The 57671-nt window shown below is 59.9% G+C and carries 57 protein-coding genes, 1 tRNA gene and 1 pseudogene (2 of these 59 only partly in view); 45 read left to right on the forward strand and 14 right to left on the reverse strand.

Translation table 11 applies throughout. The features are described 5' to 3' along the window. Positions 1-88, reverse strand: the start of a protein-coding gene (locus tag AB7951_RS29080) for a DUF1217 domain-containing protein (RefSeq protein ID WP_120288070.1). The gene continues 695 nt to the left of window position 1, outside the view; the window shows 88 of its 783 coding nt (coding positions 1-88); its start codon is at positions 86-88; the stop codon falls past the left edge of the window. A gap of 154 nt (positions 89-242) precedes the next feature. Between AB7951_RS29080 and motA the strand changes: the two genes are divergently transcribed. From motA to AB7951_RS29260, 36 genes are all read left to right on the forward strand, one after another. Beyond that, positions 243-1148 (forward strand): flagellar motor stator protein MotA, encoded by a 906-nt coding sequence (gene motA, locus AB7951_RS29085; RefSeq protein ID WP_374725590.1) that lies wholly within the window; start codon positions 243-245, stop codon positions 1146-1148. Continuing rightward, a complete protein-coding gene (locus tag AB7951_RS29090) occupies positions 1148-2083 on the forward strand; it encodes a FliM/FliN family flagellar motor switch protein (RefSeq protein WP_089263426.1) in 936 nt (311 codons plus the stop codon). The genes motA and AB7951_RS29090 overlap by 1 nt, the downstream gene beginning before the upstream one ends. Next, on the forward strand, positions 2064-2348 hold the full coding sequence (locus AB7951_RS29095; protein ID WP_093757678.1) for a hypothetical protein: 285 nt from the start codon (positions 2064-2066) through the stop codon (positions 2346-2348). The genes AB7951_RS29090 and AB7951_RS29095 overlap by 20 nt, the downstream gene beginning before the upstream one ends. Before the next feature lie 33 nt (positions 2349-2381). Then, positions 2382-2780, forward strand: coding sequence for a flagellar motor switch protein FliN (gene fliN / locus AB7951_RS29100; protein ID WP_089263428.1), 399 nt, complete (start codon positions 2382-2384; stop codon positions 2778-2780). Positions 2781-2807: 27 nt separating this feature from the next. Continuing rightward, positions 2808-3845, forward strand: coding sequence for a flagellar motor switch protein FliG (locus AB7951_RS29105; protein WP_093757676.1), 1038 nt, complete (start codon positions 2808-2810; stop codon positions 3843-3845). Positions 3846-3857: 12 nt separating this feature from the next. Further along, on the forward strand, positions 3858-4934 hold the full coding sequence (gene flhB / locus AB7951_RS29110; protein WP_093757675.1) for a flagellar biosynthesis protein FlhB: 1077 nt from the start codon (positions 3858-3860) through the stop codon (positions 4932-4934). A gap of 93 nt (positions 4935-5027) precedes the next feature. After that, positions 5028-5405 carry a flagellar basal body rod protein FlgB gene (gene flgB, locus AB7951_RS29115; RefSeq protein ID WP_089263431.1) on the forward strand — a complete coding sequence of 126 codons (378 nt, stop codon included), beginning with the start codon at positions 5028-5030 and terminating at the stop codon, positions 5403-5405. An 11-nt stretch (positions 5406-5416) separates the two neighbouring features. Next, positions 5417-5833 (forward strand): flagellar basal body rod protein FlgC, encoded by a 417-nt coding sequence (flgC, locus tag AB7951_RS29120; RefSeq protein WP_089263697.1) that lies wholly within the window; start codon positions 5417-5419, stop codon positions 5831-5833. A gap of 2 nt (positions 5834-5835) precedes the next feature. Continuing rightward, positions 5836-6156 (forward strand): flagellar hook-basal body complex protein FliE, encoded by a 321-nt coding sequence (locus tag AB7951_RS29125; RefSeq protein WP_068729891.1) that lies wholly within the window; start codon positions 5836-5838, stop codon positions 6154-6156. Positions 6157-6165: 9 nt separating this feature from the next. Next, positions 6166-6954, forward strand: coding sequence for a flagellar basal-body rod protein FlgG (flgG, locus tag AB7951_RS29130; protein WP_089263432.1), 789 nt, complete (start codon positions 6166-6168; stop codon positions 6952-6954). A gap of 24 nt (positions 6955-6978) precedes the next feature. Beyond that, entirely contained in the window at positions 6979-7455 is a 477-nt protein-coding gene (gene flgA, locus AB7951_RS29135) for a flagellar basal body P-ring formation chaperone FlgA (protein WP_089263433.1), read from the forward strand. Then, complete coding sequence (gene flgI / locus AB7951_RS29140; protein ID WP_184520050.1) at positions 7455-8552, forward strand: flagellar basal body P-ring protein FlgI; 1098 nt, start codon at positions 7455-7457, stop codon at positions 8550-8552. Before flgA ends, flgI begins: the two co-directional genes overlap by 1 nt. 65 nt (positions 8553-8617) lie before the next feature. Then, on the forward strand, positions 8618-9274 hold the full coding sequence (locus AB7951_RS29145) for a MotE family protein (RefSeq protein WP_244558224.1): 657 nt from the start codon (positions 8618-8620) through the stop codon (positions 9272-9274). Between the two features lie 5 nt (positions 9275-9279). Further along, positions 9280-9975, forward strand: coding sequence for a flagellar basal body L-ring protein FlgH (gene flgH / locus AB7951_RS29150; protein WP_089263698.1), 696 nt, complete (start codon positions 9280-9282; stop codon positions 9973-9975). Between the two features lie 54 nt (positions 9976-10029). Beyond that, positions 10030-10473: a flagellar basal body-associated FliL family protein gene (locus tag AB7951_RS29155; RefSeq protein WP_199712004.1), complete on the forward strand. Its 444-nt coding sequence runs from the start codon at positions 10030-10032 to the stop codon at positions 10471-10473. Continuing rightward, the gene (fliP, locus tag AB7951_RS29160) at positions 10470-11204 is read left to right on the forward strand and encodes a flagellar type III secretion system pore protein FliP (protein ID WP_089263436.1); all 735 of its coding nucleotides are present in this window, start codon (positions 10470-10472) and stop codon (positions 11202-11204) included. Before AB7951_RS29155 ends, fliP begins: the two co-directional genes overlap by 4 nt. Positions 11205-11426: 222 nt before the next feature. Beyond that, a complete protein-coding gene (locus AB7951_RS29165; RefSeq protein ID WP_120287543.1) occupies positions 11427-12680 on the forward strand; it encodes a flagellin N-terminal helical domain-containing protein in 1254 nt (417 codons plus the stop codon). Between the two features lie 129 nt (positions 12681-12809). Further along, complete coding sequence (gene fliF / locus AB7951_RS29170; protein ID WP_120287542.1) at positions 12810-14453, forward strand: flagellar basal-body MS-ring/collar protein FliF; 1644 nt, start codon at positions 12810-12812, stop codon at positions 14451-14453. Beyond that, positions 14450-15145, forward strand: a complete 696-nt coding sequence (locus AB7951_RS29175; RefSeq protein WP_120287541.1) for a hypothetical protein — start codon at positions 14450-14452, stop codon at positions 15143-15145. Before fliF ends, AB7951_RS29175 begins: the two co-directional genes overlap by 4 nt. Position 15146: 1 nt before the next feature. Further along, complete coding sequence (locus AB7951_RS29180) at positions 15147-16481, forward strand: MotB family protein (protein WP_120287540.1); 1335 nt, start codon at positions 15147-15149, stop codon at positions 16479-16481. Then, positions 16478-17665: a chemotaxis protein gene (locus tag AB7951_RS29185; RefSeq protein ID WP_120287539.1), complete on the forward strand. Its 1188-nt coding sequence runs from the start codon at positions 16478-16480 to the stop codon at positions 17663-17665. The genes AB7951_RS29180 and AB7951_RS29185 overlap by 4 nt, the downstream gene beginning before the upstream one ends. After that, on the forward strand, positions 17662-18891 hold the full coding sequence (fliK, locus tag AB7951_RS29190; protein WP_120287538.1) for a flagellar hook-length control protein FliK: 1230 nt from the start codon (positions 17662-17664) through the stop codon (positions 18889-18891). The genes AB7951_RS29185 and fliK overlap by 4 nt, the downstream gene beginning before the upstream one ends. A gap of 43 nt (positions 18892-18934) precedes the next feature. After that, the gene (locus tag AB7951_RS29195) at positions 18935-19420 is read left to right on the forward strand and encodes a transglycosylase SLT domain-containing protein (protein WP_093757664.1); all 486 of its coding nucleotides are present in this window, start codon (positions 18935-18937) and stop codon (positions 19418-19420) included. A gap of 74 nt (positions 19421-19494) precedes the next feature. After that, a complete protein-coding gene (locus AB7951_RS29200; RefSeq protein WP_120287537.1) occupies positions 19495-20745 on the forward strand; it encodes a flagellar hook protein FlgE in 1251 nt (416 codons plus the stop codon). Between the two features lie 32 nt (positions 20746-20777). Further along, positions 20778-22247 (forward strand): flagellar hook-associated protein FlgK, encoded by a 1470-nt coding sequence (flgK, locus tag AB7951_RS29205; protein ID WP_120287536.1) that lies wholly within the window; start codon positions 20778-20780, stop codon positions 22245-22247. A 5-nt stretch (positions 22248-22252) separates the two neighbouring features. Next, on the forward strand, positions 22253-23296 hold the full coding sequence (locus tag AB7951_RS29210; protein ID WP_089263446.1) for a flagellar hook-associated family protein: 1044 nt from the start codon (positions 22253-22255) through the stop codon (positions 23294-23296). Positions 23297-23336: 40 nt separating this feature from the next. Then, positions 23337-23684, forward strand: a complete 348-nt coding sequence (flaF, locus tag AB7951_RS29215) for a flagellar biosynthesis regulator FlaF (RefSeq protein WP_068729866.1) — start codon at positions 23337-23339, stop codon at positions 23682-23684. Positions 23685-23692: 8 nt separating this feature from the next. Next, the gene (gene flbT / locus AB7951_RS29220) at positions 23693-24100 is read left to right on the forward strand and encodes a flagellar biosynthesis repressor FlbT (RefSeq protein ID WP_120288068.1); all 408 of its coding nucleotides are present in this window, start codon (positions 23693-23695) and stop codon (positions 24098-24100) included. A 15-nt stretch (positions 24101-24115) separates the two neighbouring features. Continuing rightward, positions 24116-24523 (forward strand): flagellar hook assembly protein FlgD, encoded by a 408-nt coding sequence (flgD, locus tag AB7951_RS29225; RefSeq protein WP_120287535.1) that lies wholly within the window; start codon positions 24116-24118, stop codon positions 24521-24523. Positions 24524-24526: 3 nt separating this feature from the next. Further along, positions 24527-24793 (forward strand): flagellar biosynthesis protein FliQ, encoded by a 267-nt coding sequence (gene fliQ, locus AB7951_RS29230; RefSeq protein WP_068729862.1) that lies wholly within the window; start codon positions 24527-24529, stop codon positions 24791-24793. A gap of 75 nt (positions 24794-24868) precedes the next feature. Then, a complete protein-coding gene (flhA, locus tag AB7951_RS29235) occupies positions 24869-26956 on the forward strand; it encodes a flagellar biosynthesis protein FlhA (protein WP_120287534.1) in 2088 nt (695 codons plus the stop codon). After that, complete coding sequence (gene fliR, locus AB7951_RS29240) at positions 26953-27699, forward strand: flagellar biosynthesis protein FliR (RefSeq protein ID WP_120287533.1); 747 nt, start codon at positions 26953-26955, stop codon at positions 27697-27699. The genes flhA and fliR overlap by 4 nt, the downstream gene beginning before the upstream one ends. 6 nt (positions 27700-27705) lie before the next feature. Further along, a complete protein-coding gene (locus AB7951_RS29245; RefSeq protein WP_120287532.1) occupies positions 27706-28101 on the forward strand; it encodes a hypothetical protein in 396 nt (131 codons plus the stop codon). Between the two features lie 36 nt (positions 28102-28137). After that, on the forward strand, positions 28138-28602 hold the full coding sequence (locus AB7951_RS29250; protein ID WP_120287531.1) for a rod-binding protein: 465 nt from the start codon (positions 28138-28140) through the stop codon (positions 28600-28602). 33 nt (positions 28603-28635) lie between these two features. After that, entirely contained in the window at positions 28636-29127 is a 492-nt protein-coding gene (locus AB7951_RS29255; protein ID WP_439066694.1) for a hypothetical protein, read from the forward strand. After that, positions 29124-29576, forward strand: a complete 453-nt coding sequence (locus tag AB7951_RS29260) for a hypothetical protein (protein WP_089263453.1) — start codon at positions 29124-29126, stop codon at positions 29574-29576. Before AB7951_RS29255 ends, AB7951_RS29260 begins: the two co-directional genes overlap by 4 nt. A gap of 169 nt (positions 29577-29745) precedes the next feature. Here the strand turns inward: AB7951_RS29260 and AB7951_RS29265 are convergent, their stop codons facing one another. From AB7951_RS29265 to AB7951_RS29275, 3 genes are all read right to left on the reverse strand, one after another. Beyond that, on the reverse strand, positions 29746-30459 hold the full coding sequence (locus AB7951_RS29265) for a response regulator transcription factor (RefSeq protein WP_120287530.1): 714 nt from the start codon (positions 30457-30459) through the stop codon (positions 29746-29748). A 902-nt stretch (positions 30460-31361) separates the two neighbouring features. Beyond that, positions 31362-32246 (reverse strand): hypothetical protein, encoded by an 885-nt coding sequence (locus tag AB7951_RS29270; RefSeq protein WP_120287529.1) that lies wholly within the window; start codon positions 32244-32246, stop codon positions 31362-31364. A 471-nt stretch (positions 32247-32717) separates the two neighbouring features. Continuing rightward, on the reverse strand, positions 32718-33374 hold the full coding sequence (locus tag AB7951_RS29275; protein ID WP_147421587.1) for a hypothetical protein: 657 nt from the start codon (positions 33372-33374) through the stop codon (positions 32718-32720). Positions 33375-33912: 538 nt separating this feature from the next. Here AB7951_RS29275 and AB7951_RS29280 point away from each other — a divergent pair. After that, positions 33913-34953: a glycosyltransferase family 1 protein gene (locus AB7951_RS29280; protein ID WP_120287528.1), complete on the forward strand. Its 1041-nt coding sequence runs from the start codon at positions 33913-33915 to the stop codon at positions 34951-34953. Positions 34954-35027: 74 nt separating this feature from the next. On the opposite strand, the gene AB7951_RS29285 is transcribed toward AB7951_RS29280, so the two are convergent. Beyond that, positions 35028-35104, reverse strand: a tRNA-Arg gene (locus AB7951_RS29285). 382 nt (positions 35105-35486) lie between these two features. Between AB7951_RS29285 and AB7951_RS29290 the strand changes: the two genes are divergently transcribed. The 3 genes from AB7951_RS29290 to AB7951_RS29300 all read left to right on the forward strand — a co-directional run bounded on the left by AB7951_RS29290 (position 35487) and on the right by AB7951_RS29300 (position 38651). Further along, the gene (locus AB7951_RS29290; protein ID WP_120287527.1) at positions 35487-36299 is read left to right on the forward strand and encodes a class I SAM-dependent methyltransferase; all 813 of its coding nucleotides are present in this window, start codon (positions 35487-35489) and stop codon (positions 36297-36299) included. 185 nt (positions 36300-36484) lie between these two features. Next, a complete protein-coding gene (locus AB7951_RS29295) occupies positions 36485-37450 on the forward strand; it encodes an amidohydrolase family protein (RefSeq protein WP_120287526.1) in 966 nt (321 codons plus the stop codon). A gap of 112 nt (positions 37451-37562) precedes the next feature. Continuing rightward, positions 37563-38651: an acyltransferase family protein gene (locus tag AB7951_RS29300; RefSeq protein WP_120287525.1), complete on the forward strand. Its 1089-nt coding sequence runs from the start codon at positions 37563-37565 to the stop codon at positions 38649-38651. Positions 38652-38659: 8 nt separating this feature from the next. Here the strand turns inward: AB7951_RS29300 and AB7951_RS29305 are convergent, their stop codons facing one another. The 5 genes from AB7951_RS29305 to AB7951_RS29325 all read right to left on the reverse strand — a co-directional run bounded on the left by AB7951_RS29305 (position 38660) and on the right by AB7951_RS29325 (position 43073). Then, positions 38660-39160 carry a hypothetical protein gene (locus AB7951_RS29305; protein WP_120287524.1) on the reverse strand — a complete coding sequence of 167 codons (501 nt, stop codon included), beginning with the start codon at positions 39158-39160 and terminating at the stop codon, positions 38660-38662. A gap of 46 nt (positions 39161-39206) precedes the next feature. Next, positions 39207-39383, reverse strand: a complete 177-nt coding sequence (locus tag AB7951_RS29310; RefSeq protein ID WP_170849619.1) for a hypothetical protein — start codon at positions 39381-39383, stop codon at positions 39207-39209. Positions 39384-39591: 208 nt separating this feature from the next. After that, complete coding sequence (locus AB7951_RS29315; protein ID WP_120287523.1) at positions 39592-40653, reverse strand: polysaccharide deacetylase family protein; 1062 nt, start codon at positions 40651-40653, stop codon at positions 39592-39594. A 115-nt stretch (positions 40654-40768) separates the two neighbouring features. Further along, complete coding sequence (locus AB7951_RS29320; protein WP_093757646.1) at positions 40769-41173, reverse strand: YccF domain-containing protein; 405 nt, start codon at positions 41171-41173, stop codon at positions 40769-40771. A 94-nt stretch (positions 41174-41267) separates the two neighbouring features. Beyond that, the gene (locus AB7951_RS29325; protein WP_439062020.1) at positions 41268-43073 is read right to left on the reverse strand and encodes a putative bifunctional diguanylate cyclase/phosphodiesterase; all 1806 of its coding nucleotides are present in this window, start codon (positions 43071-43073) and stop codon (positions 41268-41270) included. A 528-nt stretch (positions 43074-43601) separates the two neighbouring features. Between AB7951_RS29325 and ssuD the strand changes: the two genes are divergently transcribed. From ssuD to AB7951_RS29345, 4 genes and pseudogenes are all read left to right on the forward strand, one after another. Then, a complete protein-coding gene (gene ssuD / locus AB7951_RS29330) occupies positions 43602-44759 on the forward strand; it encodes an FMNH2-dependent alkanesulfonate monooxygenase (RefSeq protein ID WP_068730429.1) in 1158 nt (385 codons plus the stop codon). 18 nt (positions 44760-44777) lie between these two features. Continuing rightward, entirely contained in the window at positions 44778-45584 is an 807-nt protein-coding gene (gene ssuC, locus AB7951_RS29335) for an aliphatic sulfonate ABC transporter permease SsuC (RefSeq protein WP_068729785.1), read from the forward strand. A gap of 239 nt (positions 45585-45823) precedes the next feature. Continuing rightward, positions 45824-46468 (forward strand): annotated as a pseudogene (locus AB7951_RS29340) (ATP-binding cassette domain-containing protein); the annotation flags it as partial. 25 nt (positions 46469-46493) lie between these two features. Beyond that, positions 46494-47096: a flavin reductase family protein gene (locus AB7951_RS29345; RefSeq protein ID WP_120287521.1), complete on the forward strand. Its 603-nt coding sequence runs from the start codon at positions 46494-46496 to the stop codon at positions 47094-47096. An 82-nt stretch (positions 47097-47178) separates the two neighbouring features. On the opposite strand, the gene AB7951_RS29350 is transcribed toward AB7951_RS29345, so the two are convergent. The 4 genes from AB7951_RS29350 to AB7951_RS29365 all read right to left on the reverse strand — a co-directional run bounded on the left by AB7951_RS29350 (position 47179) and on the right by AB7951_RS29365 (position 57159). Continuing rightward, positions 47179-49404, reverse strand: coding sequence for an adenylate/guanylate cyclase domain-containing protein (locus AB7951_RS29350; protein ID WP_120287520.1), 2226 nt, complete (start codon positions 49402-49404; stop codon positions 47179-47181). Between the two features lie 10 nt (positions 49405-49414). Continuing rightward, positions 49415-50722 carry an HlyD family type I secretion periplasmic adaptor subunit gene (locus tag AB7951_RS29355; RefSeq protein ID WP_093757640.1) on the reverse strand — a complete coding sequence of 436 codons (1308 nt, stop codon included), beginning with the start codon at positions 50720-50722 and terminating at the stop codon, positions 49415-49417. Beyond that, on the reverse strand, positions 50719-52476 hold the full coding sequence (locus AB7951_RS29360; RefSeq protein ID WP_120288067.1) for a type I secretion system permease/ATPase: 1758 nt from the start codon (positions 52474-52476) through the stop codon (positions 50719-50721). The genes AB7951_RS29355 and AB7951_RS29360 overlap by 4 nt, the downstream gene beginning before the upstream one ends. 138 nt (positions 52477-52614) lie before the next feature. Continuing rightward, on the reverse strand, positions 52615-57159 hold the full coding sequence (locus tag AB7951_RS29365; protein ID WP_120287519.1) for a cadherin-like domain-containing protein: 4545 nt from the start codon (positions 57157-57159) through the stop codon (positions 52615-52617). A 444-nt stretch (positions 57160-57603) separates the two neighbouring features. Here AB7951_RS29365 and AB7951_RS29370 point away from each other — a divergent pair, with 444 nt between their 5' ends. Next, positions 57604-57671 carry the beginning of a transglutaminase-like cysteine peptidase gene (locus tag AB7951_RS29370; RefSeq protein ID WP_309941994.1) on the forward strand. Its footprint extends 736 nt past the window's final position, so only the first 68 of its 804 coding nucleotides appear in the window; the start codon lies at positions 57604-57606; its stop codon lies off the right edge, out of view.

Here is a 57671-nt window from a genome sequence, read left to right on the forward strand (position 1 = left end):
TCGACACGTCCGGCTTCTCCATCGTCTGCTGCAACGATTTGACAATATTCTTGGAGATCAGCTGGTAGCTTGCGATTGTCGAGACCATCGGCAGTGGGTTCCCAGTCTGCGGGCGCATGCGGCGAGACTGGCCTCAAACTCCCCGCACAAGCTTGCGCGGGGCTGGCCGCCGCAGGTCGATGTCAGCCTCGTGCAAGCATCGTTGCCTAAGTGAATCGTATCCTCAATTTGGAGCGGTGCGCTTGAGCATTCTCTTTGGCGTCATTATCACACTCGCCAGTCTGATCGGCGGCTTCACCGCGATGGGCGGGCATCTCAGCGTGATATGGCAGCCCTGGGAGTTCGTCATCATCATGGGGATGTCGCTGGGCACCTATGTCATTGCGAATCCCTGGAAAACCGTGGTCGACACCGGCCGCGCCACCGTGCAGGCGTTGACGGTCGCGGTGCCAAAGCAGCGTCACTACCTTGATCTGCTGGGGCTTCTGCATTCGCTGATGCGCGAAGTGCGGAACAAGGGCCGTAACGAGGTGGAGGCCCATATCGACGATCCATCATCGTCAGAAATATTCACCGCCTTCCCGACCGTTCTCGCCAACGAGCCGCTTCTGCACTTCATCTGCGACTACTTCCGCCTGATCATCATGGGCAGCGCGCGGCCGCATGAGATCGAGGCGCTGATGGACGAGGAAATCGAAACCATCATTCGCAGCAAGATGAAGCCGTATGGCTCGTTGATGATGGTCGCCGAAGGACTTCCGGCGCTCGGTATCGTCGCCGCGGTACTCGGCGTCATCAAGGCGATGGGCGCTCTCGACCAATCCCCGAAATTACTCGGCGGCTTCATCGGTGCGGCTCTGGTCGGCACATTCGCCGGCATCTTCTTGTCCTACGGTCTTGTCGCGCCGCTGGCCCACAAGATCAAGCTGGTGCGCGAGCAGCGCGCGCGGATGTATGTAATCGTCAAGCAGTCACTGCTCGCCTTCATGAACGGGGCCCTGCCGCAGATCGCTATCGAACACGGCCGCAAGATGATCGGCCCCGGTGAACGCCCGTCGATCGATGTCGTCGAAAGCGAAACCATCTCCGGCGGGCCTGCAAAAGCAGCACCTGCTGAACCCTCGGCGAAAGCGGGAGCACGGGCCTGATGTCAGAAGTAAAGTCAGGCCGCGTAGATCAAGGATCAGATCAACTTTTAGGGGCTGCCGGAATTTCCGTCGAACGCATGCCGATGCTGCATGTGATTTTCGACCAGATGACGAATCTTTGCGCCGAAAGCCTGCGATCCATGTCGCCCTCGCAGTCGTATTTCTCGCTAAGCAGCGTGGGCAGTGATCGCCTCTCCGATATCCTCGATCGCTATGAGGGCGAAGCCATTGCCGCGGTTTTCTATGCACAAGCATGGGACGCCCGTATCCTGATCGGGTTTGATCGCGATTTCGTCTACACGATGATCGAGCTCCTGTTCGGCGCCGACGGTGCGGAGCCGCCGCTGGACATGCCGCGGGTATTCTCGAATGTGGAGTTGCATGTCGCGCAATCGCTGTTCGAGCGCTTTGGCAAGGCGTTGCAGGCGTCATTCGACCGCGCTTCCGACGTGACGTTCAACCTGGAACGTGTCGAGACGCGCATGGACTATCTTGCGATCGGCCGCCTCAACAACATGGCCGTGTGTGCGAAGATCCTGCTGCAAGGTCTCGATCGCGGCGGCGAGATGTTCATCGTCATTCCGCACGCAGCGCTTAATCCGATCCGGCAGTCGCTGTCGCAGATCGTATCCGGTGAGTCGGCATCCACCGATCCGAACTGGAGCCGTCAGTTGCACAGCGAGATTAAACGGACCGAAGTCGTTCTGAAGGCGGTTCTCGAAGAGCGGCAGTTTACTCTCGGCGAGGTCGCGAAATTTCACGTCGGCCAGGTGCTCAAGCTCAACGCCACGCCGGACACGATGGTTCGCCTCGAATGCAATGATCAACGCCTGTTCTGGTGCCAGCTCGGCCAGATGAATGGCGTTTATTCACTGCAGGTCAAGGAATCGGCCGACCAAAAACGGGAATTTATCGATGGTATCCTCGCTCGTTGACATCATCCTTTTTGCGGCTCTGCTCTTCACGAGCATCCGCGTCACCAAGATGCATCGTGAACTCGTGAAGTTGCGCGCACATCAGGGGGAGTTCACTGCGGTGGTCGGCAAGACCAACGAGACGGTGGACGACATGGTATTAATGGTACGCGAATTCAGTTCGGACGGACGGCAAATGGTTCAGGCGCTTGGCGACAAAATAGATGAGGCGCGCAAGGCTATCGCGGAAATCGATACTCGCACTGCGGCACAAAATCCGGCTTAGGCCACGATCTGAGTTTTCAAGAAGGCAGGGGATATGAAGCAACCATTCGATATCGATCCAGTGAGCGCAGCGACCGCTACAGGCGCCGACCCGCTTAAGGCTGACGGCGCGTCGTTCGGCAAACTGGCAGATCTTGCAGCTCGCGCTGCCGAGGAAACCAGCCGGCTGACAAATCTTGAACCTATCCTGCGCATCCCGGTCACGGTGCAGGTGCTGCTGGGCTCAGCGACCATGCCGGTCGCGGATCTGATGAAGCTTGGCCGCGGCGCAGTGATCCCGCTCGATCACCGCGTGGGTGAGCCTGTCGAGGTCGTCGTCAACGGACGCATCGTCGCGCGCGGTGCGGTCGTCGTCGTGGAAGATGAAAATTCGCGTTTCGGTGTATCGCTGACGGAAATCGTCGGAGGAGCGGCCGGGGATCCGGACGCTTAAAGAGATTTTCCCAAAGAGATATTCCTAATGGCATTCAATGCACCTGCCAAGCGCGCCGGCACCAGCATCAAACCGCTGGGTGGCACCGAGAAAGCGGCAGCTCTTCTGCTGGCCATGGGGCGTGAGCTCTCGGGCGGCCTGCTTCGGGAGTTCGATCCCGAAGAGATTAAACTGGTCACGCGCGCTGCGGCTGAGCTCAAGCCCATCTCGGGGCCTGAGCTTGAGGCGATCATTGAGGAATTCGCTCAGAATTTCTCGGAAGGTCCGAATATCTTCGGCACCGTCGGTGAGCTAGAGAAGCTGCTGAATGGCGTGCTGCCGCCTGAGCAGATCACTGACATTATTTCCGAAGTTCTGGGCAACAAGACAAAGTCGGTGTGGGAACGCATCTCTCTCGTCTCGGAAAGCCTGCTCGCCAACTATCTTCTCAAGGAGCATCCGCAAACGGCTGCACTCATTCTCTCGCGGGTGAAGCCGGCGTGTGCTGCCCGCGTGATGAGTCATCTTCCGCCGGATATCCGGCACGACTTGATGCGGCGTATGCTTAGCCTCAAGCCTGTTGTCGAGGATGCCATGGGCATTATCGAGAAAACGATGCACGAAGACTTCATGATCAACTTCGCCCGAAACCTGGCGTCCGATACCTATCCGCGCATGGCCGACATCATCAACAAGATGGAGCGGACGCAGATGGAGGAATCGCTGAAGAACCTCACCGAATCGCGGCCGAAGTCGGCCGAGATTCTGAAGGGTATGCTGTTTACCTTCGACGATATCGTCAACCTTACGGCCAAGGCGCGCATGCTGATCTTCGATCAGGTGCCAACAGATCGCGTGGTGATGGCGCTCAAGGGATCGGATACGACATTCCGCGAGCTCATTCTGTCGTCGCTCGCCTCGCGCACCCGTCGTCTGGTAGACCACGAACTGGCAAACGGTATCCCCGCGAATCAGCGTGAAATTCTGGATGCGCGGCGCGCCATTACCGACCTTGCGCTCGATATGGCCGGACGCGGCGAAATTGAACTAAATCCCGATCAAGAAGATCAGCCGGTATTCACCTGAAGATAGAGCATTGTGTCTGACGAACCCGACAAGGACAGTAAAACCGAAGAGGCGACAGAGAAGAAGGTTCGTGATTCCGTAGAGAAGGGCCAAATCCCGGTCTCGCGCGAAGCGCCGATTTTCGCCTCTATGCTCGCACTGCTGATTATTCAAAGCTTTCTGACCACCGACAACGTCAGAAAACTGACATTCACTTTAGCCCGATTGATCGACGATCCGTCGGGCATCCGCATCCGTAATGGAACGGATGCTATTGAGTTGCTCACCGCGGTCGGTATGAGTGCGGCGGGACTGGTTATTCCGATTGTTATCGTCCTGATGCTGGCCGGGCTGGCGTCATCTTTCCTGCAGAACGCACCGCGAATTGTGTTCGATCGCATCCAGCCGGAAGCCTCGCGCATCTCAATAGCGAAAGGTTGGGGCAGAATCTTCGGCGCGCAGGGACGTGTGGAATTCGGAAAGTCGGTCTTCAAGTTCGTCGCTATCAGTCTGGTCGTGATGATCGTCCTGCGGGCTGAGGAGGCCGTGGCCGTGAATGCATTGTTTAGCGATCCGGCGGCCGTTCCGGAATTGGTGCTGACTACCGCAATGCGGCTTGTCTCCGCCATCAGCATTGCGACCATTGTCCTGGTGTCGCTCGATCTCGTCTGGGCACGCTTCCATTGGCGCCGCGAACTGCGCATGACGAAGCAGGAGATCAAGGACGAGTTCAAGCAGGCCGAAGGCGATCCGATCGTCAAATCGCGGTTGCGTTCGTTGGCGCGCGATCGCGCTCGCAAGTCGATGCTGGCGGCCGTTCCGCGCGCCACGCTGGTGATCGCGAATCCCACGCATTACGCGATTGCGCTGAAGTACAAGCAGGGCGAAGACGCTGCGCCGACGGTGCTTGCAAAGGGGCAGGACCTGATCGCGCTGAAGATCAGGGAAATCGCCGAGAAGAATGGTGTCCCGGTGGTGGAAGACAAGATGCTGGCGCGCTCGATGTATGATGTTGCTTACATCGACAAGATGATTCCGTCGGAGTTCTTCCGCCCTGTCGCAGAAATCATCTACTTTCTGCATTCGCGAAAGCAGAAGACGAATGCGTAAGCGTTCCGCGCATGTCGTGATGCGCATCTCCAGCCTCGGACAAGTTTCCATTTGTAAACCATGATGAAGGAATCATGTTTGCCTGGGGGACAAGTGGGACCCGTATATCTCTTCGATGTTGCCTCATCGCATGAGCGATGGCTGTCGCTGCGGCAGTCCGCAATCTCGGCGAATGTCGCCAATGCGAACACGCCGGGCTATCGCGCGCAGGACATTGAACCGTTCAACAAGATTCTCGATTCGAAAGTCGTGCCTGTGACGGTGACGTCGCCGGCGCATATCACGACCGGGTCTTCGGTTGAGGCACAGGGCATGCGCAAGGAAAAGAGCTGGGAGACCGTTCACTCCGGCAACTCCGTCAGCCTTGAGCAGGAAATGCTGAAGGCTGGCGATATCAATCGCGACTATTCACTGAATACGGCGATCGTCAAATCGTTTCATCGCATGTTCATGACAAGCATGAAGACCTGAGGGAAATGACGATGATTGATCCGTTACAAGCATCTGTTCAGATCGCAAGTTCCGGCCTCGAAGCGCAGTCGACCCGCTTGCGTGTCGTGTCGGAGAACCTTGCTAACGCTAATTCAACCGGCCGCACGCCAGGTTCGGATCCGTATCGCCGCAAGACCACGACCTTCACAGCCGAGATGGACCGTGCCGCTGGTGTGCGCATGGTCAAGGTGAAGGATGTCGGAACCGATCAGGCGCCGTTCCGCGTGGACTATGAGCCAGGCCACCCGGCTGCCGATCCAACCGGTTACGTAAAGCTGCCCAATGTTAACTCGTTGATTGAAATGGGCGACATGCGGGAAACCAACCGGTCCTTCGAGGCCAACCTACAGGTCATCAAACAAGTGAGATCCATGGTGTCGATGACCATCGATCTCTTGAGGAGCTAACCATGCTTGAAGCGGTATCCTCAGTCATCAGCAGTGCTGGTGAGCTCGCCAAAACCAGCGAAGTCATCAATTCCGCGACACCCGCGGTGCAGCCCGGCGCAGCCACCGTCGGTTTCAACAATGTCCTCGAACAGGTCGCAGCCGATGCCATCGGTTCGATCAAGGCCGGCGAAGCCGCGTCAATCCAGTCCATCCACGGCAAGCTCTCGGCACAGAAGGTGGTCGAGGCGGTCATGTCTGCCGAACGGTCATTGCAGATGGCTGTCGCCGTCCGCGACAAGGTCGTTCAGGCGTATCAAGAAGTCAGCCGAATGGCGATTTGAGGTTTAATCATGAGAGCTCTGGCCATTGCTGCCACCGGTATGGGCGCGCAGCAGCTTAATGTCGAAGTGATCGCGAATAATATCGCGAATATCAATACGACCTCGTACAAGCGATCCCGCGCGGAATTCACCGATCTGTTCTATCAGATCGACCGCGCGCAGGGCGTTCCCAACCGAAGCGGTGAGGGCGCAGTACCTGAAGGCGCAAAGCTCGGTCTCGGCGTGCGTTCGGCTGCCGTGCGCAAGCTGCATCTGCAGGGCGCCATGGCGCAGACTGGCAACACTTATGACATGGCCATTAATGGCCGCGGCTGGTTCCAGATCGCCGGTCCGAATGGTGAGACGCTCTACACACGCGCCGGTGCATTCAACCTGAATGAAAACCGCCAGCTGGTGACGCCGGACGGCTATCTGGTGACGCCTGCGATCATCGTCCCGCAGAATGCCGTGGATGTCACTGTCAACGAGTCTGGCCAGGTCTTCGCGAAGGTCGACGGGACCGTTGCGCCTGTTCAGCTCGGGCAACTCTCGCTCGCGAACTTCTCCAATGAAGCCGGTCTGGATCCACTGGGCGGCAATCTCTATCGCGAGACGGTTTCATCCGGCGTGCCGGTTGTCGGCTTCGCAGGCGACATTGGCTACGGAAAGCTGCATCAACACTATCTCGAGAGTTCGAACGTCGATCCGGTGAAGGAAATCACTGAGCTGATATCGGCGCAGCGTTCTTATGAAATGAATTCAAAAGTCATCCAGGCGGCTGACGAGATGGCATCGACCATTTCGAAGGGCATGCGGTAATCCACAGAACGGGATCTCGGCCTGATGCGCGCAGTTACCATCGTTACCCGCTGGGTCGTGAGCCTCGTGCTCGCGACCGGCATTGCAAGCGTCGCTCAGGCCGCGGACGAGTCTGTCCGCTATCCGGTGCCGGCTACAGCCATCTATCCCGGTGACGTCATCAGGGATGAGATGATTATGGATCGCAATTTTGCGCCCAATATTCAGGGCGCAAGTGCGTTCATCAACGACCGTGCGTCCCTCGTTGGCCGCATTGCGCGCCGTACTCTGTTGGCGGGACACCTGATTCCGATCAACGGTCTCGAGGATCTGAAGGCCGTCACCCGCGGCGCTGTGGTGAAGGTGCTCGTCGAGGATGACGGGCTCATTATCGTCACCTATGCAACATCCCTGCAGTCGGGCAGCGCCGGCATGATGGTGCAGCTTCGCAACCTCGATACCGGAGTCACTATCCGGGGCATCGTCCAGCAGGACGGATCAGTACGGATTCAGAACGGATGATGCTGCGTCTCCTTTGCGGTCTCCTGCTTTCGCTTTCGATCTCGGCGGCAGATGCCGCTGTGCGTGTGAAGGACATCGCCAATCTCAAGGGCGTGCGGGAGAACCAAATCCTCGGCTATGGCCTTGTGATCGGCCTCAAGGGCACCGGTGACACGTTGCGCAACGCGCCGTTCACCGAACAATCGTTGCAATCGATGCTCGACAATATGGGCATCAATATCCGTGGCACCTCGTTGCGCACGCGCAACGTTGCCGCCGTCGTTGTGACGGCCGATCTGCCGCCGTTTGTCGCGGGTGGTTCGCGAATCGACGTCGCGATCTCGTCATTGGGCGACGCATCATCCCTGCTTGGTGGAACGTTGGTGATGACGCAGTTACGCGGTGCCGATGGCGAAACCTATGCTGTCGCGCAAGGTGCTATCGCTGTAGGCGGTTACAACGTCGAAGGCGCTGCACAAACGCTTAGCCAGGGCGTGGCCACAGCTGGCCGTATCCCAAATGGCGCGCTGATCGAACGTGAAGTCAAGGGGCGTTTCAGCGAGATGGAATCGCTCATTCTTGAGCTAAAGAATCCGGATTTCGTCACCGCAACGCGTATCATGGACGCGATCAACGCGCATAGTAGCGGCCGTTACCAGAAGGTCGTGGCCTTCGAGCGCGATTATCGCACCATCGTGCTGTCGCGCCCACGCTCGACCGCGCCGGTGCGGTTTATCGCCGAAATCGAGGAGCTACTGGTCGAGCCGGATTCGCCGGCGCGAGTGGTGGTCGACGAACGCACGGGAACGGTGGTCATCGGCCGGAATGTACAGATTTCGACAGTCGCGGTCACCCATGGAAATCTGTCGGTGCGAATCACCGAGGCGCCGATCGTGTCGCAACCGAACCCATTCGCGCGCGGCGAGACGAAGGTGGTGCCGCAAACCTTCATCGAAGCTAACGAGCCCGGCGCCAAGATCGCCATTCTGCGTGGTGCGGACTTGCAGCGTCTGGTGCGTGGTCTCAATCAAATCGGCCTGAAACCGCAGGGAATCATCGCGATCTTGCAGGCGATCAAGGCGGCCGGCGCGCTGCAAGCGGAACTCGTCATCCAGTAAGCCCGGGTCAGCGTCACGCAAGCCAAAGCGTGCAACGCTCGCTCAGCTGAATCACGAGAACACGAATGGCGCGCGTCGCAAATCGATCGATCAAGTTTCTCATGCTGGTCGGTATGGTGCTGTCCACACAGGCATCGGCCGAACCCGAGCAGAAGCTCTCAAAGCCGCTGAACCTCGGTGAATTTGCAAAGACGCCGCAAGTCGCGCGCCCACGCCCGGCTGCCAACAAGCAGGACCCGGTGGTGCGTCCGCCAGCCGATTCGGCGCTGATCACGGGCGCAATCGACAAAAAGGATAGCGCAGCCGCGAACTCCCAGGAATCCGACGTCGCGCGCTTTTGCAGCAATATCGCAGACCAGGCACTCGATGCCCGGGTGGCGTGGCAGCAGAAAGAGCTGGAAGCGACGGAATCCAAGCTGAAGCTGCGCATTGCCGAACTTGAGGCCAAGCGTGCCGAATATGAGGAATGGCTGAAGTTGCGCGAAGAATTCCTCAAAAAGGCGGAAGATAACGTCGTCGAAATCTACTCGCGCATGAATCCGGAAGCTGCGGCGCAGCAGATTGCCAGCATGGCTGATGACACGGCAGCTGCTGTTCTCGCCAAGCTGCGCGTCCGCGTTGCCAGCGCGATCCTCAATGAAATGGAACCGGCACGTGGCGCACATCTCGCTGACACGCTTGCCGGGATGCGTCGCACCGACGACGGGAAAGCCAAGAAATGATGTGGTTGAGAGTGATTCTGATTCCGGTCGCACTGTCGTGCCTGACCGGTTGCGCCAGTAATCTCGCCGAGGTTGGCCAGGCGCCCTACATGTCGCCGATCGGCAACGGTATGCAGGTCGATGCGCGCGCAATTCCGATCGAGAGACGAGCCTATCGTAGCGCGGGCCCTCACTCGATCTGGAATGACCGCAAGGACCTCTACCGCGATTCCCGGGCAACGCGGGTCGGCGATCTGCTGACCGTGAATATTCTGATGAACGATAAGGCGATCCTTGATAACAAGACGGATCGGTCGCGGGACTCGCAGATCAAGGTTGAGTCCGATTACTCGGCCAATATCGCCAAATGGCTCTCGGCGGGAAATTTCGATACCAACGTCAAGTCCCAGTCGTCGAACAAGGGCGCTGGCAAGATCGACCGGAACGAAGAAGTACGTTTCTCGGTGGCTGCCGTCGTTGTCGACGTACTCCCGAACGGCAATCTCCTGGTTAGCGGTTCGCAGGAGATGCGCGTCAATTACGAAATGCGCATCGTCAATGTCGGCGGCATCGTGCGCCCGATCGATATCAGCCGCAACAACACCATCGCCTATGAGAAGATCGCCGAAGCCCGCATTTCGTATGGCGGGCGAGGCCGGTCCATGGAAGTGCAGCAGCCGAACTGGGGTCAACAGGTTTACGACCAGGTCGCGCCGTTCTGATGGGAATCGATCATGGCCGATAACACAGCGAATGAAGGCCAGCGCCCAGGATTCATGCAGTGGTTTGGCGCCCTGCTGCTTGTCACGGCGCTCTCGGTCGGGGCTGGAGCGCTGGCAAGCTTGCATCTGATGTCGACGTTCCAGCGCATCAGTGAAAGCCAGAAGGAAGTCCCAGAGAAACCGATCTCGTCGGCCTTCAATGCCAATGATCGTCTGCGCAAGATCACGCCGGTCGTGACCAATCTGGCGGCGCCGCCAAATGCCTGGATCCGCATGGAGGCATCGATCGTAACCGATAAATTGACCGAGGAGGAGGCGAGCATCGTGGTCGCTCGCATAGGTGAGGATGTTGCAGCCTATCTGCGCACGCTCACACCCGCGCAGATCGAGGGTGCCCGCGGCCTGCAATATCTGCGCGAAGACCTGAATGAGCGCGCGCTTACGCGTTCGAGCGGCAGGGTTCGTGAGTTGATTATCGAGACGCTGGTGGTGCAATGAAGCGTATCATTCCGATCCTGCTCCTGGTGCTTCTGCCGACGGCTGCAGTGGCGCAGGTTCCGGATCTGTCGACCTTGCTTCCGCAGGGCGAGGGTAGTGCGAGCGGCCGAATCATCCAGATGGTCGCGCTGCTGACGGTGCTGTCACTGGCGCCGGGCTTGCTCATCATGGTGACGAGCTTCACGCGATTCGTCGTCGCACTCTCATTCCTGCGCACAGGGCTTGGTCTGCAAACCACGCCAGCCAATATTGTGATGATCAGCCTCGCGCTGTTCCTCACATTTTATGTGATGGCGCCGACCTTCGATCGCGCGTGGGTGAACGGCCTTCAGCCCCTGATGAAGAATGAGATCACAGAGCAGGAAGCCTATTCGCGTGTCACAGATCCGTTTCGCGATTTCATGCTGCAGCATGTGCGTGAGAAGGATCTGCAAACCTTCGAGAACCTCGCTGCCGAGAGCATGAAGATCAAACTCGAAGGTCAGCGGATCGATCTACGAATCATCATTCCGGCTTTCATGGTGTCGGAGCTTCGCCGTGCATTCGAGATCGGATTTCTCGTTGTCATGCCGTTCCTGGTGATCGACATGATCGTTGCAACGCTAACGATGTCGATGGGCATGATGATGATGCCGCCCACGGTGTTCGCGCTACCGTTCAAGGTACTATTCTTCGTACTGATCGACGGCTGGAATTTGCTCGCAGTTGGTCTTGTGAAGTCGTTTCTCTAGACCATTTGATTCATCACAAGGTAAGTGACGAATCAAATGATCGCTGTTAACTATACGAGCCGCCGCTTCCTTCAGCTTTGGGTAAGGTTTGGCGGCTAGCTTGCAATTCACGACAGGTTGGGTCGATCAGATATCGACATCCCAAAGGCATGATGCCGCCCTCTCGTACCGGTGAAAGTCCGGTATGTCCCCAGCAAATCAATCAAATTAAAGGGACATACGATGTCTAGCTTGATGACCAACTCCCAGGCCATGACCGCGCTGCAGACCCTGCGCTCGGTCGATGCCAACCTCTCCACCACGATGAACCGCATCTCGACCGGCTATCGCGTGTCGACCGCTTCGGACAATGCCGCTTACTGGTCGATCGCCACCACGATGCGGTCGGACGTTCAGGCTCTGGGCGCCGTGCAGGACGCTCTCGGTCTCGGCGCTGCGACCATCGACACCATGTATACCGGCCTGAGCGCCACGGTTGACGTCGTGTCGTCGATCAAGGCCAAGCTGGTTGCTGCCCGTACACCGGGCGTTGACCGCGCGAAGATCCAGAGCGAAATCACCGAACTGCAGAAGCAGCTGAAGAACACCGCCGACAGCGCGGTTTTCAACGGTGAGAACTGGATCTCGGGTGATTCGAGCAGCGCCAGCTACAACGCGACCAAGAGCGTCGTGTCGTCGTTCTCCCGCGCCGGCGGCGCCGTCCAGATTGACACGCTCTCGGTCGACCTCAATGCGATCAAGCTCTACGACGCGAATGTTGACACGGCCTATATTGCCCAGACGTTCCCGACGGGTACCAGCACGGCCTATGCTGCTGCCACCGACGTCGGCGGCAACATCACGGTGACCGTCGGTGCCGCTGCGGCGATCAACGTCTCGATCGCCAAGGGTTCGTCGATCAATGATGTTGCCGCGGCGATCAACTCGCTCGGTATCGAAGGTCTGACGGTCGGTATCGCGGGCAATGGCACGCAGCTCGCATTCAAGAGCCGCAACGACGCCAACGTTGTGATCGATGCCAGCGTTGCCGGCTACGGCGCCGCTGTCACACTGACCGCGCTTGCCGCGCCCCTCGACTCCAAGAAGGGCGTTCTCGACGGCACCATGGACGCCTATACCGGCACTGCCTGGGAAACCTTCAGTGTTTCGTCGATGGACATCTCGAAGCTCACCGACAACGCGGCGGACCTCGCCAAGCTCGAGACCTACATCTCGGGTACCGACAAGGCACTGGCCAAGATCACTGACTCCGCCACCAACCTCGGCGCCATCAAGAACCGCATCGGCCTGCAGCAGAACTTCGTGAAGACCCTGACTGACTCGCTCGATCGCGGTATCGGCCAGCTCGTCGACGCAGACATGAACGCCGAATCGACCCGCCTCCAGGCCTTGCAGACGCAGCAGCAGCTGGGCATCCAGGCGCTGTCGATCGCCAACGCCGGCAGCCAGAGCATCCTGTCGCTGTTCCGCGGCTAATCGCTCTCGCATCGTGAACAGGAATGGCCGCGACCAATCAAGGTCGCGGCCATTTCGCTTTCAGGCTCTCCGTAACCCTCGGACAAGCTTCACAATCGATGATCGATTCGGAAGTGGGCAGGGGTATTTATGGTCAATCGCGAGCACGCGCAGAAGCTCTGGAACAATCTGCTTGAGCTGGGTACGAAGCGTCTCATTCTGCTCGCGGTGGTTGGCCTCGCTGTATTCGGCGGCGTTGGCGGCGGCGCATACTACATAAGCCGACCGGAATACAATGTTCTCTATTCGGGTCTTAGCCGCGAGGACGTGACGCGTGTCAGCTCGGTGCTGCGCGACGCGAATATCGCTTTCGATCTGAATACGGCAGGCGATACCGTCTACGTTCGTCCCGGACAGACCGCGCAGGCGCGTACGCTGCTGGCCGACAAGGGCCTGCCCAGCACCACCGGCGGCGGTTATGAGCTGTTCGACAAGATTGGCTCGCTCGGCCTGACGTCGTTCATGCAGGAAATCACGCGCGTGCGTGCGCTCGAGGGCGAGATTGCGCGGACAATCCAGGTTCTCAAAGGCGTCAAGGCAGCCCGCGTCCATATCGTGATGCCTGCGCGCGGCTCGTTCCGGCGTGAGCAGTCGCCGCCGTCGGCTTCGGTCGTATTGCGAACGGATGGTCCGGCGGATGCACGCACGGCACGTTCGGTGCGCCATCTCGTGGCTGCGGCCGTGCCGGGGATGACCGCGGACAAGGTCACCGTGCTCGACAGCGACGGGTCGCTGCTCTCGGATGATGACGGCAGCGGCAGCGTCGGGGCAACGCCGACCACGATGGCGAACTTGCAGAAGGTTGTGAGCCGCTCGATCCAGGAGAATGTCAGCCGGGCACTGACGCCCTATCTGGGGCTCGATAACTTCGAGGTCAGCGTTGCGACCCAGCTGTCGACCGACAAGAAACAGACCAATGAGACGGTCTACGATCCGGATTCGCGGGTGCAGCGCTCCGTACGCGCTGTGCGAGAGAAGGAAACGTCGCAGAGTCTCGATCGGCAGCAACCGACAACCGTTCAGCAGAACCTGCCAGATCAGCAGGTCAATGCGACCGGCGCCAAGAATCAGAATGACGAGAAGCAGCGCCGCGAAGACATCACCAATTACGAAGTTTCGTCGAAGACGGTGACGACCACGAGCGATGGTTTCGTGGTGAACAAGATGTTCCTTGCCGTTCTGGTCAACCGGCCGCGTCTCATTGCGAGCCTTGGCGACAAGGTGAGCGATGCTGCGATCGAAGCCAAGGTCGCGGAGATTTCGCAGATTGCTGCGACCGCAGCTGGCATCGATCGCCCGCGCGGCGACCAGATTCAGGTTTCGGCGGTCGAATTCATGGAAGGTGCGCGCGATCTCGCGCCGGTGCCGTCGATCACCTTCACAGAGGTGATGATGCGCCAAGCGGGCAGTCTCGTAAGTGCCATCACCATTCTAGCCGTGGCCGGCATGCTGATCTGGTTCGGTCTGCGCCCCGCGATCAATACGATCCTGGCCAGCGCGAAGACGGACGAGACAACGCAGTTCCAGGCGGAGACGAATGCGCTGCTCAGTGGCGGCAGCACGATGGCGGCCGCGGCTCTGTCAGGAGGCGAGGCTCCGCCCAATCTTATCCAGGATGTCTCGAGCAGTATGCAGAATACGCCACAGAAGCGGCTGGAACAGATCATCCAGCTTGATGAGAAGCAGGCGGCAGCGATTCTGAAACAATGGATCAGACAAGAGGAAGCGGTATGAGCGCAGAGCAAGTCGCACGTCTGATCGCCGATTTCGATCGACCGGAGCCGCCGAAAACACGCAGCCGCGTCGTTCCGTTCGACCATCTGCATCACTCCAGCGTGCAGCCGCAACATCAGCCGCTTCTGCAGAAGGCAAAGCAGCAACCGTCGTTTCAACCGCAGCCGCAGATGCAACCAAAGCCGCCTCTCGTGCAGGAGGATGATGGCTATGAGCGCGGTCGCGCCGAAGGCTATGCGAGTGCACTTGCCGAGTTCGAACGGCGCATGGAGCAGGAAAAGGAGGCTCTTGCGGCGCAGGCCGCCGAAGAACGGCAGCAATTGCTCAACGAGACGGCGGCGAAGCTCGCGGGTGATATCGCCGAAATGGGCGACCAGTTGCAGGGAAGAATCGCCGGCGTAGCCGCTCGGCTCCTCGAGCCACTCATCAGTAACGCCGTGCAGAAACAGGCAGTTACGTCATTCATCGAGCATCTGTCGTCGATTACAACCGATAGCCGCCGCCCGGTCCTGCGCATCACAGGCCCATCGGAGTTGCTCGAACTGATCCGCAGCAAGCTCGGCGTCCGCGCAATCGCATCGGAATTGCGTGCCGGCCCCGAGGCGGAAGCGTCGATTGTCGTTGATCAGATCGTGCTCGAGACTCAGCTCAAGGTCTGGACCGAACGACTGAAGATGGCGGTCCAGAGCTGAGATGGCCGATCCGCTTCCGCCAGAAATAGTGATCATCCGCCGTCGCAGTTCGCTCGAGAGCGGCGAGACGAAGAACAGTGTCTGGAAAATCGCTTACGCCGACTTCATGACGGCGATGATGGCATTCTTCCTGGTGATGTGGCTGATCAATGCCACCAATCAGGAAACGCGCGAAAGCGTGGCCACCTATTTCAATCCAATCAAGCTGACGGACTCGACACCGGATCGTAAAGGCATCAACGATGCCCGGCGGGTTGACCCCGGCAAGGCCGTGGAAGGCGAGAGCAAGTGGCCGCATCCGGAGCCAGGTCAGCCGACGGATTCGCTCGCGCGTCCGCAGCCCCCGCAGCCACGCTATGGCGAGGCGACGTTGTTTCGCGATCCTTATGCGGTGCTGTCGGAGATTGCCGGCGGTCCGCCGCGTCCGGGGCAGACCAGCGCGGCGCTCGATCCAAATCGCAAAGAAGGGCTGAAGGGCGGAGAGGCCTATCGTGATCCGTTCGACCCGATCAACTGGCCGATGGCGTCGATCTCGTCGCTCGAGAAGAAGCTGTCGGGACGTAAGGACGCCGGCAGCCTACCATTCGGCGAAGATGTTGCTGTAGCAAGCGAGGGCCAGGAGCAGCGCCCGCTCGACGCCAAACCTGATGCCACCGGTACCCCAGGGCAGGAGATGTCCGGATCGAATTCAACTCCCGCGAAATCCGACAAGCAGGAGGCACCGAAGCCCGCCGGGTTGTTTGCTGACGATGGCGACAAGTCCAATCCGGCAACGGGTCGCCCGCAACCGGCGCAGGCAGACAAGACAGCGGCGCCGGCTGACAAATCCCAGGCGCAGCCTGACAAGGCGCCCGCCCAGGCAGAAAAAGCCCAACCGATGGACGCCGCCAAGCTCCAGGCCGCAATCTCGGCGGCATTGGCCACCATTGGACCGGCGCGTCCGGTTGCCGAAGTGAGGGAGACTCCCGAGGGACTCCTGATCAATCTGACGGACGACGTGAATTACGGAATGTTTGCCAACGGCTCGGCCGAACCCACGCCCGGTCTCGTTCGTGCGCTCGACAAGATCACGCCGATGATCGCGCAGAACCGCGGCCAGGTCATCGTGCGCGGTCACACCGATAGCCGCGTCTATCGGACGTCGGAATATGACAATTGGCGGCTTTCGACCGCGCGTGCGCATATGGCATATCACATGCTGGTGCGCGGCGGCCTCGACGCTGCGCGGGTCGAGCGCATCGAGGGCTATGCGGACCGCCGGCCGAAAATTCAGAACGACCCGCTTGCCGCGCAGAACCGGCGGATCGAGCTTCTGATCCGTGCTCCCGTGCTATGACCAGCGCCAGGATAATTGCAGCAACGCTTCTAGCCTGTCTTGGCAGCGCACATGCGCAGCCGGCCGACGAACAAATGCGCGAGCCGTATCAGATGGTTCGTTCATTGCAGATGCTGCAAGATCAGATCGCGCGCGGCGATCTCGACGCTCACAATTCCCAACCCGCCCTGCTGAAGCGCCTGGGTGAGAATTTTCTGAAAGCCGATGCTACCGTCTGGAAGGAACCACGCAATTCGCGCGCAGCTGTCACCTTCCTCTTGAGTGGTGGGTCGCCGCAAGTGGTTGCGAGCCTCCGCTCCCGCAACGTGCTGAATATTGACGAGGCTATTGTCGATGGCGCCATCGCTTATGTCGAAGGGCGCACGGACGAAGCGAAGTCGAAGCTCGCCAATATCAAGCCACGTAGCCTGCCTGCGGCACTCGGTGCCGAGATCGCGCTGGTGCAATCGGCACTGGTTGCACAGGACGACCTGAAGGTCGCGATCGCATTGCTTGACGAGGTGCGGCTGATGATGCCGGGCACGTTGGTCGAGGAAGCGGCACTGCGTCGGGAGATTTTCATCGTCGGACAGGACGACGACTTCGACAAGTTCGAAGCCCTCGCGGTGCGCTACTTTCGCCGATATCGGCATTCCATTTATGCGGGCAATTTCCGTCAGCGCTTTGCGCTCTCTGTGGCACGCTTCAGCTTCGTACAGCGCCCCGATCGTTTCCCTCGTCTTGTCGCCGTGCTCGATCATCTCGATCGGGCGAGCCAGCGGGCACTCTATCTTCTGATTGCAAGAACGGCATTGGTTCGCGGCAAGACTGAAATGACCGTGCTTGCCGCCGACCGTGTATTTGCATTGTCCGATGACGATAGCGTCGAGCGCGTCCGCGCGCGCCTGTATCGCGCCGCGGCACGCGTCGCCACATCGGCACACAGTACGGCAATCGCCGAGCTTGAGCAGATCGACAAGGCAAAACTGTCCGAACGTGACGTCGAACTGCAAACCGCGGCGCTTGCCATTGGACTGAATGTTCGAAAGGCACTGCCAGAGGCAAAGGCCAAGAGCGACGGAAGCAGCGAAGTGAAGACGGCCATGCGGCCGCGCATTGATTTCAGCCGCTCTCTCGCCGCCGTCGACCGCGCGCAAAAGCTGCTCGATGCGTCGCAGGAACAATTAAAGGAGAAAACCCGATGAACAATGCCGATCTCCTGATGGCAGCGCTTCGCCAGACAGCGGCCGGAAAGGCTGGGACGAAAGGCGGATTGAACGGCGGTGCCCATGCCAAGGACGGCAAGGAGAAGGCCGATCACTTTCGCGAGCAGCTCCGCCTGATCTCAAAGGAGTCCAAAACAGTCACGCCGCATGTCGCCAAGGCAGCCGATGACGCGAAAATCGTTGACGCAAAGCCGGTGCTCGACGCGGCATCCGTTCTTGCGGAATTGACGGGTGAGGTCGCGCAAAAACCAAACGTCAGTGACGACCAATCCGATGATGACGATTCAAAGGCCACGAGGGGCGAGGAGAGCGCGACAAAATCTGCACCCTGGCACGGACCGGATCCCGCGCTCAGCGCGGTAATGGCCAAATTCGATCACGCGCATTCGCCTTTACCAAGCGACGACAAATCGACGTCTCGCATTTCGGTACCGGACGTGAAGGCAGATGATGCTCCGCGCGATCCCACGACGCCCGTTCACGTCGCAACGGCCGACGTGCCTGACGCCGATGCGGCTGCCACGCAACGGTTTACGTTGGCGGTTGAGACGACGGATACCAAGCCGCTTCCGGTTGCGAAGGCGGTTGTCCGTGAACAAGAGACGCATTTCGAACCCGTGCAACAGGTCACGACGCTGCAGAAGATCGTCGATCGAATGGCGACTGATCTGGCGACCGTCGCATCACCTGAAAGGGCTCGCGTGGCCGACGCGCCGGGGCTCGAAACGAACAAGGCCGCGGATAGCCGGCCGGTGCGCATGATGACGCTCGAACTCGATCCGCCCAATCTCGGTTCTGTCACCGTGAAGATGCGGCTTGCCGGCGATTCCGTGGAGATTCATCTCACTGCGGATCGCTACGAGACCACGCAGATGCTGCGACAGGAGCGCGGTGCGCTCACCGACGCCATGCAGTCGGCTGGGTACTCGTTCGATATCACAGCGATCGACCATACCCGCTCCCCCGACTCAAATCTGAACAACGGTCAGCAGCAGCAGCAACAACAGATGCCGTCCGATCAGCGCTCTTCGCTGCCGTCGTCGGGCGGATCGCAGGCGGATGGTGGTTCTTCGGGGCGGTCATCCGGCGATTCGCAGAACGGCACACGGCATAACAGGCAGGATCATGAGCAATCGCCAAGGCCGGCAGAACGGCAGCAGGATCAGAATAGCAGCCGGGTTCGCAGCAGCACTGTTTATATCTAGCGTTGCGACCAATGCGCGGGCCGAAGGCCCGTGCGAGCGGGAGATGGCACGAGCGGCACGCCGCCATAATGTACCACTCGGCGTGCTCTTTGCTGTCGGACTCAGCGAGACTGGACGCAAGGGCGTGCTGAATCCCTATGCGCTCAATGTCGATGGCCGGACGGTGCTCGCCACCGATCTGCGCAACGCCGTTGCGCGCTTCGCCGAGGAGAAAAGCAAGGGCGCGAAGCTGGTCGATCTCGGCTGCATGCAGATCAATCACCGCTATCACGGCGAGAAATTCCCCAGTGTGGAAGCGATGTTCGATCCCGCGCGCAATGTCGATTATGCCGCCCGATTTCTGAAAGATTTGCGTGAGCGCGAGGGAAACTGGACGATGGCTGTCGCGCGCTACAACGCCGGTCCGACTAACGTTGTCGGCCAAAAACGCTACATCTGCAGTGTTATCGGCAGCCTTGTCGCGAGCGGATTTGGGTCGTGGACGAGCAAGGCCCGAGATTTTTGCGCCGAGCGCACTGCGTCACGATGACCCTGTGGATAACCGCCAGCCTCGCGCAAGCAACTTCAACTCTAATACTTCACACGTGAAACGGAGGATAATCGATGAGTCTGTATGGGGTGATGCGCACAGGCGGCTCCGGCATGAACGCGCAGTCGAACAAACTGGCGACGGTCGCTGACAATATCGCCAACGTGAATACCACGGGCTACAAGCGCGCCTCGACGGAATTCTCCTCCCTTATCCTTCGCAGCGGAACCGGAAACTACAATTCCGGCAGCGTCGAGACGCAGGTTCGTTACGCGATCTCTGATCCCGGTACGGCGAATTACACGACTTCTGCGACCGATATGATGATTCAGGGCAATGGCTTTTTCGTCGTCAGCGATGCGGGTGGCACGCCTTACCTCACGCGCGCTGGCTCTTTCGTTCCAGATGGCCAGGGCAATCTCTACAATACCGGTGGCTACTATCTGATGGGCTACAACATCAAGAATGGTGCCCAGCCGAACGTCGTTGCCAATGGCCTCGGCAATCTCGAGGTCGTAAACATCGCGCAGCAGTCCTTGCTGGGAAATCCGACGACCCAGGCAGGTATCAGTAGCGCCAACCTGGATTCCAATGCTGCGATTAGCGCCGGACCGCCGAACTTTACGTCGAAAACGTCGGTCATCACCTACGATAATATTGGAAATGCGGTGAAACTTGACATGTATATGTTCAAGACAGCCGCCAATACATGGGATGTGCAGATCTACAACAGCGCAGGCGCGGCAGCAGGCGGCGGCTTCCCCTATGCAGCCGGGTCGCAGCTGGGCACCACCCAGACATTTACCTTCGACGTCAGCGCCACCGGCAAGGGCCGCCTCGCTGCCGCGAGCCCGACCTCGATGGCCTTCACAATCCCGGGCGGCTCGCCCGTCACTTTCGATATGTCGAGTATGACGCAGGTCGCGGACGAGTTCCAGTTCAAGGCCACGACCAACGGCAACGCGCCGAGCGCGCTCGACCGTGTGGAGGTGAGCTCAGACGGCACCATGTATTCGATCTTCGACGACGGCACGCGAATCGCGAGCTACAAGATCCCGCTGGCGACGGTACCGAGTCCCGACAATCTCTCGCCCGAAGTCGGGAATGTCTATTCGATCAGCACCAACTCCGGCAACATCCAGGTCGATTTCGCGGGCAATAGCGGTCTCGGTACCATCAAGCCGGAAGCGCTCGAAGCATCCAACGTCGATCTGGCCAACGAGCTCACGGCGATGATCGAGTCGCAGCGTGGCTACACCGCGAATTCCAAGGTGTTCCAGACCGGCGCTGACCTGCTCGACGTACTCGTCAACCTGAAGCGCTAGCACACAGCGCGGATCACTGACGGGAGTCTCCAATGTCACTTACGGTCGCACTCAATTCGGCCCGCTCGTCGCTTATGGCGTCGGGCGTCCAGTCTTCCGTCATCTCGCGCAACGTCGCCGGCCTGCACCAGGACGGCTACTCCCGCAAGAATGCTCTGATCGTTTCCCAGCCGGGCAGCGGTGTCTATGTCAGTGGTATTCAGCGGGCCGCCAGCGCCGGTCTGTTCAACAATGTCGTCAAGGCGGTATCGAACACCGCACAGCAGGATGCCCTTTACAACGGTCTGCAGAAGGTTGCGGCTGTCACCATCGACGACCCCGAGCTCGATCAGTCTGCCGCGGCGCAACTGGCCAAGCTGAAAAGCGCCCTGCAGCAATATGCATCGGCGCCGGATAACGTAACGTTCGCGAATTCTGCCGTCACGGCGGCCAAAAATGTTGCCGCATCGCTGAACGATTCGACCAACACCGTGCAGACTGTCCGCGCGGATGCCGACGCCGAAATGGCGACGTCGGTCGGGAATATCAATCAGCTTCTGGCGCAATTCGAGACGGTTAATACGGCGATCATCAAGGGAACGATCTCCGGCTCCGACGTCACCGACTACCTTGATACGCGCGATAGTATCCTGTCGAAGCTGTCCCAGGAGGTTGGGATCACGTTTGCCACCCGCGCAAACAATGACATGGTTGTCTATACGGATTCCGGGGTCACGTTGTTCGAGCGTACCGCTCGCTCCGTAACCTTCGCTCCGACAAATTCCTACACGGCCGTCACAACGGGTAACGCTGTGGTCATCGATGGCGTTCCCGTTACCGGCGCTAACGCGATCATGCCGATCGGCTCCGGCAAGCTCGCTGGTCTCGCGACGCTTCGCGACGACAAGATGGTGACCTATCAGAATCAGCTCGACGAAGTTGCGCGCGCCGTGATCGAGATTTTTGCCGAGAAGGATCAGAGTGCTGCCGCTGGACCAGACCAAACCGGCCTCTTCACCTATGCCGGTGGACCCGGAATGCCGACCACGGGCGTGATCAATACCGGACTCGCCGGCACGATCAAGGTGACGGCCCTGGTCGATCAGGCCCTTGGCGGCAATCCGAGCCTGATCCGCGATGGTGGGATCAATGGCGTTAATTACGTCTACAATGCCGGCGGTGAGGCGGGTTTCTTCGCCCGCATTCAAGGCCTCGTCGATGGCATGGCGGCATCCCGAACCTATGATCCGGCCGCGCTCGGCAAGCCTAGCGGCAGCCTCGTCGACTTTGCCGGCTCCTCGGTGAGTTGGCTGGAATCGCAACGCAAGAGCGTCGGCGACGACGCCACCTATAGCCAGACGCTCCTGGAGCGCAGCGCCGATGCGTTGTCGAACGTCAATGGCGTCAACATGGATGATGAGATGACCTTCATGTTGCAGGTCGAACGCACTTTCTCGGCATCGTCGAAGCTGATCTCAACGATTGACGACATGCTGAAAGAACTTCTGATGGCGGTGGGGTAATCGATATGGCTACAAATTTCATTTCATCGAACTCGATTTCGACCACCCTGCGCATCTCCGCGTCGAAAAGCCAGGTGGCGATCTCAAAGGCCACCAAGGAGGCGACGACAGGAAGGCTCGCTGATGTCGGGGGGAGTCTTGGTGCACTCACGGGTCGCGACGTGACCCTGCGTGCGGAGCTTCTCGATATGGAGAAAATCGTCGATACCAATGCACTCGTGAGCGCCCGCCTGGACGTCACGCAGGAGCGTGTTTCGCAATTGATCGAGACGGCACAGTCCTTCCAGAAGGATCTGCTGGCGGCGCGCAATTCGGCAAATGGTGGCGTCATCATCGCCCAGCCGGCAGCGTCGAATCTCCAGTCGCTTCTCACGACGCTCAATGTTTCGATGGACGGACAGTATCTGTTCGCCGGCATCAACACGGCGCAACAGCCGATGACGCCTTATCAGACCGGTTCGGCCAGCAAGACGGCGATCGATGCGGCCTTTACTGCCGCTTTTGGTTTTCCGCCCGGTGACGTGGCTGCCGTAAATATCACCCCCGCCGCCATGAATAATTTCCTCGACAATGCGTTTGCGACCGAATTCGACGATCCGGCCTGGGGAACGAACTGGTCGTCGGCATCCGATCAGGTCATGCGCAGTCGCATCTCTACGACACAAACCGTCGATTCCTCCGCCAGCGCCAATGACAAGGCATTCCGGAACCTGGCGATGGCCTACACGATGCTCAGCGGGCTTGGTCTGGAAACTCTGAATCAGAGCGCGTTCCAGGCCGTTACAGACAAAGCGCTGCTGCTGGTCGGCGGTTCGGTGTCCGACCTTGCGAGTGTCGGTGCACGCCTCGGAACCGCGCAGGAACAGACGACAAATGCAACCAGTCGTCTCAAGGTGCAGACCGACATCGTGAACAAGCAGATCAACGCGATGGAAGTGGTCGATCCGGAAGAGGCATCCGTCCGGGTCAACTCCCTGAAAAATCAGTTGGAGATGTCGCATGCGCTGACCGCGCAAATTCAGAACCTCAGCATCCTCAATTATCTCTGATAGGTGGGCTGATCTATGAAGCAACAGGTTATCGATTGAAATGACACTGGCAGGTTACGACGCGGAAATCGAGGATAGCGGCCGCGAGGCGCGATCCAGGGAACAACAAGCGCTCAATCACGGTATTAAACTACTTCAGAAAATCCAGAGCGGAGCGCTTGCTTCATCCGAAGAAACAGATGCCTTACTCTATATTCGTAATCTCTGGACCTTCTTCATACAAGATCTGTCGAATCCACGAAACGGCCTGCCGGAGCAGTTGCGAGCGCAGCTGATTTCGATTGGTCTCTGGGTCATCAAGGAAGCCGAGCGCCTTCGGGAAGGGCAGTTGTCGGACGTGAGCGATCTCGTTGCGATCAATATCGTCATCCGGGATTCGCTGGCATGAAGAAGCCAATGTGCATATCGCTGCGATCGGGCGAGAAAATCTATATTAACGGCGCAGTTTTGCGGGTCGACCGCAAGGTGACACTGGAACTGATCAACGACGTGACTTTCCTGCTGGAAAGCCAGGTCATGCAGGTCGCCGATGCGACAACGCCGCTTCGGCAGCTCTATTTCGTCGTGCAACTGATGTTGATGAGCCCGAGCGATATCGAACAGGCGCGTGCGGTCTTTGGACATCAGCGCTGCGCGATCTACGCGGCGGCCGACAACAAGGAATTGTTGCAGGGCCTCGATGCGATCGAGGAGCTCGTCGAGGCTAAACGTTATTACGAGGCGTTGCGGAAGATTCGGGCTCTGTTCGAAGTCGAACAGGCGATCCTGAGCGGCGCGGACATGCTGCTGCCGGTCGTGGCCTAACCCAGGGAGAGCGAGATGATCGTCAACGGCGTAGATACCGCGAAATCCACCACAAGCACGACGTCGTCGACGTCGTCGACCAACATGATCGACTACAACGGCTTCCTGCAGCTTCTGATCGCGCAGATGCGCAACCAGGATCCCACCAATCCGACCGATTCAACCGAATATATGAGCCAGCTTGCACAGCTGTCGTCGGTCGAGCAAGCGGTTCAGACCAATGCAAAGCTCGACACGCTGCTTTCGACCAGCGCGATTACCCAGGCAGAAGGCCTGATCGGCCGCACCGCTTCATTCACGGATGAAAGCGGAACGAGCACGACCGGCAAGATCAAAGAAGTCTATATCATCCAGGGCGGTGCGGTCGCGACGCTCGAAAACGGCACGAAGGTCCAGCTCGGGCCCGGCATTACCATTAGCTGAACCATGAACGAGCGCGACGCCCTCGATATCGCCCAGCAGGCGATCTGGACCATCATCGTTGCTGCCGGCCCGGCGGTTGGCGCCGCGATGTTCGTGGGTATCGTCATTGCCCTCCTGCAGGCGCTGACCCAGGTGCAGGAAATGACGTTGACCTTCATCCCCAAGATCGTGGTGATGTTGATCGTGGTCGCCGTCACCGGCTCCTTCATGGGAGCTCATATTTTCGCCTTCACCGAAGTGCTCTACGGCCGGATCGAACGCGGCTTCTAGCCGCCATCGTCTCCACCATCTTCACGCAAGGTCGGCGCTGCACAGTGCGGCCATGATATTCGCGCGAGAATTGCCATGGCCGACGTAACGATTTCAGCCCTGCCGGCCGAACGGCGGGCCGGTACGGACGTCGCCTTTGCATTCGGCATCGTCACCATTCTGGTGATGCTGGTGCTGCCGGTTCCGACAATCCTGATTGACCTCGGTCTGGCCTTCTCGATCGCGTTGTCCGCGCTGATCCTGATGGTGTCGCTGTGGATTCAGCGGCCGCTTGATTTCTCGGCATTTCCCACCGTGCTGCTGATCGCCACCATCCTGCGATTGGCGCTGAACGTGGCGACCACGCGCGTGATCTTGTCGCATGGCGGTGAGGGAGAGCACGCCGCGGGCTACGTCGTCGCCGGCTTCGCCAAATTCGTGATGGGCGGCGACTTCGTCATCGGCCTGATCATCTTCGCAATTCTCGTCACCGTGAATTTTGTGGTGATCACCAAAGGTGCGACGCGTATCGCCGAAGTCGGCGCCAGATTTTCGCTTGACGCCATTCCCGGCAAGCAGATGGCGATCGACGCCGACCTGTCGGCCGGTCTGATCGATGACAAGGAAGCGCAGCGTCGGCGCCACGAGCTGGAGGAGGAGAGTTCGTTTTTCGGCGCCATGGACGGTGCCTCGAAATTCGTGCGCGGCGACGCGATTGCCGGCCTGATTATCACCGCCATCAACATCTTTGGCGGCATCATCATCGGCGTCACTCATCATGGCATGGAGCTGTCACGCGCCGCTGATGTTTTTACCAAACTCTCGGTCGGTGACGGCCTGGTCTCGCAGATCCCCGCACTGATTGTGTCGCTCTCGGCCGGTCTGCTCGTCTCCAAGGGCGGTACCCGCGGCTCTGCCGAGCAGATGGTGCTGAAGCAGCTCGGAAAGTATCCGCGCGCCCAGTCAGTTGCCGCGATGATGATGTTCGCGCTCGGTCTGCTCCCCGGCCTGCCATTCCTGCCCTTCGCGCTGCTTGGCAGCGCCATGGCCTTCATGAGCTTTACGCTCCCGCGCCAGCAGGCCGCCCGCGCGAAGGTGGAACAGGCGCGCATCGCGCAGGTTCAGGAAAAGGTGCAGATCGAGAACAGGGATTCCGTCAAGGAATTGCTCAAGACCTCCGATGTCGAGCTCTGCGTCGGTAGCCAGCTTGCGATCCAGATGCTGAATGCCCATGGGGAATTGGCGCATCGCGTCGCCAAGGTTCGGCGGCGTTTCGCTGCCCAATATGGCTTCGTCATTCCCGAGATCAAGCTGACCGACGACCTCTCCATCGGGCCGAAGTCATATCGTATCAAGATCTACGGCACCGTCGTGGCCCATCACGAATTGCGCATTGGCGAGTCCTTGGTGTTGTTTGACGGTGATCGGAAGCCCGATGTTCCGGGCGACGAGACGATCGAGCCCGCTTTCGGCATGAAGGCGATGTGGGTTCCGGAGACTTTCATCGACGAAGTCAAACAGGATGGCTTCAAGATCGCGGACAATATCTCGGTGCTGCTCACGCACCTCAGCGAGGTCGTCCGCAATAATCTGGCCCAGCTCCTTACCTATAAGGACACCCGCGCACTGATCGAACGGCTCGATCCCGAATACAAGCGGCTGATTGAGGATATGGTGCCATCGCAGATTTCCTATTCAGGACTGCAGGCGGTGTTCAAGCTTCTCCTGGCAGAGCGTATCTCGATCCGCAATCTACATCTCATTCTGGAAGCCATTGCCGAGATCGCGCCGCATGTGCGTCGGTCCGAGCATGTGGCCGAGCATGTACGGATGCGCATTGCGCAGCAGATCTGCGGCGATTTCGCCGACAACGGCGTGCTCAAGGTGCTCCGCCTCGGCAATCGCTGGGACCTCGCCTTCCATCAGAGCATCAAGCGCGACGGCAAGGGTGAGATCGTGGAATTCGACGCCGATCCGCGGCTGGTCGAGCAATTTGCGGATGACGTGTCGGTTGCGGTCCGCAAGGCGGCTGCCAATGGCGACACTGCGGTGCTGGTCGCGCCGCCTGACGTCCGTCCTTATGTTCGCATGATCACCGAGCGCATGTTCCCCACGCTGCCGGTGCTGTCGCATGTCGAGATCGCACGTGGAGCCGAGGTGATGTCGCTCGGAGCTGTATCTTGATCGCAAGCAGCTCCGTCTCCATCCTGGCTACGTTCCTGATCTTTTGCCGCATCGGGACTTGCATGCTGGTGGCGCCGGGCTATTCCCGCGTCAATATCCCGACGCAGATCCGGTTGTTCCTCGCTATCAGCGTCACCTTGATGCTCACCCCCCTGCTGGAGTCCACGGTCCGCCCGGCTGTAGAAGCGGCGACGGCGCCGGATCTCCTCCGCCTGATCATGTCCGAGCTGATGGTGGGCCTGGTCATTGGACTCACTGCACGCATGTTCTTCGCTGCGCTGGAAACGATGGCCACATTCGTCGCGTCGGGGATCGGTCTGACCCTCCCTGGTGTCGCCGACGATGGCGAGCATGTGCCGGCGCTGGTGCCGCTGATCACGCTGACTGCGACGGTGGTCTTCTTTGTAACCGACCAGCATTGGGAATTGTTGCGCGGCCTAGTCGGGTCCTATCAGATCTGGTTGCCGGCAACCGGGATCAGCGCCGAGGGCGGGCTAACGCAACTCGTAGATCATCTCTCCATGGCCTTTACGCTGGCGCTCCGGGTCGCCAGTCCCTTCGTTATCTATGCTGTCATCGTCAATTTCGCGGTCGGTCTCGCCAATAAACTGACGCCAAGCATTCCCGTCTACTTTATCTCGATTCCATTTGTACTCATTGGCGGTCTACTGCTGCTCTATCTCACGGGCCGCGAAATGGTGCTGCAATTCAGCATCGCTTTCGCATCCTGGCTGTCCGGGTGACGAACCATGCAAAAGCGCGACCACAAGATCCGCCGTATCGCCGCCGTGCAGGCAAGGCTGCACCGGATTGCCGAGTGGCAGCTGATGGAATGCCAGGCACGGGAGAACCAGCTCGAGGAGAAGCAGCGCCTCATTCTGGAAGGGTTCAATGATGAGAGCAAGCTTCCGGATTTGGCCGTGCAGACCGCCAGCCAAAGTCTGCGCGCCGCTAGCATCGAGCAAGGCGTCGTAGCCAAGACCAGGGAAAGACTGGCGGCGCTTGCGCGCGACGAAGGCCGCAAGCTGAAACATGCGCTGAAAATGGTGAAGTCGGCGGTCGGACGCACGGTTCGGGCCGACGAAAAGCGGGTTCTGGACGACGAGATCGACAAGGCCGCACGGCGGTCGATCGAGGGAGCATAGACCGATGGGAATTCTGACAGTTGCGCAGGGTATGTCATGACAGTGGCCCCGGTATCGAACGATCTAATTGCGGATGTCATGAAGGCGGCGGATCCGGCCGCTCAACGTGTCGCGGCAACGAGGCTTGAGCGTATGGCGCCGGCGGGCGAGGCGAACTTCGCATCTGCGGTCGCCGACGAGTTTGCCGCAGGGCAGGCCGCCCAGAGCTCGAAGACTGCCCCCGTCAGCGGCGGAGAGATAGCGTCAACACCGATCATTCGGAAGGCTGAGGGAAGCAATCCGGTTTATCGCAAGTTCGAAGCCTTCGTGCTGCAGATGTTCGTGGAAACGATGCTGCCGAAGGATGCGGAGGACGTATTCGGCAAGGGTACCGCCGGCAATGTCTGGCGTTCGATGCTCGCCGAGCAGATCGGCAATGAAATGGCCAAGGGCAACGGCGTCGGCATCGCCAAGCAACTGGCCAAATCGCGCCCGACATCGGCTCCAACTTCCGAAGGCTAACGGCCGATTCCGGCCATGACAGTAGAGATCGACATGGAACAGATCGAACAGCAGACCTCAGTCATCCCCGTCGAGGCACAGGCTCTGGCCTTGCCTGAGACCGACCTTCCTGAATCGGCTGCGCAGGAAGCCTCCGTTTTCGGTGAGGCGGACGATGCGCCTGGCCAATGGCTCGGTACGCAAAGCAGCGCGCTGACCGCAATTGATCGGTTGAAAGCAACCATCGATGAGGAGACGGAGAAGCTTGAGGTTCGTGCCGTAGTGGATTTCGATGGCTTCAGCCAGCGCAAGAACCGTGGCCTGCTCGAGCTGACTCGGGCAATGCGGCTGACTCAGGACATCAAGAATGATCCGCGCGTCACGCCGCAACTCACACTGTTGCGCGCCAGCCTGATCCGTAATCAAGCTGCGTTACAGATCCATCTCGATGCCGTGCGTGAGGTCTCGGCCATCATCGCGCGTTCGATCCAGGAGGTTGAATCGGACGGCACCTACTCACTGGCGATCGCAGGCAAGCGCAAATGATGAAGCTGCTGATCACGGGCATTTGGGCCTGCCTCGTCACTGTGGGTACCAGTTTCGGGATCTCATATTGGAAGGAGACTGCGGCTGCATTGCCCGCGAAGCAGGACCAACCTGAAGGTCTGGTTTATGAAAAGGTCAAGGTGATCAATGTGCCGATGATCGCCGACGGCAGCGTTCAGGGCTATATCGTCACCCAGCTCGTCTTCACTGCTAACGCCAAAGTCCTGCGTCAGCTTCCGGTGCCACCGGAGCCGTTCGTCGTCGATGAAGCATTCCGTATGATCTATGGCGACCAGAAGCTCGATTTCAAGAATCTCGGTCGTTACGACCTCACGCAATTCGCGCAGACGGTGCGCGCGCAGGTCAACAAGCGTCTGCAGACGGAGGCGCTGCAGGAAGTCCTGGTGCAGGATTTCAACTATGTGTCGAAGGATCAGATTCGCCGCTGAGACTACAGCGAGTGGTCATCGCTGTGGTACGGTGATGCTCAATGATCTAGCGTGGTGGATGTGTGGTACTTCGCGTTAAGCGAGAAGCTCTGTGTCTTGCACAGCAGTTTGAGGAGGCGGTGGACGCCAACGCCGTGGTCGGCGTCCTCTTGCGCGTAAGGCGTGAGCCTTAGTTCGCCTTTGAAACAGGCGCTTCGTGAGCGGGACGAGACTTCAGATCGTCCAGTCGGTAACCCATATAACGCTTCGATTCGATCGGGTCGAAGCCGAGATGATCGCGTAGCTTCTTGCGCAGCTTGCTCACATGGCTTTCGATCACATTCTCATCGAAGCTGGCATCGAACAGACCGTAGATGGCGTTGAAGAGCTGGGTCTTCGTCAGCCATTTGCCCTGATGCCCGACTAGGTGTTCGAGAATGCGTAGTTCGCGTCGTGGCAGGACCAAAGTGCGACCGGCAACCTCCGGGTCGCGGCCATCGAGAAAGACACGAATGACGCTCGTTTGTGCCGGTTCGTGCTGATCGATGGTACGGCGGCGAATAACTGCCGTTCGTGCCATGATCTCGCGCACGTGGACCGGTGCGTGAACGACGTCATCGACGCCAGCTTCGAACAACTCAATGGTCTGCTTGAGGTGCTTCAGGCTGTTGAGCGCAATAATCGGCGCCCGTGACCTGTTGCGGATACTGGATGGGATGCTCGTCCGATCCGGACAATCGCCCAGCAGAAAGGCCCGAATGACAGTTAAATCATTACCAACGGCACATTCCAGCCAATCGCGAAAGTCTGTAGACGTGAAGCCAATCGATACAACCCCTTCGCGATCAAACCCGGCCGCATAGCCTTGTGTGACGCCCTCTCGGTCATCGATTACAACAAACATTTTAATCCCCTGCGTGTTCGCCTTGATATCGTTATGGGGTCGAATTAGGCGCACTCGCCCCATTTTTGTCTTGAAGACGCAACACAACAGTTACTTGAGCGGATGGATGGGCCTTTGAGCGATTCGCTGACTTGCAAATGGGAGGCCCGGTCGCTTTTTACGGGATACCTAATGCTGTGATGCGGTCAGCTCACATTCTCCGGCTTGCATTCATCCGTAGTTTCAGAGAGCTCCCTCTCGCTATGTGAACACGACATGACATCTCATGGTCGTGCACGGTCGGTGGCAGAACCGAACCAGCGCTAATGTCAAAACGGGGGAGGTGGCCGATCGCGTGCCGTATCGTCGATATCTGGCGCTTTGATCGGCTGAACTTGCCCGAGTTGTCACACACGCGAATCGGCATACTGGTCATCAAGATGATACCGCATCATCAAGTAGTCGAGGTGCACAAATTTGCAAAGAGTCGTGCATGCAAACCATGCAGTTGAAGCAAACTAACAAGTGGATAATTCATGAAGGGCGACGATTTAGTCGGACCCTTTTTGCATCGAACTATCTCACAGCGTGTCGTCACAGATGCAATCGCGACTTCACCGGTTTGAACCAGTGCAGTACCACACGGAAAAACGCATTGATTGTCGTGCGCGGGCATATGGAGCGAGAGTCTGTTCGTCATGTGCGGGGCAGCAACATGCGATTGCGTGGGTCCGATATCAGTCGGCATCGGCCAATACTGATATCCGCTCTCAAGAGCGTGCCATATAGGGCGCTCGGATCGCTCGATACGAATCCGAAGTTGCCGATCTTGTCGGCGTCGTCCTTGGTAGTCATCCAGCGTGTCACGAGCATCCTGCCTGTGCGTGGCCGTTAGTATCGATCAGTCAGATCGAGGCATCAATTCAGCGACCTGAAAGGATGACGCCTCTGCTGGTTAGAACCTGCCAGCGGTTGTTTTCGTTCTTGATTTCCTGGATCCGCCCGAGAGCAGGGACATCCTGCCCCGGCACGACCTCAATCACGCCGGTTTTCCCCTCGAGCACTGCGACGCCATCATAGGCGCGGCGCACGTGCCAGCCGGGAATAACTTCGCGTGACGTACTTGGTGGCCGTTGCGCCTGAGGCTGCACCGTGCCGGTGATATCGGCAGTGTTCGCCAGCGTGGCTGCGACCTGTACCGCTTGCGCTTTCTCATCGGCAATGCGTGCAAATTTCGCAGCCAGAGCCGTTTGTTCGCGGTCGGCGCGATCTTGTGCGCGGCTTGCCTGTTCGGCGGCCTGCGTACGGGCAGCTTCAGCGGCAGCGCGACTGCTCGCCACATCGCCGGTCATCTCCGCAACTTGCCGTCGTAGCTGCGCGACGGAATCGCGAATGCTGCGAAGATCCGCATCAGATACGGCTGAAGATGTCATCGGCCGCAGGAGCAGATAGGCAATCGCGCCAGCGGAAACGAGCGTTGACAGGCCGACGACCATCGCCAGGGAGAAGAATGGAGCTTTCCATGCCGGCGATTGTAACGGTCTTGCGACAATACGGGCGGGCGGCACAGTGAAGCGCACCTTTGCCTTGATCGGCTCTTCGCGGGTGGAAATGCGAGCGCGTTGCATATTCGCCCGCGCTTCGCTGGCGAGAAGCTCGTCGATCGCAGCGGCAGCAGCGATATGAGGTTTTGGCGTGGAGTGTAAATTCGGTGATTGCTCACGAAACAGGCTGCCGTTTTCCACAGCGGTCGACTGTGAATCCGACGGTTTCTTGGACATCGTCATGCTGATCTTTGCATTGGTCATGACTGTCTGCAGTGGCAATCAAATCGTAAGAGCGGCGTAACAAGCGAAGCTTGCGCGAAGCCGTCGAGATAGATGTGTGCGCAAACGATCAACCGACGGTCGATCTTCATCGCACGACGATGCAGATTGTTCGAACGATGATGGGGTGCCGTCCGCACCGATATGTCGTGCACAAGAGCGCATAGGAGTTGTGTAGTTATCGGTGTGGTCTTCGTGTGGTCGCGAGATGCTAGCCGCCCATCTCACGATCGTCACGGGGTGGCGATTTGATCGAATAATGGAGAATGGCGCACGCACGATCAATGAGATGCGCGACAATCAAATTAAAGTCGACCCAAAGAATATTGAAATTGATTCGTAAAAATATAGATGAATCGAGCTGCCTCACTCCAAAGTCTATCAGATCAAATCGGTAAATCCGCGCATTGAGTTAAATGCCGTAAATCTTGATAATAGATCGATAGGGGCTATTCATCGGTTGATGAAGTGGCGTTTTAAGAAACCGACACTATTGCCGTGGCCATGGATATCGATCTCAAAAGCCTTCGCGATTACGTGAAATTGTTGAAAGCCGAACGGCAGGATTCGCCGATCGGCAAGATCAAATCTGGCGCGACTGAAATTATTCGAAAGAACCTTCGGGAACTGGAACGGATGCACCGTGAAGACGGCGCGACGTGGACCGAGATTGCTGCGGGCCTTGCTGCGCAGGGCGTTACCCAGGGTGATGGTCAGCCCATCACCGGCCGTCGCCTCACAGCTCTGATGCATAATATCAGGGTGCAGGAAGAACGGAGTCTCGCCCGGGGAAAGGCGCTTGGTGATGCGCCTGATCAGGAGCCGCCCGAGCCACAAGGCACTGCCGACTGAGTCACGTTGCGAATTGTCAAATTCGATCCATTCAAAACGAGTCCCTTGTTGACGACCTTCTGTCACCAAGGTCGTTGGAGTGGATCGATTTGAAAGAGGACCGGCATGGTGCTCCCGCCGCATTGCGGCATGGGCTCTGCCTTTGGCATTCGCTCGACATTGATTGTCTTGTTGGCGCCTGTCCTTCAGCTCCGACAGTTCGGTTATCTGACGTGCCGACGCTCGGCCTTGTCCACCCTGATATGCGATCAGCTTCATGACCAACCAGGTATGGATCCAGTCCGCCGCGCGCTCAGGATGTCATGCTTCATCATGTCCTGTAGAGGATGTGGCTGCAGCGCGTGGTGCACCCAGTTGAAGACATGGAATATGGGTGGTGGCGCGGGGGTCGCTCATCGACTGATCCTGCCGCGTCAGCGGTCGCGGTGCGGAAAGCGAAAATTGGAATGCCCGCCGACCTTCAACAGGTTGAGCAGCGGTCCCCGCCGAGTGTTGTAGATACTGCAGCCGGTGCAGCAAGCGGATGAAGGGTGTCGGATCGCAGGCGGCTTTGGGAGAGGCTAAAAGGCGCCTTGAGGCCAGCTCGCCAAAAACGCTTGCAGACGGGCATGCTGCAGCCTTCTTCGCCCTCGTCAGACGCGCTTTTTTGTTGCATTCATGTCGTGTCGCGCATCAATCCGTGATGGTGATACCCGTTCTATTGCAACTCCCGTGATCTGGCCTCGTCTGTTAAGGAATTCCATCGGTGAGTGCGACGGCAGAAAGCCCAAATAGGACCAGACCGAGAATCCTCGAATTGGGCTCCTGGCACTACTGCAAGGATATCTATCCCGAAGAGACGGATGTGCTTTGGACGGGGGAACGTCCGATCCCTCGCGGGCGAGCGGCGAAAGGCTTTGCCGACTGCACGCCCTGGCGATTCATCAAAGCGATGCGTGAGGCGCGACGCGGGAAATACAACCTGATCATCGTCTATATGCCACTACGCCCGGCGTGGCATCCGCGCTACTGGCTACGCGCTTTCTTCCGGCAGCCGCTTCGCCCGCTCTCCGCGATGACAAGAGTGTTCGGCGTCTCCTGGCTACGATTCGTGAAGCCTCCCGTGCCGATCGCCGTTCTGGATATGAACGACGCCTTCATCGTCGGCTCGCATAACTTTTTTCTGCTCGACAAGGCTACCGCGGCTTTTAAACGCGAGCTTCCCGTCGATCGGTGGCACATTCTCTGCCACTCGGCCCATCCGGCACTTCCGACGCGGCGCATACGGCGCAATCGGCGCTGGAACGAACGTCTGGCGAAGATCCGCCCCATTTCGCTTCCTGCAACAAGGGTCGATACCGATAGCGAACCTCCGGAAAAGACATCTGACGTGTTTTTCGTTGGCGAGGTTGCGGAAAATTCGTGGGTGCGCCGTGCCGGTCTTTCAGAACTCGAGGCGTTGAGAAGCAAGGGTCTCAAGGTCGATATTCCGCATGAGAGGCTACCGCATGACGAGTTCCTGCGGCGGCTTTCCAGCGCATGGCTGGCCTGGTCGCCGTCGGGCTATAGCTGGGAGTGCTATCGAACCGCCGAGGCGGCGCAATGCCTGACGGTGCCGGTTCTCAACTATCCGACGGTCGAGCGTCACGCGCCCGTTCGAGAACACGAGCATGTTCTGTTGTACGACGTAACCCCGGGCAGTCTGTCGGCCGTGATCGAGCGCGGACTGAGCGACAAGCCGCATCTGCGCCAGATGGCACTGGATCTGCGCGAGCATGTTCGCAAATATCATCTGCAGGACGCGATGGTCGATTATGTCATCGACGAGACGCTGCGTGCTGATGGTCGAACGGCTTAACGGAGGCAAAGCTCTGAGGCGCAATCCGTTGGGCTTGACCCCGCAAAGGCCGCCTAGCGCGGCGCGGCAAGATCTGGCGCACCCGACACGATTCGAACGTGTGACCTTTGCCTTCGGAGGGCAACGCTCTATCCAGCTGAGCTACGGGTGCTTGAGCGTCCATTTAGCCGATTGGCCGGGCGGCGGCAACGGCTGGCCGGGGCCGGATTCGGCGAAAATGGCTCGGTTGGAGTGCGCGTGCCCTCTTTCGGGCGACGGTCGCACGTTCGGATCGGGGCGGGATGCGCAGAAGCGCTCGCGCCGCGGGTGTGTGGGGTATTTCGAGGGGGCGAGGGGACCAGGTTGCGCCCCCCGTGATTGTCCCGGAACCTCGTCCATTTGCTCAATCACGCTGTGTTTGGCAGCGGGACGTCCGATCGTGAATGCTGAACCTAGAACAGGAGCCGAGTGACATAACTCCGGCTACCCAGGCGCCGTTCTGCGAACCGACCCAGGCGCCGGCCGTTCCCATGTCGAACATTGGAGGATGTCCTATGAATCCCAACCAGGCTCTTTGGGAGAAAGGTGATTTCACCCGTATCGCTGAGACGATGCGTGCCAGCGGCGAAGCGCTTGTCGCGTCGATAGGGATCACGCGCGGAAGTGATGTGCTCGATCTTGGATGCGGAGATGGCACGACAGCGCTTCCAGCAGCAAAAGCCGGGGCAAATGTCACGGGCGTCGATATTGCACGCAATCTGGTGGAGGCTGGCAACAGGCGCGCGATGGCGGAAGGGCTTACGTGTCGTTTTCAGGAAGGCGATGCGTCGAATCTGAAAGATATCAAGGACGACAGTTTCGATCTCGTTGTCAGCATCTTTGGCGCGATGTTCGCGCCCAGGCCATCGGATGTTGCCAGGGAAATGGTTCGTGTCACGCGGCCGGGCGGCCGGATTGTGATGGGAAACTGGATCCCGAACGATCCCACTCTGGTGGCGCAGATCCTTAAAATCAGCTCGTCCTATTCGCCTCCTCCGCCGGAAGGGTTCGTAAGTCCCATGACCTGGGGTGTCGAGGACAATGTTGTCGAGCGCTTCACATCGGCCGGCATTCCGAAGCCAAATATCTCATTCGCTCGTGACTCCTACGAATTCAACTTTGCCGGAACGCCCGCAAAGTTCGTCGACCAGTTCAGGGCCTATTACGGTCCGACCATGAATGCCTTCGATGCGGCTGAAAAAGACGGTCGCGCCGACACCTTGAAGGGCGAGCTTGTAAAGCTCTTCGAGAGCCAGAACAGAAGCTCTGATCCTTCGGCGACTTCGGTGAAGGCGACGTTCCTGCGCGTGACCGTCCGCAAACCGTGACATGACTGCGAGCGAGCTGCTGTACAGCCAATTTGGCATCGGGCTGTGCAGCAGGAGCGCGATCCCCGTCGTCTTCGCTTTGCAGCATGTGGAAGCACACTTGACATGGATCGCGAAACGATCACGTTGGCCTCAATCAAGTGAACGCCGGCCCAAAATGGCGTCACGACATCAGGGAGGAACCAATGTTCACAAGACGCGGTGTTCTGCTCTCTTCAATCGCGGGGGCTGTCGTGCTCAGCAACAGATTTGCGGTTGGCAAGGCCGCGCAGCCGGCGACGCCGGTGAATTTCCAGGTGCCTGCAGACGCCTGCGACTGTCACACCCATATTCATGGCGATCCCGAAAAATTCCCGTTTTTTGCAGGCCGCGTCTACACGCCGGAACTGGCGTCGCCGGAGGAAATGGCGGCGCTGCACAAGGCACTCGGCGTCAAGCGTGTCGTGATCGTCACGCCCAGCATCTATGGCACCGATAATTCGGCGACCCTGTTCGGCATGAAGGCACGCGGCAACGATGCGCGCGGCGTTGCCGTCATCGATGACAAGACACCGGAGAGCGAGCTCGACGTCATGACGGCCGCGGGCATTCGCGGCATGCGGATCAATCTTGCGACCAGCGGCGTGAGCGACCCCGCCATCGGCAAGCAGCGTCTCCAGGGCGCGATCGAGCGGATGAAGACGCGAGGCTGGCACATCCAGATGTTCACCAATCTGCCATTGGTATCTGCGATCAAGGAGGTTGTTGCCAGTGCGCCGATGCCGCTGGTGTTCGATCATTTCGGTGGCGCGGAAGCCAGGCTCGGGCTGGATCAGCCGGGCTTTGCGGACCTGCTCGACCTTGTCAAAACCGGCAAGGCCTATGTGAAGATTTCCGGCGCCTATCGCGCTTCGACACAAGGGCCAGATTACCCGGACGTCGCACCGCTGGCGAAGGCGCTGATCGCCGCCAATCCGGAGCGGATCATCTGGGGCACCGACTGGCCGCATCCGGATTCGGTGACGCCGGCTGGCAGGAAGCCGACCGAGGTCACGCCGCTCTTTCAGATTGACGACGGCCGCCTGCTGAACCAGCTCGCGATGTGGGCGCCCGACGCGGCACTTCGCAAGACAATCCTCGTCGACAATCCCGCACGGCTTTACGGCTTCTGACCGCTGGCGTCACCTCGCCGCCTTCTTTGTCCCGCAAGAGTTCCGGATCGGCGGAACTCTCGTCTCTGCCAGAGGTTTGCCCCCGACCGCGACGGGCGGTTGAGGGAGGCCCATGCTGTCAAATCTGCAGGTGTTGCGCGGCATAGCTGCCCTTGGCGTGGTGTTCTTCCACACCGGCTACAAGTTCGCGGGCGATTGGCACACCGAATTCTTCGGGGTCTCCACCTTCTTCGTCATCTCCGGCTTCATCATGTGTTTCATCACCCGGAAGGGTGATGACGATTTTCTCGCCAAGCGCCTGGAGCGGATCGCACCGCTCTATTGGCTGTGCACAGCCGTGCTTCTTGTCGTGATGTTCGGATCTGCGCTGCTTGAGGCAGAGACATGGGCAAAGCCGTTGGATGGCCGTTCGTCCGAGCCGCTCTGGGCCTATGTCGGCCGCAGCCTGATGTTCGCGCCGATCGGTGACAAATATCCGATCCTGAATGTCGGTTGGTCGCTGAACTACGAGGTGTATTTTTATCTGATCTTCGCAGCCGCGCTTGTGATCAGCCGCCGTCTGGCGCCGCTGATCGTTGTCGGATGCCTGGTGGCGTTGAACTATGCCGCGGCCGCCGTCTGCACGGCGGCTGCCTGCCACTATCTGTCCTTCGACTATACGAAGTTCTTCATCGCCGGGATCGCGATCTTCTATGCGTTGCAGGTTTTTGCTCCCGCTGCACCACAACGCTCCATTGTCTGGATCGGCGCCGCACTCGTCACACTCTGCTATGGGTCACAATTCGTGGGACCGCTATGGGCAAACAGCGTCACGCCGTCGGTCTATATGGCGCTCGCCGCAGCCGCGCCGGTCGTGATTGTCGCCAGTGCGCTGTTTGTCGAATATGCCGGCGGTGCCATAACCTGGCAGCCGCTTATTCTGATCGGCAATGCGTCCTACGCCATCTATCTCACGCATCCGATCGTTTTCGACGTCATGAAAACAGGTAATGAGCGATGGCTTCAGCTGCCAACGCCCGAAGCATCGACAATGATGATGCTGTGTTATGTCGCCATAGCCGGCGGCGCGGGCATCATCGTGCATCTCACAATTGAAAACCCACTGCTTCGCGTGATCAGGCGCAGGCGGCAACCGGGCATCAAAACACTCGTGTCAGGCAGTGGGCTTGATGCTGTGGGTCGACAGCATCAAGCCGCATAGGTTCTGCCTCAGCTCCGGATCATATTGATCGAGACGTCGCGGATCTGGCCTTTGGAGCTGATCGAGACCAGCTGCTTGTTGCCCTTGGTCGTCAGCGTCAGGTTGGCGGCGAAGCCGGCGGCCTCGACGAAAACATCGATCTGGCCACCGCCGGCGCTGCCCTGCAGATTGCCGAAGATATTGCGGCTGGCTTCGCCCCAGGTGCCGGTCACCTGATTACCCTGGCTCTTTACGTCGCTGCTGAGTTCGAACTTGTAGCTGTCGCTGGCGCAGCGGAGGGACTGTTTCAGCGCGGTACCGCCGACGACGTTGTAGGTGGCGCGGCAGCGAATTTGTTCGGAGGAGCCATCCGACAGCGACACGGTGCCGCTGCCGCTCCACGATCCGTCAAAGCCGGCAAAAGGGCTCGCCGACTGGGCCTGGCTCGCCGTCGCCGACAGCATCAGGATTGCGCCGACAGTGGCGGCCTTGAGGGTGTGTCCGATCAGATTTGCGCTGAATGAGGTCATGGTGATGGCTTTCTGTGTCTGGGGATATCGGAGGGGAGGGGTGCGATCAGGCGCGACGCGTGAGCGTCAGATAGGCGAATTTCGCGGTCGCCGTATCTGGGGCGATCTGCGCGCCGTTGTAGGAAAAGGTGCCGATACCCGGCAGGTCGTTCATCGCGGTGCCGGAGAATGACGGGCCGGCAAAGGCGAACGAGAAGGCGACGATGAAACCGATGATGCGCATCTGACTGTCCCCGTTGGGCGGCGCTGTGTGCCGCTTCGTTGGACAGATGGATAACCATGCCCGGTTTCAGGCGGTCTGCGTCGAGGTAGATAATGGTTTCGTCGGGGGATCGTTTTGTTTCGCCGCGCGCCTTGCCACGAAACACAAAAAGGCCGGCGCAGCGGTGCCGCCCCGGCCTCGATTGGGCTCAACCCGAGTGGATCAGGTGTTAGTCGACCGTCAGGATCACGTTGGAAATCGGGCGCGCATTGCTGGTTTTCACCGGCTGCAGTTCGGCGGCGATGGCGGCGTCGTAGCTTGCGATCGTCGGCAGCGTGTCCTTGGCGCGGATATGCACGACCTTGTAGCCGCCGGCCTTGAGCTGGGCGAGCAGGTCCGGCACGGCAGCCGCAGACCACTTGTGCAGGTCGTGCATCAGGATGATGCCCTTGCCCTTCTTTTTCAGCTTTTCCATCACCGAAGCGACGAGCTTGCCGGCATTGTGGATGCGGAAATCCTCGGAATCGATGTCGATGGAGAAGGCGGCGATGTTGCGTTCGGCGAGATAGGCCTTCAGCTCCGCATTCTGGCGCAGCTGCGGGAAACGGAAGAAGGGTGACAGCGGCCGGCCGGCCATCAGCGTGATGGCGCTGATGCCGCGCTCGATCTCGTCCTTGGCTTCCTGCGGGGTCTTGGTCGCCAGATTCTGGTGCGACCAGGTATGGGTACCGACCGAATGGCCAGCCGCGATCACCTGCTTCAACACCGCAGGATGCCAGGTGGCATGCTTGCCGATCGGGAAGAACACGGCCTGAACGCATTGCGCGCTGAGCGCCGCCAGCACGGCGGGCGTCGTCACCGGCCACGGGCCATCATCGAAGGTCAGCACGACTTCGCCGGGCTGCAGGAAGTCATAATCGCGATATTGCGACATGCCGAGGCCGGGGCCGCCGGTGGTGTCGATCTGCACGGTGCGTGACACGCCGAGCGCGTCCGGATTGTTGCAGACGGGCTTGGCGATGGCCGGGCGTTTTTCAACGGCTGGAGCGGCGGGCATCGGCGCGGCAGCCGGTGCAGCTGCGACGGCCTGCACACGCGGCGGCGGTTCGATTGGTGCGGTCGAGTTCGACTTCGGCGCGCGCGTGTCGATCGAGGCTGTGGTGAGCTCGCCTTTATCGGCTTTGGCGCTGGTCTGAGCACCGGTGGGCCCGAAGAAATGCCAGGCGCCAGCGCCCGCGGCGACAACCGCCGTGAAAGAACCTGCAACGATCAAAAAAGGAAGCTTACGCATAATCACTCCGGCGCCCGAGGCCCACCTCGTTTCACCATTGAGCGAAATAGTTAATCACGCGTATGCGCGGCGCACTCTCAACGAGAAAATTTGAATTTGTTCAACGCAATGCGCGTCAGGCCGGTACGATGACCTTGCCGATCGGCCATAGCGCGATGCCGGCGAGCTTCAGATGTGCCCAGGCAAAGGGAATGCCGACGATGGTGATCGCCAGGGCCAGCGCTGCCAGGAGATGGCCGATCGCCAGCCACCAGCCGGCCAGTACCAGCCAGATGATGTTGCCCAGCAGGCCGAAGACGCCGGTGCCGATGTCGCCGCGGCCGGTGACGGCCTCGCGGTCAACGGCGCGCTGGCCGAACGGCAGCAGCGTATAGGCGGCGATATTGAAGGCGGCGCGGGCCCAGGGCAGGCCGATGATGGTGATGGCCATGACAACGGCCGCGATCAGCCAGCCGACCGCCATTCCCAATCCGCCGAACACGATCCAGAGGATATTCAGAAACAGCGGGACGACGGGCATGGGGGCTCTCTGGTGATGCGTAGCGCGTGGTTTTCAGTCCCTTAACAGATGGGATGTGGTTACGGGATGACAATGACGGGGAGAGGGCGGTGCCTCAATAACCCCGGCCGCCGGAGCGGGAATAGGCGGGGCGGGCATCTGCTGCCGGACGAGCCGATGATGCGCCGCGCAGGTCGCTACTGGTGCGTGCCTGTGGCTGCAGTTCTTCCAGAAAAATCGGCTTGGAGAAATAATAGCCCTGCGCATAGCGGATCTTGGTCGCGGCCTGAAGATAGGCCAGTTCCTCGAAGGTCTCGACGCCTTCGGCGATCACGGTCATGCCCAGCGCCTCGCTGAGCGACTCGATGGCGCGGAGGATGCCCTGGCTGCGCGGGCGCTTGTGGATGTCCGTAATGAAAGAGCGGTCGATCTTGATCTCGTCGGCGGTGATATCCGCCAGCGCCGACAGCGACGAATAGCCGACGCCGAAATCGTCGATGGAGATGCCGACGCCGAGCGCGCGGAACATCGGCAGGATGTCGTCCTGGAAATGCGTCTTGGCGACGAATGCGTCTTCGGTCACTTCGACCATGAAGCGCGTCGGGCAGCCGGTCTCCTCGATGGCCCTGGCAAAGGCGCGCATGAATTCCGGGTTGCCAGCCTGTTTGGCGGCGACGTTGATGCTGATACTGGCGGTGGCGCCGAAGGTCTCGTCGATCAGGTCGATCGACTTCATGATCTCGGCGAGCACCAGATGGGTGAGCTCGTCAATCAGGCCGAGTTCGACTGCCAGATTGATGAAGGTGCTGGGTGCCTGGATCACGCCATCGTCGTTACGCAGCCGCACCAGGGCCTCGATACCCTTGATCTCCAGGTTGCGGATATCGACCTTCGGCTGAAACGCGCAGCAGAACCGCTTGTCGAGGATCGCCAGCCGCAATGACTGTTCGGTGGCCATGCGGGTCAGCGCCTCGCTCTCCATGCTGGAGTCGAAGAACACCGCAGCGCCCTTGGTCTCGTTCTTCACGCGATACATCGCGATATCGGCGTTCTGATGCAGCGCGTCGTAGTTGCGGCCGTGTTCGGGATAAAGGCTGACACCGATCGAGGCGGAGGCGAATACTTCGGAGCCGTCGATGAAGAACGGCGCACGCAGCCGCTGCACCAGCAGCTCGAGATATTCGGCGACCTCCTGCTGGCTCTGGATCGGGTTCAGTAGCAGCAGGAATTCGTCACCGGAGATGCGCGACAGCATGTCGGTGCCGCGCAGGTCGAGCGCCAGCCGCTTGGCGAACTGTACCAGCAGCGCATCACCGACGCTGTGACCGTAATAGTCGTTGATGTGCTTGAAATTGTCGATGTCGAGGAAGGCCAGCGCGAAATGCGATGTCTCGCCGGAATGGCCAATGATGTCGCCGACATGTTTTTCGATCACGCGCCGCGTCGGTAGATCGGTCAGCTCGTCGTAATAAGCGCGACGAAACAGCTCTTCTTCCATCTCTTTCTGCCGGCTCACGTCGGTGGCGCTGGACAGCAGCACGCTTCGATCACCGATACGCGCCGGACGATGCGTGGTTAGGAACACGCGCCTGTCGCGTTCGGAATTGACGCGTTCCTCGAACACCGCGGAGCGGCCGGACTGCAGCAGGTCGAGTGCAGTCGTGCGCCGATGCGTCAGTGCCTGCACCAAAAAATGCGATTGCGGATCGGGTCTGTTGAATTGGTCTGCCGATGCATTGAACTGGATTGCCGCGGCGTCATTCACCAGCAGAAAGTCGCCCTGATCGTCTTGCACAGTGACGGAGGCCGGCAGCATGCGTACGATCTCGCGCAGCATCTCCAATTCGCGTGCGGCATCGCTATCCACGAATCCGGTAGCAGCCTCGGTGGAAGAGGTTGCGGTCGGGCGGTCGCTGTCCATTGGAGAGGCCGACGAGCTTGGGGCGGATGCGTTCTGCATGATGGCCGAGCCTCGCAAAACGCCTTGTCGATTTGGTTAAATCGGTTCGCAAAACGCGGGTAGTTGTGTAAATGCCGCGCGATTTGGAGCGGCAGCGGTGCTGACGTCATTAACAAAGCGTCAATGACGGCGGCGAAAGCGCCAGATTGCTCAATGACGGCCTGTACGATCATTCTCATGATGAGCCTTTGAGCAAAACAATCTGAGTGTAATACGCCGCGATCTCAGCATGAAATTCTCCACTCAGTCGCGCTGATCGACGGTCGAGCTCTTGCATTCCAACCCACGCGGTTGTGATCGCCGCAGGATGCAGGATTGGCGGAGAAAAATGCGCTGCATATGCCCGGAAGTTTGAAAGGAACGCCTCGTCATTGACGTAAGTCACAGTGCGCGCGTCGCTATTTTCCCGGGCCACTCGACAGACTTATGTCATGACACCATCCTCTCGCGGTGCCGCAATGGTCGCCCGATGCGAGAGAGACGTCACCGATGAGCAATCCATCCAAAGCCAATGTTCTCTGGTTCCTGCCGACCCACGGCGATGGACGCTATTTGGCATCGACCCATGGTGCGCGCGACATCGACTTCAAATATCTCCGTCAGATCGCGCAGGCCGCCGATCAGCTGGGCTATTTCGGCGTGCTGCTGCCTACGGGGCGCAGCTGCGAGGATTCATGGGTGGTCGCATCCGCTGTGGCCCCGTGGACCGAACAGCTTCGCTATCTCGTGGCCGTCCGGCCGGGCCTGCAATCGCCGAGCGTCGCCGCGCGCATGACCGCAACGCTGGACCGCGTCACCAACGGTCGCCTCCTGATCAATGTCGTGACCGGCGGCGATCCGGTCGAGAACAAGGGCGACGGCATTTTCCTGCCGCATGACGAGCGCTATGCCGTCACACGCGAATTCCTCAACGTCTATAACGACCTGCTGGCCGGCAAGACCGTCAATGTCCAGGGCAAGCATATCCAGATTGAAGACGGTCGCCTGATCTTCCCGCCGGTGCAGTCGCCGCGCCCACCGCTGTATTTCGGCGGCTCGTCGGATGCCGGCATCGATGTCGCGGTGGACACTGTCGACAAGTATCTCACCTGGGGCGAACCGCCCGCGCTGGTCGCCGAGAAGGTTGCGCGCGTCAAGGCTGCTGCCGAAAAGCGCGGCCGCAAGCTGTCTTTCGGCATCCGTCTTCATGTGGTCGTGCGCGAGACCAACGAGGCGGCCTGGAAGGCCGCCGACGAACTCATTCAATATGTCACCGACGACGTCATTGCCAACGCGCAGAAGACATTGGCGCGGCAGGACTCCGTCGGTCAGCAGCGCATGATGCAGCTGCATGGCGGTCGCCGCGACAAGCTCGAAATCAGCCCGAACCTCTGGGCCGGTGTTGGCCTCGTACGTGGTGGAGCCGGTACGGCGCTGGTTGGCGATGCGCAGACGGTGGCGGCGCGCATCAAGGAATATCAGGACGTCGGCGTCGATACATTCATCATGTCCGGCTATCCGCATCTCGAGGAGGCCTATCGCTTCGCCGAGCTCGTCTTTCCGCTGCTGTCGCTGCAACAGCACGACAACGTCACATCGCTACGCACGCGCACCGGCCCGGTCGGTGAAATCGTTGCCAATGAGCATCGCGCGCAGAGCGCCTCGTAATTCCGACAGGCACCCATCATGAGCATTGTTGAAATTCTTCCCCGCGTTCGCAGTTTTCGCCTGCCGCGCATCGATGGCCTGACCCAATGGATCGTGCCACTGGTCATCCTGCTCGTCTGGCAGGCCGCTTGCGTGACCGGTTATGTGCCGGCACGGGTAATGCCGGCGCCGACCGATGTTGCCTTGGCCGGGTGGAAGCTGCTGGTCTCGGGCGAACTCGCCCAGAATATCTGGGTGTCGTTCTGGCGAGCGTCCGTCGGCTTCCTGATCGGCGGCAGCATCGGCTTTGCCTTCGGTCTGGCCAACGGTCTGTCCCAGCTCAGCAGCAAGCTCACGGATACGACGCTGCAGATGGTGCGCAACGTGCCGCATCTGGCGCTGATCCCGCTGGTCATCCTGTGGTTCGGCATCGATGAATCGGCCAAGCTGTTCCTGGTCGCGCTTGGCGTATTCTTCCCGATCTATCTCAACACGCTGCACGGCATTCGCACGGTCGATCCGCAGCTGATCGAGATGGGCCGCATCTATGGCATGCGCAATAGCGAGCTGTTCCGCCGCGTGATCTTCCCGGGCGCGTTGCCGTCGATCTTCGTCGGCGTGCGCTTTGCGCTTGGCATCATGTGGCTGACGCTGATCGTGGCCGAAACCATCGCGGCCTCGTCGGGCCTTGGTTACATGGCGATGCAGGCGCGCGAATTCATGCAGATCGACGTCGTCGTCCTCAGCATCCTGATCTATGCGCTGCTGGGCAAGGTGGCCGACAGCGCCTCGCGCGCGCTGGAACGGCTGACATTGTCCTGGCACCCGGCTTTTCAGAAACATTGAGCGAAATTCGGAAGCGAGAATTTGAAATGACCGCGCAACAGTCCCTTCGCCTTAGCCATGCCGATGCTCAGGTCATCGATGCGCCCGTCGATTTCGAACAGGCCCTCGCCACGCAAGCGCGGCGTCCGGCCGAGCAGAAGTCCCGTGGTCTGTCGCTCACCATCCGCGGTCTCCGCAAATCCTTCGGCAGCAATGAAGTGCTGCGCGGCGTCGATCTGCATATTCCTGCCGGCCAGTTCGTGGCCATTGTCGGCCAGAGCGGCTGCGGCAAGAGCACGCTGCTACGCCTGATCGCAGGCCTCGACGCGCCGACCGCCGGCACGATCAGCTTTGGCGAGGAAACCCGCGCGGAGGACATCCGCGTGATGTTTCAGGAACCGCGCCTGTTGCCATGGGCCAGCGTGCTCTCGAATGTGGAAGTTGGCCTGGGGACCGACCGGACATCGGCCGATGCCAAGGCGCGTGCCGAAAGTGCATTGACGGAAGTCGGTCTCGCCGAGAAGCGCGATCAATGGCCGTCCGTGTTGTCTGGCGGCCAGAAGCAGCGTGTCGCGTTGGCGCGGGCACTGGTCAGCCATCCGCGTGTGCTGGCGCTCGACGAGCCGCTCGGCGCACTCGATGCGCTGACGCGTATTTCGATGCAGCAACTGCTCGGCCGCGTGTGGCATGACCAGACCTTCACCTCGATTCTCGTGACGCATGACGTGTCCGAGGCCGTGGCGCTGGCGGATCGCGTGCTTGTGATTGAAGACGGCCGCATCGCGCACGATATCAATGTCGATATCGCCCGGCCGCGGCAGCGCGGCTCGGCAGATCTTGCGGCGCTGGAAGGTTCGATCCTGCGCAATCTGCTCGGCCCGGGAGCCGACGCCACTGGCTTGTGAGACTATTGTGACCTGCGAGGCTGCCATGAATTCCGTCGTTCGTAACATCACCGTCGATCGCGAGATTTCTTCCGATCGCGAGGTCTCTTCGCAAGAATTCCGTGGCGCCATGCGGGTGCTAGCCGGCGGCGTCAGTGTGATCACCGTCGGGCGTGGCAAGGACATCACCGGCATGACGGTGACATCGGTCTCGTCGCTGTCGGTCGAACCGCCGACGCTGATCGTCAGCGTCAACAGGGAGTCGTCGTCCTGGCCACTGCTGCAGCGCTACGGCGCCTTCGGTGTCAACATTTTGTCGGCTGATCAGCTCGACGTGGCCGAGCGATTTTCGGGCAAGGGCGGATTGAAGGGCGCAGAACGTTTCGTTGGCGCGCAATGGGTTACCCGGGCAACCGGCGTGCCGCTGCTGGCCGGCAGCCTTGCGGCAATCGACTGCGACGTCGAGGAAGTCATCGAGCGCCACTCCCACGCCATCGTCATCGGCCGCGTCCGCGATGTCATCACCTCGGTCCCGCACACCGCGCTGACCTATTGGGACGGGCAATATGTGGCGATCGACCAGAACGAAGATAATCTGAAGCTCGCCGAAGTCAGCGTGCCCAGCATGCGGGCACTGCGCGAAATCTGATCCATAGATTGTAGGGTGGGTTAGCGCAGCGTAACCCACCGCCGGTGGCGCAATACGCTTTGCTATTGTGCCCTACGTGGGATTACTTCGTCAGCAATGCAAACGAGCCGTTCCAGTCCGCTGGTGGCGGGGTCTCCTGATAGGCGCGGATGCGCTTCTCATAGAGGTCGTAGAGCTTCTCGAGCGCATTCGCGACATCGGAATTGCGGCCGCGCTCGACGGCGTACAATGCGCCGTCCCAGTCGCGACTACGATAGCAAGCCAGCATTTCGATGGTCAGGTTGCGCAGTGTCTGGAAGCGCTCCGAATGCGTCACGTCCTCACGTCCGGCGATGGCGTAGATCACTTCCGGTTCTTTCTTGCCCTTCACCATGATGAAGTCGAGTTCGAGAATGGCGAACTTGTCCTTGACGGCGAGCGCGGTCTTCGAGCCGACGATGATCGGAAAGCCGTATTCCTTTGACTGGCCTTCGAGACGCGAGGCCAGATTGACGCTGTCGCCGAGCACCGAATAGTCGAAGCGCAGATCCGATCCCATATTGCCGACGACGCAGATGCCGGTATTGAGGCCGATACCGACATTGATCGGTATATAGACGTGGCCGCCGTTCTCGGCCTCGGTCTGGCGCAGTCTGTTCAGCGCGTCGATGCGATCCAGCATGTCGAGCGCGGCGTGGCAGGCATTGATCTGGTGCTGGTCGTCGTCGAGCGGTGCATTCCAGAACGCCATGATGGCGTCGCCCATATATTTGTCGATGGTACCCTTGCGATCGAGGATTGCATTGGTCAGCGGCGTCAGGAAGCGGTTCATCAGCGTGGTCAGGCCATGCGGATCGTGCTTGTAGGATTCCGAGATCGTAGTGAAGCCGCGTACGTCCGAGAACATGATGGTCATTTCGCGCTCCTCGCCGCCAAGTACCAGTTTCTCCGGCGACTGGGCGAGCTGAGCCACCAGCGCCGGCGACAAATACTGGCTGAAGGCCGAGCGGATGCGGCGGCGCTGCGCCTGCTCGCGCACGAAATTGCTGAAGATCAGCGTGAGATAGATCAGTGTGGTCGAGAGCAAGGGATAGGTGAAGTCGATCAGCAGGCGGTGCTGCGTGTAGAAATACCAGGATGTACCGGCGAGCAGCGCCGCAAACACGGCGCCCATGATGATAAGGGTGACGGGGCCGAACATCGGGGCGAGCCAGATCACGATAACGCCGAGAATGATCGCAATGCACAGTTCGGCGCCACGCGTATAGGCGGGTTGCGACAGCACGGTCTTTGTGAGCGCACTCTCCAGCACCTGCGCATGAACCTCGACGCCGGGAATGACCGCATCGAGCGGTGTCGTCTTGGTATCGAGCAAGCCGACCGCCGAGGTACCGATCAGCACCAGATGCCGTGCGATCGCCTGAGGTTGCACAGTGCCGTCGAGGACGTCGGCGGCGGAGACATAGATGCTGGGATCGTGCTTGGCGAAATGCACCCACAGCCGTCCTTCACTGTCGGTCGGAATTTCGAAGCCTCCGACGCGGATGCTCTTGATGCCGGCGCTATCGGACTTGACGAGGATCGTGTCGGCGCCCGAGGCGACGCGCAGCATCTCGAAGCTCAGCGAGGGCATCGTCACGCCCTGGGTCAGCATCAGCATTGGCACGCGGCGCACGATCCCGTCGCGTTCGTTGCGGATCGAGAACAGGCCGCGGCCTGCGGCAGCTTTCTCCAACACGTCGATATTGCGTAACAGTCCCGGGAAATCCACCATGAAACGCTGCGGCTCGCCGCCAAGAGTTGCGAGGCCGGTGGTCGGCAACGCCTTGTCTAGGCCCGGAACCTCATAAGGCAGGCCGGATTCGCCGAGCACCACGCGGGATCGCCTGATGGCGTCGGCGAATACCTGATCGTTACTCGGCAGCGTCTTCAGTCGGGCCCGCAGATCGTCGTCGAGGCCGGCAAAGCCGTCGGCAGCCAGCGCCGGATTCAGCCGGTCCGGCTCGGGGAACACGATGTCGAAGGCGATGACGACAGCGCCGAGTTGAGTCAGCCGCGTTACCAGTTGTGCGAGCAGCGTCCGTGGCCATGGAAACTGGCCGTACTTGGCGATGCTCTTCTCGTTGATATCGACGATCGTGACGGGCTTCGCCGTTTTCATGCGCGGCTGGATCACTTGATAGGTATCGAAGACGCGCAGCCGCAATTCCTCGATGGCGGGCGGGTCAGCGATGCGTAGCAGCGCGAGGCCCAGCAGCAAGACAAGACAGAATGCGCGTGCCCAACCGAACCGCCGCGCCAGCCGTGTCACTCGCCGCATGCGCTTCATGGTTGGCGGGTCATTTCTCGCGGAAGGCGCGCATCAACTGATCGCTCAGCGGCTTGGCGAGATAGGACAGCATGGTGCGGTCGCCGGTCTGCACGAAGGCTTCGACAGGCATGCCGGGGATCAGGCGCACATCGCCGAGCTTGGCGACTTCCGATGCCGGCATCGAAATCCGGATCGTGTAATAGCTCTGCCCGGTGCGCTGATCCGTTGTCGTATCCGGCGAGACGCGGCTGACGGCGCCGTTGAGCTCGGGCGTGGTGCGCTGGTTGAAGGCGGAGAGTCGCAGCAGCGTCTTCTGGCCGATCTGCAGCTTGTCGATATCCTGCGGATTGACCCGGGCTTCCACCGACAGATTGTCGGTCTGCGGCACGATGAGCATGATGGCGTCGCCGGCGGTGATGACGCCGCCGATGGTGTGCACGGTGGATTGCAGCACCATGCCGTCCTGCGGCGCGCGAATGTCGATGCGGCGCAGCTGGTCCTCGGCAGTGACCTTGCGCTCGACGAATTCGCCGATCTTGTCATTGGTCTCGCGCAGATCCTTGGAGACCTCGCTGACGAGATCCTTGTCGATCTGGAAAATCTGTAGCTCGATCTCGGTGATCTTGCCCTTGGCCTGGGCGCGGGCGGCGATGAATTGCGCGCGTTCGCCGGCGAGGCGCGCGGCGTCGCGCTCCAGCACGGTCAGGCGCGAGATCTGCACCAGCTGCTGGTCGAACAATCCGCGGACGCCGACCAATTCCTTCTCCACCAGCGCTATCTCGCGGGTCTTGGCAGTTTCCTGCGCGGTGAGGCCGGCGATCTCCTCGTTGAGCTGCGCAATGCGTTCGCGCAGCTGCTGCTTTTGGCCGACGCGGCCGGTCGAGCGCACGTTGAACAGCTTGGTCTCGCTGGCGATGACATTCTTCACGTCGTCATCCGCGATCTGCTCGATAAGCTGCGGTGGAAACGTAATACGATCGACGCCGCGCTGCTCGGCTTCCAGCCGCGCCGCGCGTGCCCACAATCCGTTGAGGTTCTTGGTGACGATGGCGAGGCCTGCCTTGGTGACGGTGTCGTCGAGACGCACGACGACATCGCCGGCCTTTACCAGGTCGCCGTCGCGGGCGCGCACTTCGCCGACGACGCCGCCGGTCGGGTGCTGGACTTTCTTGACGTTAGAATCGACGACCACCGAGCCGGGCGCGATCAGGGCGCCGGAGATCTGCGCCGTCGATGCCCAGCCGCCCAAACCGCCTGCGAGCACGAGCACAACAACGAGGCCGATAATGAGGTGGATTCGGATCGAGCGGCGCGATCCTGTCAGCGGCGTAGTCATGGCTTGGCTACTCCGCCGTCGGCGACGATCTTGATCGGCTGTGCTGCCGGGCGCTGCAGAACCTGACCCAGCACGGTCTCCTTCGGTCCGAAGGCCTGCATACGACCATCCTTCAGCACCAGCAACATGTCGACGCCTTCGATGCCGATCGGCCGATGTGCAACCACGATGACGATCGCGCCGCGCGTACGAGCCGCGCGCACGGCCTTGGTCAGCGCTTCATCGCCTTCGGTGTCGAGATTGGAATTCGGTTCGTCCAGAACGATCAGGAACGGATCGCCATACAGTGCGCGCGCCAGCGCGATGCGTTGCGCCTGACCGGCGGACAGAACGCCGCCGTGATCGCCGACCTGCGTATCATAGCCTTCGCGCATACCGACGATGAGGTCATGGACGCCGGCCTGCCTTGCCGCAGTGATGATGTCGTCATCCTTCGCGTCGGGATCGAAACGGCAGATATTGTCGGCAATGGAGCCTGCGAACAGTTCGACATCCTGAGGCAAATAGCCGATGTGGCGGCCGAGATCGTCCGGCGCCCATTGGTCGAGCGCCGCGGCGTCGAGCCGGACATGACCGCGCACCGGCTTCCAGACGCCGACCAGTGCGCGCAGCAGCGATGACTTGCCGGAGCCCGACGGTCCGATGATGCCGAGGCCGTTGCCGGCCGCGAGTGCAAACGTGATGTCGCTGACCGTGATCTTCTGCTCACCCGGCGGTGCGATGCTGACGCCTTCGATCGTCAGTTTCTGCGACGGGTTCTGCAGCTGAGTAACAGCTGCCTGATCCGGCAAGGCGTATAGAAGCCCGTTGAGCCGATGCCAGCTCTGCCGGGCGGTGACAAACCCCTTCCAGTGCGCGATCGCCAGATCGACCGGCGCCAGCGCGCGGGCGCTGAGGATCGAGCCCGCGATGATGATGCCGGCGGTGGCTTCCTGATTGATCACGAGATAGGCACCGACGCCGAGCACCGCCGATTGCAGGATCATGCGCATGACCTTGGCGATGGCACCGAGACCGCCGGCCACATCGCTGGTGCGCTGGTTGCCGGCCAGATAGGTCTCGTTGGCCTCGCGCCAGCGTTGCGTCAGACGCCCGGCCATGCCCATCGCGACGACGACTTCGGCATTGCGCCGGCTGGCCGAGGCAATGCCGCTGCGGCGTGCCGCAAGACCGTTGGCCTCGCGCGCAGGTTCGCGAGTCATGATTTCCGTGAGGATCGTCAGGCCTACCAGCAGAACTGCGCCGACCAATGCGGTGACGCCGATCATCGGATGGAAGGCAAAGCAGATCGCCAGATAGAGCGGCAGCCATGGCAGGTCGAACAGTGCGCTCGGCCCCATGCCGGAGAGGAACGAGCGGACGTTATCGAGGTCGCGCAGCGGTTGCAGGCCTTCGTTGTGTCCGCCGGCGAGGAGGGGCAGTCGCACCACGGTCTGGAACACGCGAGGGCTCAGCGCCTCGTCGAGCGAACTACCGATCCGCACCAGAATGCGGCCGCGCAGCAGGTCGAGAATACCCTGAGCCACGTAAAGGCCGCCGGCCAGGACGATGAGACCGACGAGAGTCGGCACGCTGCGGCTTGGCAGCACACGGTCATAGACCTCGAGCATGAAGAACGAGCCGGTCAGATACAGGATATTGATCATGCAGCTCATCAGCCCGACGCCGAGAAAGGCGCCGCGGCAGGCCCGCAAGGCATCGCCAAGCTCGGTCCGCGCCGGCAGGCTGGAGGTTCGTGACAGGCCACGCTGCATCGTCAAACCTTTGCGGATCATGCGGACGGTCGCTCGTCAGGTACCAAGCGCCACCCCAAGCCCCGATCTGACAGCCATTATGCCATCAGTCAGGCGACTTGTGCAGGTGCTGTCCGCGGGACGGTTAACGGTGCCGCGTTACGCCACGTTGGAATAGGGGTGGACGATGAAGTCGCTGGCGTGCAGCTGGGACATGTGCACGTTGTTGAGTTGCAGCGTGTCACCGCCATCGAGATGGATCAGGGTATTGTTTCCCTTCTGCTCGATTCCGCCGGACAGCTCCCAAAGGGTCAGCTTCAAATCGCCGAAGGGGCCTGAAAGATTGGGCACACCACGAATGTGGTCGAGCACGATCTTGTCGGTGCCGACCTCGAAGTCCGTGACGATATCCCTATCGATCGATCCACTATGCGACCCGAAGACGAATTGATCCGAGCCATGGCCACCCGTCAGCGTATCTTTGTTGACCGTTGCGAAGATAACGTCATTTCCGGTCGTGCCGTTCAGTGACACCTGCGTATTGGACTGGAGAGGTGCCGTATTGAAGATGAAATTGACATGTTCGCTAGCGCCGAATCCGTCAGTGACGGTGACGGCAACGGTCGCTTGAGGCGTTTCCGAACTGGTTGGTTTGAAGGTGAAACCATCTTCGAGATAATGATCAATAGACGAGAGTGATCCCGACTTCACCACAGTGCCGTTGATGTCCAGCTTATAGTTCTCACCGCTGGACCAATCTTTGTCCCACACGGACACGTCGGAAATCTTGAAATAGCCGCCGTGGAGCTTGGAAAGCTCAGCCGACGACGTATTGATGTCGGGCGCGTCATTGCTCCAGGTCATCTCGGTGCCACCGTGATGGTCGGAGTCGATGTCGAGATGTTTCAGCACGCCTGGATCGGTCAGCGTGAAATAGTCATTCTTGCCCCAGCCGTAATGCACATCGACGACGCCGTCGTGCTGGTCGAACCAGAGCTGCCAGGGCGAGATGCCCTTCAGGTCGATCGTGTCGCCATAGGACAGACCAGAGACAGTCCCGACGAAGTGAGAGCCGCGATCGAGGATTAACTCGTCGCTGCTGACGCCGGAGAATGTCACATTGGCATCCGACCAGCCGCCGAATTCGAGATTGCCGCCGCTGATTTTCGCGGTGCCGTGACCGGTGACATTGCCGCCGATCTCGAACAGGCCGGCATAGGCTTCAATGGTCCCGTAATTGACCAGATCGCCTTTGATTTCGAGACCGCCGGTGGCCATCGACGCGATCAAACCAAAGTTGATCAGGCTACCCTTGCCGGTGTCGATAATCAGTGCGTGCGAGCAGTCGGATGCGATGATCTTGCCGTCGCATTCATTGACGATGCTGAGCTTGCCGTCGCCGAGCTTGCCGTAGCCGTTGATCGTATTGTCGGCATTGATGAGTTTCGAGCTGAGCGAGTCACCGGTGATCCGGTCGGCGCTTCCGTCGAGCGTCACGGTGCCTTCGCCATCGAGCGTGACCGTACCGTGGATCAGCAGGGTCGCGCCGGCCGTGTGATCATCGATCAGCAGCGTGCCGGTGTTTTGCACGACGCCGTGGACTTCGAGCGTCGTGCCCGGTGCGAGCTGGATATCGCCGTCGTTCACCAGTATGCCGGTGACATTCAGCGTTCCGGTGCCGGTCAAATCGAGCTCGGCCTGGGCACCGATGTGAAGCCCGGCGATTTCCAGCAGGCCGTTGAGATTGAAGGTAACTGTCCCCGTATAGATGTAGACGATCTCGTCTGCCGTCGGGACGATTCCGAGGGACCAGTTGCCCGGCGTGTTCCAGTCACTGTTGACGGCGCCAGTCCAATAGTTGGACGCTCCGTAGGGCGGCGGCGCAGCCAGGATCACATCGGTTGGGCCACTGGCAACCATCTCGGCGGTTCCACCGCCGTCCGTGTAGCTGACGATAACATAGACGGTCACGCCGACATCTGCGGCAGTGAGGACGTAGCTGCTACCTGTGGCCTGCGAAATCGCGACGGGTGCATTGGAGCCGGGGTTCGAGCGACACCATTGGTAGTGAAACGTCCCCAGTCCATCGACATCGGCCACGCTGCCAGTCTGGGCGGTGATCGTCGCGCCTTCTTGGAATGTTCCGGAGATCGTGACCTTGCCGCTGGGCAAATCATTGACCGGCGTAACGGCAAGCTTCGCATGGCCATCAACCGACGTCACGCCGTCGGAGATCCGATACGTAAACGACACGGGTCCGTTGAAATTGGCCGCAGGCGTGAAGGTCCAGGTGCCGTCTTCGTTTGCGGTGAGCGTTCCGCAGCCGTTCGCGACTTCAAGACAGGTCACGTGCAGCGTCTGGCCGTCGAGATCTGTAGCATTTGCCAGCAGCTGCGCTTCTGTGATGACCAGACAGTGGTCTTCCGCGATGGCCGTGAGCGCGACATCACCCTCGACAACCGGCGCGTGGTTCTCACCGGGCGCGACCGTGCCCTCATAGGGGGCACTGAGATTGTTGTGGCTGCTGCCATCGTCGACCTGCACCGTAAAGGTGGGCTGACTCGTGCTGCCGTCACTGACGAAACGGACATGATGTTGGGCGAGTTGGTCGCTCGTGAAGGTGTAGGAGGTCTCTGAGGAGTCCGTCTCGTTGGTTACACTCAGGAGCTGAAACACGGAATTCGTCACCGGCACCCATGCGGAGCCGTCCCACACTTCGAATGTGCCGCCAGTGACGTTGCTCACCGTGAAAGTGAAGTCGGTCGTTCCGTCGGGATCGCTGACCGTGAAGCTTGTATCGCTCAGCACCGTAACGCCGCCGAGGACGACCGCGATCGACGAGCCGGTGATCACCGGCGCGTCGTTGACGCCCGTGATCATAATCGTCTCGGTCTGCGCCACGCTCGCGCCATGCGCATCGATGATATTATAGGTGACCTTGAGGGTCGCGGTCTGGCCTTCGCCGAGATAGGCAAATGCGTTCGGAGCGATTTCCAGCGTGGTGCCGTTGAGCGTCACGCCGACATGCGTGTTGGTCGGCGCACCATTGTTCAGTGAAAATTTCACACCACTCACGGTCAACGTCGCGGTTTCGCCGAGATCGGCGTCGGACGCGCCGGCGAGCAAATCGAAGCTCTGGGCGGCAGTGCTCTGCGTTGCGGCGGCTGTCAGCGCAGATGCAACGACCGGCGCATCATTGGAGCCATCGACCGTGAAGGTCAGCGTCTCATGGGTTGTGTCCGGCCCGGACTGGCTGTCGAAGCCGATGGTGTAGACGGCCTGCTGTCCTGCGCCAAGGAACGTGAAAGCGGCGGGATTATAGGAGACATGGCCGGTTGCCGGATCGACCACGATGAGCGTCTTGAGATCGAGTGCGGCCGGCGTGCCGCTTGGCCCGCTCGCCGAAATGATGCGCGCGGTGCCCGCCACATAGGGCGTTGCCACGTCACCAATGTCTGGATCGTTGATCTGGACCTGGTCCCTGATATCGAAACTGTTCTGGTTGACCGGCAGCGTGACGACGACGGGCGTCACTGTGATGATCGGTGCGGTGTTGAAGCGCGTGAAGGTGACGTCGATCGGCGACGTGTTGGAGCCGTCGCCCTGCAGCTTGATCGGGACGGTGTAGGGCTGGTTCGGCAGAAAATCCGGAATAATGAATTTCAAGGGATCCGGACTGGTGCCGGAATTAGGATCGCCCGGAGATGAACCGCCGCCGGGTCCGCTGCGCGGATTGGCGTTCGGAACGTAGTTCGGGAAATAGGTCTGCAGCGTTTGCTCAATGATCGCCCGTGCGATCGGCGTCAGCGGATCGGCGATGCCTGTGGATGTATCGCCATTGCCGAGCACGCTGGTGACCTGACCGGCCGCATTGACGGTGCCGATCGCCTGGCCGCTGGTCTTGCTATACAGCACATAAGAGCCGGTCACGCCGTTGGGCTCGACCAGAACCTGGAATTTCACCGGCGGTGCGCCGCCCTGTCCGGGCACCTCGAAACCGATTTCGACCAGCACGGCGGTGCCGCGAATGCCCATGGTGGCAACGGGCGTATCGACGCGCATGTTGCCATGCTTGGCAGTTTCGCCGGCAACGAAAGTGATCGTGCCCTGCACGAGGCTGAGCAAAGATGAGTTCGCCGATCCCTGGGGATCGTAGACCATCTCGTTCAGCACCATGCGTGCATTGGCCGAGAGGCCAAACACGGTGCCATCGATGAAAGTCATGGTCAGCGATGAGTCTGCGCCAGCCTGGACCACGTCGCCCTTCTGCACCTGGTCTCCGACATTGAGCATCACAGAGACGCCATTGCGGATGGCAGTCGCGCTGCCGGCTAGCTTGCTAACAGTACCAATGACTTGCGCGGCGGCAGTGGCGCCGCCGCCGAGCTGCGCGACCTGCACTTCACCAACAAGGGCGGTGACGAGGTCGCCGGACAGTTGCGCGCCATCGGGCGACGACAGAGCTGCGCGCAGCGAACCCTTGAAATAGTCGGAGACGACGTGTTCGTGCCCGTCCTTGGACAGCACGAGATCGACGCCGGAGCGCTTGTAGTCGCCGGAGAACAGCAGGTTGGCATCCTGCACGACAATCGCGGAACCGGCCGTATGAGCGGAAAACGTATGGCCAATACTGCCGCCGCCAGCCGTTGGTTCGGCCGGAGCATCGCCAGATTGCGAAAAATCGAATGGACCCGCGTAGTTCAATTTCTACCGCGCATGGTTATGGTTATTAATTAGCTAATTTGCGAGCCATGCATACCACCGCGGGGTGCAATGCGATAGTGGACGTCTGCGCATCACTTTTTCAAGTTATCGCCCGCTTTGTGAAATCATCCGGATACCACTGATCCATATAGTGAATTTTCGTTAACGATGTTCCGAGTTCGGGCTGTGTTCCCGGTTCCGGAAATCGACGCCGCTGGAACGAATGCGTGAGGTAATATAATCCCTCCCGTGCGAGCCTTTCGGCCATTTCGATAAAATTGTCGTCAAGCCGGTTGGCCCCCCTTCAGCCTGTCTGCGAACTTCGCCGACCCGGCTAACCCCTTTTAATCTCGCCGAAAATTAGCCGCCTCAAGATGGCCCCACAAATGATCCGGTCACGTGCGAGCAGCCCTGCTTGCCGATGCCCGGACAGACGGGGCGTCTATGATGTGGACTTCTGCTTTTGCGCGGGTGCGCTGCGCGTCTGTGCTGGCCTTGGGGCTGGCGATTTT

Origin of the sequence: Tardiphaga sp. 285_C5_N1_2 (assembly GCF_052076065.1) — a bacterium.
Lineage (GTDB): Bacteria > Pseudomonadota > Alphaproteobacteria > Rhizobiales > Xanthobacteraceae > Tardiphaga > Tardiphaga robiniae.

Coding starts and splice junctions, on each gene's coding strand:
- fliK (WP_120287538.1), top strand. CDS start 17,662: ATGAACAATGCCGATCTCCTGATGGCAGCGCTTCGCCAGACAGCGGCC.
- AB7951_RS29360 (WP_120288067.1), bottom strand. CDS start 52,476: ATGCAGCGTGGCCTGTCACGAACCTCCAGCCTGCCGGCGCGGACCGAG.
- AB7951_RS29300 (WP_120287525.1), top strand. CDS start 37,563: ATGCTGTCAAATCTGCAGGTGTTGCGCGGCATAGCTGCCCTTGGCGTG.
- AB7951_RS29155 (WP_199712004.1), top strand. CDS start 10,030: ATGCAGTGGTTTGGCGCCCTGCTGCTTGTCACGGCGCTCTCGGTCGGG.
- flgI (WP_184520050.1), top strand. CDS start 7,455: ATGCTGCGTCTCCTTTGCGGTCTCCTGCTTTCGCTTTCGATCTCGGCG.
- AB7951_RS29275 (WP_147421587.1), bottom strand. CDS start 33,374: ATGAAGCTGATCGCATATCAGGGTGGACAAGGCCGAGCGTCGGCACGT.
- AB7951_RS29310 (WP_170849619.1), bottom strand. CDS start 39,383: ATGCGCATCATCGGTTTCATCGTCGCCTTCTCGTTCGCCTTTGCCGGC.
- AB7951_RS29355 (WP_093757640.1), bottom strand. CDS start 50,722: ATGACTACGCCGCTGACAGGATCGCGCCGCTCGATCCGAATCCACCTC.
- flgD (WP_120287535.1), top strand. CDS start 24,116: ATGATCGTCAACGGCGTAGATACCGCGAAATCCACCACAAGCACGACG.
- AB7951_RS29295 (WP_120287526.1), top strand. CDS start 36,485: ATGTTCACAAGACGCGGTGTTCTGCTCTCTTCAATCGCGGGGGCTGTC.
- flhA (WP_120287534.1), top strand. CDS start 24,869: ATGGCCGACGTAACGATTTCAGCCCTGCCGGCCGAACGGCGGGCCGGT.
- AB7951_RS29125 (WP_068729891.1), top strand. CDS start 5,836: ATGCTTGAAGCGGTATCCTCAGTCATCAGCAGTGCTGGTGAGCTCGCC.
- AB7951_RS29260 (WP_089263453.1), top strand. CDS start 29,124: ATGATGAAGCTGCTGATCACGGGCATTTGGGCCTGCCTCGTCACTGTG.
- flgK (WP_120287536.1), top strand. CDS start 20,778: ATGTCACTTACGGTCGCACTCAATTCGGCCCGCTCGTCGCTTATGGCG.
- flaF (WP_068729866.1), top strand. CDS start 23,337: ATGACACTGGCAGGTTACGACGCGGAAATCGAGGATAGCGGCCGCGAG.
- fliF (WP_120287542.1), top strand. CDS start 12,810: ATGGTCAATCGCGAGCACGCGCAGAAGCTCTGGAACAATCTGCTTGAG.
- flgA (WP_089263433.1), top strand. CDS start 6,979: ATGCGCGCAGTTACCATCGTTACCCGCTGGGTCGTGAGCCTCGTGCTC.
- AB7951_RS29255 (WP_439066694.1), top strand. CDS start 28,636: ATGGAACAGATCGAACAGCAGACCTCAGTCATCCCCGTCGAGGCACAG.
- AB7951_RS29105 (WP_093757676.1), top strand. CDS start 2,808: ATGGCATTCAATGCACCTGCCAAGCGCGCCGGCACCAGCATCAAACCG.
- AB7951_RS29245 (WP_120287532.1), top strand. CDS start 27,706: ATGCAAAAGCGCGACCACAAGATCCGCCGTATCGCCGCCGTGCAGGCA.
- AB7951_RS29210 (WP_089263446.1), top strand. CDS start 22,253: ATGGCTACAAATTTCATTTCATCGAACTCGATTTCGACCACCCTGCGC.
- AB7951_RS29320 (WP_093757646.1), bottom strand. CDS start 41,173: ATGCCCGTCGTCCCGCTGTTTCTGAATATCCTCTGGATCGTGTTCGGC.
- AB7951_RS29250 (WP_120287531.1), top strand. CDS start 28,138: ATGACAGTGGCCCCGGTATCGAACGATCTAATTGCGGATGTCATGAAG.
- AB7951_RS29345 (WP_120287521.1), top strand. CDS start 46,494: ATGAATTCCGTCGTTCGTAACATCACCGTCGATCGCGAGATTTCTTCC.
- ssuC (WP_068729785.1), top strand. CDS start 44,778: ATGAGCATTGTTGAAATTCTTCCCCGCGTTCGCAGTTTTCGCCTGCCG.
- AB7951_RS29350 (WP_120287520.1), bottom strand. CDS start 49,404: ATGAAGCGCATGCGGCGAGTGACACGGCTGGCGCGGCGGTTCGGTTGG.
- fliP (WP_089263436.1), top strand. CDS start 10,470: ATGAAGCGTATCATTCCGATCCTGCTCCTGGTGCTTCTGCCGACGGCT.
- AB7951_RS29305 (WP_120287524.1), bottom strand. CDS start 39,160: ATGACCTCATTCAGCGCAAATCTGATCGGACACACCCTCAAGGCCGCC.
- flgC (WP_089263697.1), top strand. CDS start 5,417: ATGATTGATCCGTTACAAGCATCTGTTCAGATCGCAAGTTCCGGCCTC.
- AB7951_RS29200 (WP_120287537.1), top strand. CDS start 19,495: ATGAGTCTGTATGGGGTGATGCGCACAGGCGGCTCCGGCATGAACGCG.
- AB7951_RS29165 (WP_120287543.1), top strand. CDS start 11,427: ATGTCTAGCTTGATGACCAACTCCCAGGCCATGACCGCGCTGCAGACC.
- AB7951_RS29095 (WP_093757678.1), top strand. CDS start 2,064: ATGGTATCCTCGCTCGTTGACATCATCCTTTTTGCGGCTCTGCTCTTC.
- AB7951_RS29185 (WP_120287539.1), top strand. CDS start 16,478: ATGACCAGCGCCAGGATAATTGCAGCAACGCTTCTAGCCTGTCTTGGC.
- flbT (WP_120288068.1), top strand. CDS start 23,693: ATGTGCATATCGCTGCGATCGGGCGAGAAAATCTATATTAACGGCGCA.
- AB7951_RS29175 (WP_120287541.1), top strand. CDS start 14,450: ATGAGCGCAGAGCAAGTCGCACGTCTGATCGCCGATTTCGATCGACCG.
- ssuD (WP_068730429.1), top strand. CDS start 43,602: ATGAGCAATCCATCCAAAGCCAATGTTCTCTGGTTCCTGCCGACCCAC.
- AB7951_RS29315 (WP_120287523.1), bottom strand. CDS start 40,653: ATGCGTAAGCTTCCTTTTTTGATCGTTGCAGGTTCTTTCACGGCGGTT.
- fliQ (WP_068729862.1), top strand. CDS start 24,527: ATGAACGAGCGCGACGCCCTCGATATCGCCCAGCAGGCGATCTGGACC.
- flgG (WP_089263432.1), top strand. CDS start 6,166: ATGAGAGCTCTGGCCATTGCTGCCACCGGTATGGGCGCGCAGCAGCTT.
- AB7951_RS29195 (WP_093757664.1), top strand. CDS start 18,935: ATGGCACGAGCGGCACGCCGCCATAATGTACCACTCGGCGTGCTCTTT.
- fliN (WP_089263428.1), top strand. CDS start 2,382: ATGAAGCAACCATTCGATATCGATCCAGTGAGCGCAGCGACCGCTACA.
- AB7951_RS29270 (WP_120287529.1), bottom strand. CDS start 32,246: ATGACCAATGCAAAGATCAGCATGACGATGTCCAAGAAACCGTCGGAT.
- AB7951_RS29145 (WP_244558224.1), top strand. CDS start 8,618: ATGGCGCGCGTCGCAAATCGATCGATCAAGTTTCTCATGCTGGTCGGT.
- AB7951_RS29290 (WP_120287527.1), top strand. CDS start 35,487: ATGAATCCCAACCAGGCTCTTTGGGAGAAAGGTGATTTCACCCGTATC.
- AB7951_RS29180 (WP_120287540.1), top strand. CDS start 15,147: ATGGCCGATCCGCTTCCGCCAGAAATAGTGATCATCCGCCGTCGCAGT.
- AB7951_RS29325 (WP_439062020.1), bottom strand. CDS start 43,073: ATGGACAGCGACCGCCCGACCGCAACCTCTTCCACCGAGGCTGCTACC.
- AB7951_RS29265 (WP_120287530.1), bottom strand. CDS start 30,459: ATGTTTGTTGTAATCGATGACCGAGAGGGCGTCACACAAGGCTATGCG.
- AB7951_RS29090 (WP_089263426.1), top strand. CDS start 1,148: ATGTCAGAAGTAAAGTCAGGCCGCGTAGATCAAGGATCAGATCAACTT.